The organism is Rhizobium sp. SRI_017 (assembly GCF_057586295.1).
Map to the genome: position 1 here is coordinate 55787 of NZ_JBYCZP010000019.1, position 49838 is coordinate 105624.

Consider the following 49838-nt stretch of genomic DNA (forward strand, 5'->3'; position numbering starts at 1 on the left):
ATCAATCTGGCTGACGCCTGAGAAATGGGATGATTTCGGCGATATCGCCAAGCTCTGGATCGAGCGGACCGGCCGGGCATTGGCACTCGCCATCGCCACCGTGTGTTCGGTGATCGATTTCGAAGCCGTGATCATCGATGGCGGTTTCTCGGCCGAGATCCGCCGGGCGGTGACGGCGGTGGCGCGCCGCGAACTTGCCGGCCTCAATCTGCAGGGTATTGAAACGCCAGTCGTGGAAGAGGGTCTGGTCGGCTCCGCCGCGCGCGCCATCGGGGCGGCAAGCCTGCCGCTCTTCTCGCGCTATCACATTGATCAAAGCGTATTGTTCAAGGAAATGGCATAATGCTGAAAGGTCTCGATCCCGTTCTGAGCCCCGCGCTGCTGTCGACATTGCGGTCGATGGGTCACGGCGACGAGATCGCACTGGTGGACGGCAACTATCCGGGCGAGGAGCATGCCCGGAGGCTGGTACGGGCCGATGGTCTCACTGTCGCACAGGTGCTCGATGCCGTGCTCTCGGTCCTGCCCATCGATCATGCCGTGGATCATGCGATCTTTCGCGCCGTGGTTCCGGATCGCCCCGATATTCCCGATCCTGTTCACCAGAAGATGATCGACATCTGCCGACGCTGGGAGCCGGATCGGCCGGTCGTTCCGCTCGCACCGGAGCTGTTTTACGCCCGCGTCCGCACCAGCCATACCATCGTACAGACGTCGGAACCGGCGCTCTATGGCAACATCATCCTGCGAAAAGGCGTGATCACTCGCCTGTGATCCGCGATTGCAAATTTGTAATGTTGCATCATCTTGAAGATCCATGTTGCCGACAACATATCTCTATTGCTGGTGTTCCTGACGAGGTCACCATAGCTGACCGCGGCTCCGTCCCCCGCCCGTGTCAGCAAGAAGTGCGGGCAAGGGCCTATTCCCCCTCTCCGGGCCCTTGCCTGCTTCCCTGCAAGCGAATTGTCCGCCGGTTATTTGAGCTCAAATGGCTCAAGGCCGGCTTTTTCTTGGGCTGTCCTGGGGAGTAGTGTGTTTTCGTCTTGTGAAACCACTGATTTCTGTCTTAATTCGGCACAAATGAATTTTGACCGCATGGAATCAGCCGCCTATCTTTCCACGTTGCTTGCGAAGGGCTTTTCGAAGTCGCTCGCAACCCGCGCGAATGCACTCGGCTTCCTGCCAGGCCAGTTCCCCGTCCTGGTCGAATTGTGGAATGAAGACGGCATCACCCAGCGCGAACTGCTCGATCGGCTCGATATCGAACAGGCGACACTTGCCAACACGCTGTCGCGCATGGAACGCGACGGTCTGATCCTGCGCCAGCCACATCCCAAGGATCGGCGCGCCACCTGCATTTACCTGACCGCTCGTGCCAGGGCGATCGAGGAGCCGGCCCTTGCGGCTGCGCGCGACGCCGACCAGGAGCTCTTCAAGGGCTTCCGCCGCTTCGAAAAAGAGCTGATGCTCGAATATATCCGCTGGGCCATCGACAACGCCCGCAAGCTTTGAGCGTTGAAAGGCCGAATCCAGCCTCGAAAGCTCTGTGCAGCCTTCCCCCATTATGGCCCTGTTACAAAAGTGACTGCCGCAAATCCGGTCCCGTGCGATGAGGCGCCCAAGGCAATTTTGCCACATGCGCCAGTCGTTTACCGGGGGTTAACCATGACGAAGATTTTCGCCTACGTTCTGTTCGCGATTGTCACACTTTCGACATGCGCCTCCATGATGACGGCTTCAACCGGGACAGCGGCGGCGTGCGATTCTGTCTCGATATGTGACTAGGGACTTACGTAACATGAAACCGATCTACTTCCTCCTCATTGCCATGGTGGCAACAACCTTTGGCGCGTCTGCCTTCGAGCTTTCGACACGCGAGAATCCGACCGCGTTCCCTTGCAGCTACACGATGTCTTGCCGCTGATGATCCGTGGCGGGTGACTCCACCCGCCACCGCATTCCTCTCCGCATTTTCTCCTTCGACATCCTGGGCCATCGAATTCGGCGAGCATCCCTGCTCTCGAAGCGATGGATTGCGCTTTCAAGGCTGGCAGCCAGGCATCTGGTATTCCTGTCTTTTTCCGGATAAACCTCATTTTGATGTTTTCCGGGCGCGATCCTGCGCCTGTCAGCCGGGGCACTATGTGAAGACCAGCCGTCCGAAGCTCGAGCAGATCGCCCGCATCGCAGGTGTGTCCAAGGCCACCGTCGATCGTGTTCTCAACAACAGGGACGGCGTCCAGCAGCATACGCGCCTTCATGTGATCAAGGTGATGGAGAGCCTCTCGGGCGAAAGCGTCCAGGGCGCCGCGCGCCGCCTCCGGCTCGATTTCGCGCTGCCGGGCGGCCGCAATGCCTTCATCGCCGATCTCGCCCATCATCTCGAACGTCAGGCCGCTCAGCGCGGTGATGTCGATGTCCATATCCACCGCTTCGAGGCGATCGAGCCGGAACAGATTGCGGCGACCCTCGACAGCCTCAAGGAAAAGTCCAACGGCGTTGGCCTGATCGGCCTCGACAGTCCGTTGGTGCGCGAATCCGTCCGCCGCCTGATTGCCGGAGGCGTCACCGTGCTGACGCTGGTCTCCGACATCAGTCATGTCGGCCGCGTCTCCTATGTCGGCATAGACAACCGCGCCGCCGGACGCCTTGCCGGCTATCTCATCGGCCGTTTCCTGCCCGGCGCCAAGGGCAAGGTGGCGCTGATCGCCGGCGCGCTCGCCTATCGCGGCCATGAGGAACGCGAGATGGGCTTCCGCCACATTCTCCGCGAACGTTTCCCTGATATGGAGATCGTCGCGCCGCCCGAGGTGCGTGAGGATCCCGATCGCGCCTATGAGGAAGTCCGAACGCTGCTCGACCGCTATCCCGACCTGCTCGCCATCTATTGCATCGGCGCCGGCGGTGAAGGCATCGGCCGCGCACTGATCGAAAAGGGCCGGGCACAATCGGTCGTCTTCATCGGCCATGACTTGACGGACTATACTCGCGCCTACCTGCTCGACGGCGTCATGGACGCCGTGATCGACCAGAATGCCCGCGTCGAGGCCCGAGATGCCATCGACCGCCTCGTCCGCGCCATCAACGGCGAGACTGACATCCCGCAGACCACTGTGCGCATCCAGTCGGTTTTTCCCGAAAACATCCCAAGCGAGATCTGACCGCTTTCGGTCGCGGGGGTCACCCCGCTCTGTTCGGGCTAACGGCTCTTGTAGGCAGGTAAATACCTGCGCTTGACATGCAGGTATTTACCTGCCTATTATATCTGCAATGAGTGAGACGATGGACACTGACAAGGTTTTCAAGGCGCTGGCCGATCCGACACGCAGAATGCTGCTCGACCTCCTCAGCGAGAGGAACGGGCAGTCGCTGGGTGAGCTTTGCGAAAACCTGGACATGGCCCGGCAATCGGCCACGCAGCATCTCGGAATACTGGAAGACGCCAATCTCGTGAGCACCGTCAGGCGTGGCCGGGAAAAGCTTCATTTCATCAACCCCGTGCCGCTTTACGAAGTCTACGAGCGGTGGATCAAGAAATTCGAACATCAGCGGCTCGGCCTGCTGCACGACCTGAAAAGAGAACTCGAAGGAGAATGACGATGGCCAAGGAGATGACCAGCTTTGTTTACGTGACCTACATTCTCTCGACACCCGAAAAGGTGTTCGAGGCCATTACCAAACCCGATATCGCCAAGCGCTACTGGGGCCACGAGAATGTCTCCGACTGGCGGCAGGGCTCGAAATGGGAACATGTCAAAGCCAATGACGACCGCACGGTCGAACTCGTCGGCAAGGTGATCGAGATCTCGCCGCCATCTAGGCTGGTCATCAGCTGGGCCAATCAGTCCCAGTCCGAAGACCCGGAAGCCTATAGCCGGGTGACCTTCGGGATCGAGGAATTCAACGACATGGTGAAGCTGACCGTCACCCATGACGACCTCGTCGTCGGCAGCGGCATGGCGAACGGCGTCACCAAGGGCTGGCCGATCGTGCTTTCCAGCATGAAATCTTTCCTCGAAACCGGCAAGGGCCTCGACATTTTCGCCAAGCCGAAAGCAGCCTGACCCCCTATCGACGTCGAATCCAGATCATTGAGAGGAGGCCGACATGGCCAGGTCCTATATTGGCGGCTGCGCATGTGGCGCCATCCGCTACGAAACGAGCCGGGAGCCGATCTTCGAGAACCACTGCCAATGCCGTGAATGCCAGAAGCTGAGCGGCACGGGTCACGGCTCCTATCTGACTTTCCCCGGGCGCGCCGACATGAAGATATCAGGTGAAGCAAGCACCTGGCGGGTCGCGGGCGACAGCGGCAACGAAAAGATCCACGCCTTCTGCCCGACCTGCGGAGCGCCGGTCTACCTGACCTTCGTCGCCATGCCGGATTTCATCGCGGTCAACGCAGCCAGCCTTGACGACCCCGGCCTCTTCAAGCCTCAGGTGGTCACCTATGCCATTCGCGGCCATGAATGGGACAAGATGGATCCCACGCTGCAGAAGTTCGAACGGATGCCGACGGGATGATTGGGACGAGGTCGGTGGAACTCAGCCCTCCACCGCCTCCAATATCTCCTCGCCGGTAATCACGCGCTCGACCTCCTCGATCGTCGTCTTTTTCGGATCGATATCGTCGGCGACGATCTTGCCGCGGCGCATGACGATGATGCGGCTCACCACCTGGAAGACGTGGTGGATGTTGTGGGCGATGAAGATGCAGGAATGACCGGTGTCGCGCGCCTCGCGCACGAAGTTCAGCACCCCCTTGGTTTCCGCCACGCCGAGATTGTTGGTCGGTTCGTCGAGGATGATGAGGTCCGAGTCGAAATGCATGGCGCGGGCGATCGCCACGGCCTGCCGCTCGCCGCCGGAGAGCGATCCGATCGGGGTGTTCGGCGGAATGTCCTTGGTGATGCCGACCTTCTTGAGCAGGTCGCGCGCGACCGCGTTCATCGCCTCATGATCCATGCGATTGAGGAAACTCGGGCCTTTCAGGGGCTCGCGGCCCAGGAACAGGTTTCGCGCAATCGACAACTGCGGCACCAGCGCCGAATCCTGGTAGATCGTCTCGATGCCGTTGGCGATGGCATCGGTGGTCGAGTGCATCTCGATCCGCTTGCCCTTGACGAAAATGTCGCCCGAGGTCACCGGCACGGCGCCCGAAAGCACCTTGATCAGCGTCGACTTGCCGGCGCCGTTGTCCCCCAGAAGCCCGACCACCTCGTTGTGGTTCACGGTAAGGCTAACGTCCCGGAGCGCATGCACGCGACCATAGAACTTATTTATATTGTCCATCCGGACCAGTTCGTCTGCCATGGTCAGGTTCCTGCATTGTGTCGGCGTTCGAGCCAGGAATGGAGAGCCATCATGCCGAGAATGATCGCGCCGATGAAGATGTTATAGGCCAGCCCCGGCACCCCGATCAGCACGATGCCGTTGCGCATGGCGCGCAGGATGAAGATGCCGAGCACCGTGCCGATGATCGTGCCACGACCGCCGGTGAGAACCGTGCCGCCGATCACCACCATGGCGATGACTTCAAGCTCGTAGCCGGTACCGCTGTTGGGATTGGCAGCCGAGGTCCGGATCGACGATATGATGCCGGCAAAGGCCGCCATCGCCGCCGAGAACATGAAGAGCAGCACCTTGGTGCGGTTGACGTTGACGCCGCGTGCGCGGGCGGCATTGGCGTTGCCGCCGGACGCCTGGATCCAGTTGCCGGCCCGCGTCTGGGTCAGCACGTAATGCGTCCCGATCGCAAACAGCGCGAACCAGAAGACGGACATATAAACGCGGAAGCCATTGATCGTGAACTCGCCAACCAGCACGTCGGCCAGCCAGGCGCCTTCGGCGCTCCATGTCCGCTGCGGAAAGCCTGATGTGATGTAGAGCGCCGAACCACGCACGACCAGAAGCATGCCGAGCGTGACCAGGAACGATGGGATGTTGAGTTGCGTCACGAACCATCCGTTGACCCAGCCGATGAACATGGCAATGGCAATGGCGACCAGAAAGGCCGCCCACATCGGCATCAGGTCGGCGTTGAACAGGGCCCACATGATCACGGCCGAAAAGCCGAACACGGACCCCACGGAAAGATCGAACTCCCCGGCCGTCATCAGCAGCGTCATGGCCAGGGCGATCAGGCCGAGCTCGACAGTGAATGTCAGGATGTTGGAAATGTTCAGCCCCGACATGAAGGTCGGGTTGACCACGGTGAAGATCGCCAGCTCGACGATCAGCAGGACCAGCGGTCCGAATTCGGGCGCGCTGATGAAGCGCTGCAGAAAGGTGCGATTTTGCATGTGTGTCCGCCAGTCCGGGCCATGGGGCAGTCAGCGCTATGGAAACGCCCGGCCGCCCTCGATATTCAGAGAATGGCCGGGCGGTGAGTTCAGGAGATCACTTGGCGCCCATGATGTCGTGATAGAGCTGGGCGGTGTCCTTTTCATAGAGTGTGCCGACATAGACGTTGAAGCCCGGCGGCACCTTGGCGGCAGCCATGGCGGCCATCGACAGGCCGATATAGCTGGTGGCCTGCGGATCCTGCCACATGGCGGCGTTGACGAAGCCGTCCATCACTTCCTGCGTCGTGTCCTGCGAATTGCCCCAGCCGACGGCCGGGATTTCGCCGGCCTTGACGCCGACCTGGTTGAAGACGCGGGCGACGGAACCGGTGACAAGGTCGCCGAGCCCGATGATCGCCTTGATCTTGCCGCGGTTGGCGGTGAGGTAGTCGCTCATGCGGTTGATGATTTCACCCTGGTCGAGCGTCGTATCGGTCACTTCCCAGGTGATGTTGAGCGGCTTGAAGACGGTGGCAATACCCTCTTCTTCCTGTACGCCATAGGTGGCGCCCGGCACTTCGACCGGCATCCAGACGAAATCGCCTTCCTTCACCAGCTTCTTGTCGACGAGATACTGTGCCCAGGCGGCGCCCGCCTTCTGCAGGTCCATGCCGACATAGGCATTGAAGTTCACGGTCGGGTCGGGCGTGTTGATGTTGATGACGGGAATGCCGGCATCACGCGCTTCCTGCACCACTTTCACCAGGCTGCCCGGATCCGGGCTCGAGGTCACGATGCCGTCAGCCTTGGCGGCGATCGCTGCGCGCACCGCTTCCTGGTGCGACGGCACGTCGCCCGAATGGAATGAGGTGTTGACCGTGTTGCCGGTGTCGCTTTCCCACTGCTTGGCGCCGGCCAGGAAGTAGGTCCAGACCGGGTCGGTCGGTGCGCCATGCGAAATCCAGTAGAATGTCTTGCCGGCGGCCAATGCCGGTGAGAAAGCGCCAACTGCCATCGTGGCAGCGGCCGCTAGGCCGAGAAACGTCCGTCTGAGCATGCTGGTCTCCTCCTGTGATGCCGGTTCCCGGCATATCCTCCTCGGTCAGCGATCCGGCTTTTGTGGCAAATCCGGGCTCCTCAACCCCAATTCCAGCCAATCGCCTCAAAATGAGGTTAATATTGAGGCCTCAAATTGACAATTACGAGGTAAATCCCATCAGTCGGTGATGTCAAGCGGATTCCCTTGAGCCCACCATGCCATGTTGAAGCCGAGCGGAAATTTCCCTAGTCTGCGCCGCAAAGTACGGCGAGGGCAGGAGATTTCATTGCGGTTGAGTGTCACGGCGGGCGGGCTCGTCGCAGCTGTTCTGATGGCCGCGCCGGCGCTCGCGGCCGAGTGGAAGGCAGTGGAGCGCGAGCAGCCCTATCGGATCCAGGGCACGACCGGGCCGGAGCTCTATGCCTCGATTGGCGAGCGTGGTCCCGAGGTCGGCGGGCTGACGCGGACGATCGCGCATACGACCTTCAAGCTGACCTGGACGCGCGACTACCAGCTCCGCAATGGTGGCTGTGTCCTGGCAAGCGCAAAGCCAAAGCTGACCATCACCTACACCTTGCCGAAGCCCGCCTCGCGCCTCACTGGCAATGTCCGAAGCAATTGGGACCTGTTCATCACAGGCGTGCGCGATCATGAGAAAGTGCATGGCCAAATGATCAAGGACATGGTGCAGGAAATCGAACGCATCAGCGTCGGGCTGACGGTCGAGAACGACCCGAACTGCAAGAAGATTCGCCAGGAACTCACCCGCCGCCTTGCCGCGATCTCGCACGAACAACGCCAAAAGAGCCGGGATTTCGACCGCGTCGAACTGGGGGACGGCGGCAACATCCACCAGCTTATCCTGCGGCTCGTTAATGGTGGTTGACGCGCTTCGTCGGTCCAAGCTTATGTAATATTTGATTAAATTAGCAATTACCTTCTGTTAACGCGCAGAACTTACATTCGTCAGGTGTTCCTGGAGAGATTCGAGTTCTATGCGCAAGTTTTCCATCGCCGCCCGTCTCTACATGCTGGTCGGATTGGCCATCGCCATCTTCGCAGGCGTCATGACGTTTGCGCTCAACTACTCCTTCTCGGAACTCGAAGCCGAGCGCAAGGCCGGGCTGGCGCAGATGGATGCGACGGCCATCGCCATCTTCAAGAAATACCATGCGCTCGAAACCGCGGGCACGATGAAGCGCGAAGAGGCGCAGAAGGCCGCTGCCGACGTGATTTCGTCGATGCGCTATGGCGGCAGCGGCTACTTCTGGATCAACGACATGCATCCCACCATGGTGATGCATCCGATCAAGCCGGAGCTGAACGGCAAGGACCTCAGTCAGAACAAGGACCCGAACGGCAAATTCCTGTTTGTCGAATTCGTCAATACGGTCAAGGCAAGCGGCGAGGGCTTCGTCGACTATTACTGGCCGAAGCCGGGCGCCGATGCGCCGGTTCTCAAATATTCCCATGTCGTCGGCTTCGAGCCCTGGGGCTGGATCGTCGGCACCGGCGTCTATGCCGATGACCTAGCGGCACTTTACTGGCAGAACGCTCTCTGGGCGGCCGTCGCCACCGTGGCCGGCGCGCTTGTCATCATCGGCATCGCCTTTGCGATCGTCCGCAGCGTCGTCGGCCCGCTCGGCCGGGTCAAGGCGCAGATGGCGGCAGTTGCCGAGGAGCAGTCGGGCGTCGAGATCACCGACCAGGTTTTCAATGACGAGGCCGGCGATATGGCCAAGGCCCTCGTCGTGCTGCGCGACTCCGTCGAGGAGCGCCGCCAGATGCGCGGCCGCGAGGCGAGCCAGCAGCAGGCGATCGAAAGCGAGCGCCGCCAGCGCGAGGAGGGTGCCCGCGCCACCGCCGAACAGCAGGATCATGCGATCCGCAGCCTCGGCCAGGGCCTCGAAAAGCTCGCCGCCGGCGACCTGACGGTCACGCTCGACGACATCGGCGACAATTATGCCAAGCTGCGCGACGACTTCAATGCGGCCGCCGCGTCGCTGCATGACGTCATCCAGGCGATTGCCGGCTCCAGCGCCGTCGTCAACGAAAGCGCCGACTCGATAGGCGATGCCACCAACATGCTGGCCCGCCGCACCGAGCAGCAGGCGGCTTCGCTCGAAGAGACCGCCGGCGCGCTCGCCGAGATCACTGCGACCGTCCAGACCGCCGCCGACCGCGCCACCGAGGCGAGCCGCATGGTCGAACAGACCAAGACCAGCGCCGGCCGCTCCGGCGCCATCGTCCGCGACGCCGTCACCGCCATGGGCCGCATCGAGGAGTCCTCGAGCCGGATCGGTCAGATCATCTCCGTCATCGACGAGATCGCCTTCCAGACCAACCTGCTCGCACTCAATGCAGGCGTCGAGGCCGCCCGTGCCGGTGAGGCCGGCCGCGGCTTTGCCGTCGTCGCTCAGGAAGTCCGCGAACTCGCCCAGCGCTCGGCCACGGCCGCCCGCGAGATCAAGACGCTGATCCAGAACTCGGCCTCCGAAGTCGAAGGCGGCGTTGCCCTCGTCCGCTCGACTGGCGAGGCGCTGGTCGAGATCGAGGGCCTGGTCAACCAGGTTAACGACCAGGTCGCCCAGATCACCACCGCCGCCCGCGAACAGGCGACCGGCTTGAAGGAGATCAACCACTCGGTCAACGAGATGGACCAGATGACGCAGAAGAACGCCGCCATGGTCGAGGAAACCTCGGCTGCGAGCCAGACGCTGGTCACCGAGAGCGACACGCTCCGCAAGTTGCTCGCCAAGTTCTCGTTCCGCTCGGCCGCGCAGGGGCGGCAGGGTTACAGCCGGGCGGCTTGAGCTGTATTCCCAAGAAAGTCCCCTCCTAAATCCTCGCCACAAGGGGGAGGATTTAAGTTGCCGCGATGACGACGCCAATCGTCGCCGTCGCAACTGGTCTCAACTCCGCTTGAGGCACTGACTTTCACCACGGGTTAGCCCTCCCCCTTGTGGGGAGGGATGGGGAGGGGTCTTGACCTCCACAAGACCATCTTGGCCACTCCACCCTTGGCACCCTCGCCTCACCGCTCTAAATATCCTCCCGAACAGGGAGCCTCGCATGAGCGATCACCATCACGACCACGACCACGACCACGACCATGACAATCGCTACACCGACATGCAGGCGCGGGTGAAAGCGCTCGAAACGGTGCTCACCGAGAAGGGCCTGATCGACCCGGCCGCGATCGACGCCATCGTCGAGACCTACGAAACCAAGGTTGGTCCGAAGAACGGCGCCCGTGTCGTCGCCAAGGCCTGGTCCGATCCTGAATTCGCCGACTGGCTGAAGCGCGACGCCACCGCGGCCATTGCCAGCCTCGGCTATGCCGGCCGCCAGGGTGAGCATATGCGGGCGGTGTTCAACGCGCCGGACACCCATAATCTCGTGGTCTGCACGCTCTGCTCCTGCTATCCTTGGGCCGTGCTCGGACTGCCGCCGGTCTGGTACAAGGCGCCGGCCTATCGGTCCCGCGCCATCATCGATCCGCGCGGCGTGATCGCCGAATTCGGCATCGAACTGCCCGAGGACAAGAAGATCCGCGTCTGGGACTCGACGGCCGAGCTCCGCTACATCGTCATCCCCGAGCGTCCTGACGGTACCGAGGGCCTCGACGAGGCGGCGCTGGCCGATCTCGTCAGTCGCGACGCGATGATCGGAACCTCGATCGCCAGAACCCCGGAGACCGCGCGATGAACGGCCCGCACGATCTCGGCGGCCAGATGGGCTTCGGCCCGGTTGCGCCCGAACCGAACGAGCCTTATTTCCACGCCGAATGGGAAAAGCGTGCGCTGGGCGTCGTGCTCTCCTGCGGTGCCTTCGGCGCCTGGACGATCGATGAGTCGAGGCATGCCCGCGAAAACATCCCGCCGCCGGCCTATCTCTCGGCGAGTTATTACGAGATCTGGATCCGCGCGCTTGAAGTCCTGCTCGACCGCCACGGCTTTGCCACGCAGGATGAGATCGCCGCTGGTCACAAGAAGAATGACGGCGCAGCCCCCAAGCGCGTGCTGAAAGCCGAGATGGTCCCCGGCGTGCTCGCCAAGGGCGGCCCCTGCGACAGGCCCGTGGAGGCAGCCCCGAAATTCGCCCCTGGCGACCGCATCCGCACCCGCAATTTCTCCCCAACCAGCCATAGCCGCCTGCCGCGCTATGCCAAGGGCAAGACCGGTATGGTCGAAACCGTCCAGGGCTCCTTCGTCTTCCCCGACGACAATGCGCATGGCAAGGGCGAGAACCCGCAATGGGTCTACACCGTCGTCTTTGACGGCGCAGAGATCTGGGGCGAGGATGCCGCGCCCGGCCTCACCATCTCGATCGACGCCTGGGAGAGCTATCTTGAGCACCTGTGAGGTCCCTTCGGCGCTCCGCGACACACCCGGCCTGCCGCGTTCCCACGAAGGCGACCCCGTCTTCGCCGAACCCTGGCAGGCGGAAGCCTTCGCGCTCACTGTCCATCTTTTCGACCGCGGCCTGTTCACCTGGGCTGAATGGGCCGAGGCCCTCTCGTCGGAGGTCAAGCGCCCGCACCGCGATCCTGATGGTCACGACTATTACGACTGCTGGGTCGAGGCCCTCTCCGGCCTGCTGGAAAGCAAGGGCATCGCTGACGCCGCCACCATCCTAGGCCTGCAACACAGCTGGCAGCGCGCCGCCGAAGCCACGCCGCACGGCATGCCGATCGAACTCGCGAACGATCCGCTGCGCTGACGTTGTGACAATGTGGGCGCCATGCCGGACAGGTGGGGAGCTCGACTGCCATTGCGTTGGCCGGTGGGGGAACTCGGAAAAACCCCGCCCCGAAGCCCCTCCCCACAAGGGGGAGGGGCCAATCTGCGGCTCCCCGTCTGCCCTCAAACAACGTTGCGGCTTGTTGAAAAGCTCATTGTGATGCGAGCCGGTGCCACGAGTTGGCCCCTCTCCCTTGTGGGGAGGGGTTTCGGGGCGGGGTCTTTATCGCCTACATACCCTACTCTTCCCAATCCCCGCCGAATCTCCTAGGTTCATCAAATGTTCCGGGCATGCGGCGCCCGGCATCGTGGGAACGTGGAATGCAGAGTGCAAGGCCCCTGGCCGAGAGTGCCATCGAACCTGCCTATCTCGAAAAACTCAACGACGCTCAGCGCCGCGCCGTTACCCATGGCAGCGGCCCGGGCGAGCATCTCGACGCGAGCCCGCTGCTGATCATCGCAGGTGCAGGCTCGGGCAAGACCAACACGCTCGCCCACCGTGTCGCCCACCTCATTGTGGGTGGCGCCGATCCGCGCCGCATCCTGCTCATCACCTTCTCCCGCCGCGCCGCGGGCGAAATGGCCCGCCGCGTCGAACGCGTCTGCCGCCAGGTCCTGGGTCCCAATGCCGGCGTGCTGACCGACGCGCTCGCCTGGACCGGAACCTTCCATGCGATCGGTGCCCGGCTGATGCGTGATTACGCGCCCGAGATTGGCTTGGACCCGCAATTCACCATCCACGACCGCGAGGACAGCGCGGATCTGATGAACCTCGCCCGCCACGAACTCGGCTTCTCCAAGCTGGAAAACCGCTTCCCGACCAAGGGCACCTGCCTCGCCATCTATTCCCGCGCCGTCAATTCCGAATCCCCGCTCGACGAAGTCCTGCGCTCTGCCTTCCCCTGGTGCGCTTCCTGGGGCGGCCAGTTGCGCGAGCTCTTCGCGGCTTACGTCGAGGCCAAGCAGGCCCAGAACGTGCTCGATTACGACGACCTGCTGCTCTACTGGGCCCAGACCATGGGCGACGCGGTCCTGGCCCGCGAGATCGGCGAACGCTGGGATCATGTCCTGGTCGACGAATACCAGGACACCAACCGCCTGCAGTCCTCGATCCTGCTTGCCATGAAGCCCGGGGGCAGGGGGCTGACCGTTGTCGGCGACGATGCCCAATCGATCTACTCCTTCCGCGCGGCAGATGTCCGCAACATCCTCGATTTCCCCAAGGCGTTTACGCCGGAAGCCGAGATCGTCACCCTCGACCGCAACTACCGCTCGACCCAGCCGATCCTGCAGGCGGCCAATGCCGTCATCGATCTCGCCCGCGAGCGCTTCACCAAGAACCTGTGGAGCGAGCGCGAATCCGATGCCCGCCCGCGCCTCGTCACCGTCCGCGACGAGGCCGACCAGGCAATCTTCATCGCCGACCAGATCCTCGAGAACCGCGAGGCCGGCACCATTCTCAAGCAGCAGGCCGTGCTGTTCCGCGCCTCGCATCACAGCGCCGCGCTGGAAATCGAGCTCACCCGCCGCAACATCCCCTTCGTCAAGTTCGGCGGCCTCAAATTCCTCGACAGCGCCCATGTCAAGGACATGCTGGCGCTGTTGCGCTTCGCCCAGAACCCGCGCGACCGCGTCGCCGGCTTCCGCCTGCTGCAGATGCTTCCGGGCATCGGCCCGTCCTCGGCGGCCAAGGTGCTCGACGCCATGGCCGACAGCCCGATGCCGATCACGGCGCTCGCCGAAATGGCCGCCCCGCCGCGCACGGGCGCCGACTGGCCGGCTTTCGTCGACGTCATGCAGGCCATCGCCCATGGAGCCGGCTGGCCGACGGACATCGAGCAGGCCCGCCTCTGGTACGAGCCGCATCTCGACCGCATCCACGAAGACGCCGAAACCCGCAAGGCCGATCTGATCCAGCTCGAACAGATCGCCTCGGGCTACACCTCGCGCGAGCGCTTCCTCACCGAACTCACCCTCGACCCGCCCGAAGCGACCAGCGACCAGGCCGGCGTGCCGCTGCTCGACGAGGATTACCTCATCCTCTCCACCATCCATTCGGCCAAGGGCCAGGAATGGACCTCGGTCTTCGTGATGAACTGCGTCGATGGCTGCATCCCCTCCGATCTCGGCACCGGCTCGACGCCGGAACTGGAGGAGGAGCGCAGGCTGCTCTATGTCGCCATGACCCGCGCCAAGGACGATCTCAACCTGATCACCCCGCAGCGCTTCTTCGTCCATGGCCAGCATGCGCAAGGCGACAAGCATGTCTACGCCTCACGTACCCGCTTCATCCCGGCGACGCTTCTGCAGTATTTCGAAGTCACGAGCTGGCCGAAGGGCAGGGCGGGCGCCGCCGCCGGCCCCAATGCTCCGCGGTCGATGCGCGTCGATGTCGGCGCCCGCATGCGGGGCATGTGGCGGTGAGCCAGGACCTGTTTCTGCCTGATGAAGAGCCGCGGCCGGCCGAAACCTCTGATGTGCCCACGCCGCGAATGCTGAGCTGGGCGAAGAACTCAACCATCTACCGCCTCGGACGCCAGATGCTGACGGAAAAGCAGCTCTTCGATGCCATCCGCCGCAAGGCAAAGGAAAAATTCGACGGCATCAGCGAGCCACAGATCCGTGCTTGCGCCGAGTTTGCCGTGAAGTTTGGTTACGAGGTGGGCGGCCTTGACGACAAGTCCTATGCTGAAGTGGCTACGCGGTCTTCCATACGCAGCGGCCGTTCGAAGCGCGCCATCGCCCAGCGGCTGGCCCACAAGGGTATCGCCCGCGAGACAGCGGCCGCCGCTCTCGAGGAGACGGATGACCTCTACGCCGCCGTCGTCCTGGCCCGCAAACGCGCCTTCGGCCCGTTCCGCAAGGTGGAACTCGACGAGAAACGCATGTCCAAGGAACTTGCGACCTTCGCCCGAGGCGGCTTCGGCTTCGATCTGGCGAAGAAGGTCTTCAACATGAGCCTTGAGGATGCCGAGGAGATCTTGGCTGATCGGCGGGTTTGATGCTGCCGGTGAAGTGAGACGGCGTGTGCGTTTTGCTCCCTCTTCTCCCCAGCAGGGAGAAGGTGGCCCGAAGGGTCGGATGAGGGGGTGCGCGAAGCGCCAAGGTCGTGCCAGAAGACCCCCTCATCGCCTCACTACGTTCGGCACTTCTCCCCGCTGGGGGAGAAGCGGGTGCAAGCCGCGTCGTTCAACTCACAAGCGACGCTCGCGAACACCCGCATAGCGGATCGCAACAAACGCCATCAGACTCGCCACAGCAAAGGCATTGATCGAAAACAGCGTTTGAAGCTCATCCGCATTCCACACATGCAGCGCCTCGCCCAGCCGGCCATGGGCCGCGATGAATGCCACGAACAGCAGCGCCGCCATGCCCCGCTGCCACCACGCCTCCACCGCATTAAACGACAATGCCACCAGCATGATGCAGGGCGCGAGGAAGAGCTCGGTGCCCGAGCCGTAGCCGAACAGCTTCGTCTCGAACAGCGTATCCACCATGCCGACCAGCGGCAGCGCTATCCGCGCCCAGAGCGGCGACCGTCGCGCGAGAAACGGAACCAGCAGAAAGAATGGCACCGAAACAAGCGTGGCGAGCGATGCCTGCGTGCCCGACCCCACCAGCCACCAGACATAGAGCGGATAGAACGGCTTGTTGAGCAGGATCACCCAGGCGACCGTCACGCTCGCCCGGGTCAGCTCGTCAGCCTCAGTCTGCCCATCCATCAGGCGGTTGGCGCCAGCAGATAGTGGCCCACACCCCAGACATCGCCATTGTCATGACCGAACAGCCCGGCGGTCGCGAGGAAGAACAACCGCCAGCGCCGGCGCCACAATCCCGCATCCGCACCATAGACCCGCTTGAGGATCGGATCGATCCGGCTGCTCTCGCGGTCGAAATTGGCGAGCCAGTCGAGCGCTGTCCTCTTGTAATGCGTGCCCGGCCAACGCCATTCCTGTTCGACGCCATAAATGTCCTGGAACCGGTGCGGCAGGTCGAAGGCCGGCATGATGCCGCCGGTGAAGAAGTGATGCGCGATCCAGTCCGCCGGATCAGACGGGTCGAAGCGGTATGAGCGGTCGCGATGGGTGAAGACATGCAGGAAAAGCCGCCCGTCCGGCTTCAGCCAGCCGCGCGTGCGTTCGAGCAGTGTCCGCCAGTTCGACATGTGCTCGAACATCTCGATCGACACGATCCGGTCGAACCGCTTGTGCGCGACAAAGTCGTTCATGTCGGCTGTGATGACGGAAAGATTGGTCAGTCCACGCTTGCGGGCCTGTTGTTGAATATATTCGCGCTGGGACGATGAGTTTGAGACCGACGTGATCGCGGCCGTCGGGAAATATTGCGCGAGATAGAGCGAGAGCGATCCCCAGCCGCAGCCGAGTTCGAGGATTGTCTGGCCGTCCTCGATGCGCGCATGTTTCACCGTTGCGGCCAGGGCGTAGGTTTCCGCCTCGGTCAGGCTCGTCGTCGCGGTCGGATAGAGGCAGCTCGAATATTTCCGCTGCGGCCCCAGCACCAGCGCGAAGAACTCGGCCGGCACTTCGTAATGCTGCTGGTTCGCCTCGTCGGTATGGGTCGCGACGGGAAAATCGGTCATCGCCCGGGCGAAGGTTTCCTCGACCGCATCGGGCATCTCCGCCAGCCGTCGCTTGGTGCGGGCGCAGAGAAAGTCGATACCGGCGAGGGTCACGCTGTCGGGCACTGGCGCGCGTTCGGCCGCATTGATGGCGAGTGCGATCATGTTCATGACGAAAATTCCCCTTTGCGTGGACCCGGAAAGAAAGCGTTGACGCGGGCCTGCAGCGCGCGGAATTTTTCCCCGCGCGAGGCCAGCATATGTTGTTCGAGCGGCGGAATGCCGGAGACGTGCACGAGCAGCCAGTACATCTGCAGCGGCGCGAGCAGGGCCAGCCAGCTCCAGCCGAGGGGTATCCCGACCGCCATCAGCGGCCAGGCACACCAGAACAGCCATTCGAAGAAATAGTTGGGGTGCCGCGAATAGCGCCAAAACCCGAGCTCCATCACGCCCGTCTTGGCCTCCGGCGTCTTACGGAAGGCGGAAAGCTGGCGGTCGGAAATCGCTTCTCCCGCAATTGCGATAACCGCGACAATAATGGCCAGAAAATCGATAAGACGTGGAAAGGCTTGAGGACTGGCGGCGGCCATGTAGACCGCCAGCACCAGAACGAAGGCAGCCACCGCCTGTACTTGCAAGAAGAGCCAAAGCCGCTGGCTGGCCGCAGCACCCCATTCCGCGATCAGTTTTTCATAACGCGGATCTTCGCCACCGCCATGCGTCCGCGCGGCAATGTGCGAGCCGAGCCTAAGCGACCAGATAGCAATGACGAGAAAGACTGCGGTTCGTCGCCCGCCATCGCCCTCGGCGAACACAGCAGCCGCCATGCCTGCGAGCCCGACCGCGGCAGACCAGATCGTATCGATCCAGCCGCTGGCACCTGTCATGCGCTGTATCGCCCATGCCCCGGTCATCGTGACCGAGAGGCCGATTGCAAGCAGCAGGAGCAGCATCGCATCCATGATCGTCTCACCAACTTAGTCGAATGTAACTGCTACGTTCTGAGGGGCGTTTCAGTTTCGTCCGGGAGGTAAAAGATGAAAATTTTCTGAATCTTCTGATCCGAACGAAACTTTCCGCCACCCTTCACCGTATCCTGATGCATCCCGTTATCCGGGCGAGCACATGAGGCCGAGAGGGACGCGATGGGTTATCACGATAGGAACGGCGGCGGTCGACCGCTGAAGATAGCGGTGATCGGAACGGGGATCTCTGGCCTCTCGGCCGCGTGGCTGCTCTCCCAGCGCCATGACGTCACGGTCTTCGAGGCAGCCGACCGCATCGGCGGCCACTCCAACACAGTCGAATTCGACAGTCCCACCGGACGGGTCGCGGTCGATACCGGCTTCATTGTCTATAACGAGGTCACCTATCCCAACCTCACCGCGCTCTTCCGTCATCTCGAGGTCCCGACAGCAGCCTCCAGCATGTCCTTCGCCGTTTCGATCGGTAACGGCGCCTTCGAATATTCCGGCGGCACCGGCCTCGGTTTGCTCGCTCAGGCCAGCAATCTCGCGAGCCCGCGATTCTGGTCGATGGTGGCGGACATATTGCGCTTCTACCGAAACGCCGTGCGTGACCTGCCCACCATGGGCGACATGTCGCTCGACGAATATCTCGCCCGCAACGCCTATGGCCGAGCCTTCCGCAACGAGCACCTCTATCCGATGGCCGCCGCCATCTGGTCGACACCATCGGCGGAAGTCGGCGATTACCCTGCGGCAAATTTCGTCCGCTTCTGCCGCAATCACGGTCTGCTCGAACTCTGGGGCCGCCCATTGTGGCGCACGGTCCAGGGCGGCAGCCGCGAATATGTGAGCCGCATGGCGTCGCGTTTCGCAGGCCGCATCCTGACCTCGACGCCGGTCGGAGCGATCCGACGGCTGGCGGGCCGCGTCGAGGTCAGAGATGCCAGCGGCAATGCCGACCTGTTCGACGATGTCGTCATCGCCACCCATGCCGACCAGGCGCTTCGCATGCTCACCGATGCGACCGACGACGAGCGTCGCACGCTCGGTGCCTTCCGCTATTCGACGAACGAAGCGGTGCTGCATGGCGATGCGAGCCTGATGCCGAAGCGCCGCGCCGCCTGGTCGAGCTGGAACTATCTCGCCGACACGTCCGACGGCCTCAGTCAGCCGTCGGTTACTTACTGGATGAATCGGCTGCAGCCGCTCGGTGCTGCTCCGCCCACCTTCGTCACACTCAATCCCTGCCGTGCGCCCCGCGACGAGACCATCATCCGCAGCGAGACATATGAACACCCGATCTTCGATCTTGCTACCGAACGCGCCCAGCACGAACTCTGGTCACTGCAAGGCGTCCGCAACACCTGGTTCTGTGGAGCGCATTTCGGCAGTGGCTTTCACGAGGATGGCCTGCAGGCCGGTCTGGCCGTCGCCGAGGATCTCGGAGGCGTCCGCCGCCCCTGGCAGGTCGGCGCCGAAAGCGCTCGCATCGTCCGCCGCCCGATCGCCTGGCCGGCGGCCGTCGAGGTCATGGCATGACGTCACACGGACAGCCTCTCGCATCCGCGCTCTATCCCGGCCATGTCACCCATGCCCGTCTAAAGCCCCGTGTGCACAAGCTCAGCTACCGGATCTATTCGCTGCTGCTTGATCTCGACGAACTCGACGAGACCGACCGCCGCCTCAAATGGTTTTCCGTCGATCGCTTCAACCTCTTCTCTTTCCACCGCAAGGACCGTGGCGATGGCAGCGGCCGCGACCTCAAGGGTCAGGTCGAACGCACCATGCGATCGGCCGGCATAGAGCCCGATGGCGGGCCGATCCGGCTGCTCACCATGCCGCGCCTGCTCGGCTGGGCCTTCAATCCGCTCTCGACCTTTTTCTGCTATCGCCGCGATGGCTCCCTCGCCGCGATCCTCTGGGAGGTCGACAATACCTTTCACGAACGTCATGCCTATATGATCCCGGTCGATCAGATCGGCCCCGGCGGCGAGATCGTCCAGCATTGCGACAAGGCCTTCTATGTCTCGCCCTTCATGGACATGGATCTGCGCTACGAGTTCCGTGTCTATCCGCCCGACGATACGCTTTCGATCCGCATCGACACATCGGACGCCGAGGGCAAGGTGCTCGGCGCCCGCCATGTGGCACGTAAGCAAGAGCTGACGGACAAGGCGTTGCTTGCCGCTTTCTTTGCGATTCCGTTCCTAACGCTCAGAGTTATTGGTGGAATTCATTGGGAAGCCTTGAAGATTTGGCTGAAGCGCGTCAGGCTGGTTTCCCATCCCGCGCCTCCGGAAAACCCCGTTTCGGTGGTGCGGCTCCCCGCCCGCCCGAAGGAAGTCTCCGCTCATGAGCCAGCTTGAAGACAGCGCAATCTCCGTCGAAAGCCATGTCCGCCCCGGCGCCAATGGTTTTGGCGCCCGCATCGTGCGCCGCTTCATTGCCGGGCTCGAATATGGCCGCCTGCGCGTGGTGCTGCCTTCCGGTGCCGTTGTCGAGAAGGCCGGCATGGAAGACGGCCCGGATGCTGTCATTGTGGTCAAGCGCTGGCGCATGCTGCGGCGGGTCATTGCCTCGGGCGACATCGGCTTTGCCGAGGCCTATATGGACGGCGACTGGTCCACGCCCGATTTGACCGCCGTCATTCGCCTCGCGGCCCGCAACGATGAAGCACTGGCGCCGGCGATATCAGGCAGCTTATTGATGCGCCTCGCCAACCGCGTCTTCCATATCCTCCATCCGAACACCCGCAAGGGCGCGCGCAAGAACATCGAGGCCCACTACGACCTGGGCAATGATTTCTACAAGGCGTGGCTCGACCCCTCGATGCTCTATTCCTCCGCCATCTGGACCGAAGAGACCAGAACCCTCGATGAGGCCCAGCAGCATCGACTGAATCGCATTCACGAAAAGCTGGAACTCAACGGTGGCGAAACCGTTCTGGAAATAGGCTGCGGCTGGGGCGCGCTTGCCGAGCATCTCGCGGTTGAAGCGGACGCTGAGGTGACCGGTATCACGCTGTCCCCGTCGCAGCTCGCCTGGGCAAAGGATGTAATCGCTCGTTCCGGCAAGGCCGGCCAGGTAGATCTTCGTATCCAGGATTATCGCGATGTCGAGGGCACCTACGACCGCATCGTATCGATCGAAATGTTCGAGGCCGTCGGCGAGGCCTATTGGCCGAGCTATTTCGACACCCTTCGCCGGTGCCTCAAGCATGGCGGAACGGTGCTGTTGCAGATCATCTCGATCGAGGAAAAGCGCTACGGGGCCTACCGGAAGAACGCGGATTTCATCCAGAAATATGTGTTCCCGGGGGGCTTCCTGCCCTCGGATTCCGCGCTCTCCACGGAGATCCGGCGCGCCGGCCTCGCGCTGAAGGAGGTCGAGCATTTCGGCAAGTCCTATGCCCGGACGCTCGCCGACTGGTGCGGTCGCTTCCGCGGGGCTTGGCCATCGGTCGCGGCACTCGGTTTCGACGAGCGGTTCAAGCGGCTCTGGGAATATTATCTCTGTTATTGCGAGGCGGGTTTCGAAGAGGGCTCGATCAATGTCGGGTTCTACACGTTGAAGCATGCGGACGGGTAATCTCGTCCCGCGAAGCAAGGAGTGACGACATGAAGACTTCACTGTTGATTGCATCGGCGATCGCGCTTGGCGCCGCCGGCATGGCGCAGGCGGCGGACATTAACGGCGATTGGGCGCGCAGCGACGGCAAGGCCAAGGTCAAGATCGCCAAATGCGGTGCCGATATCTGTGCCACCAATACCTGGATCAAGCCGGGTACGCCGAGCGAAAAGGCCGGAGACGTGCTGGTGATGAAGATCGAGAAAGTGTCGGACAACACATATAGCGGCTCCGCCTTCGATCCCCAACGGGACATGAGCTACAAGATCACACTCGACGTGGGCGACAGCAAGATGACATCCAAGGGCTGCGTGCTCGGCGGCCTGCTCTGCAAGGGCGTCGGCTGGACGCGCATCAAGTAAGGGAGCGTGAACTTGGGCATGAAGGTCAACGTCGTCGCTTTTGCCTCCACCTTCATCATCTTCGTGGCGATCGATGCCATTTGGTTGCGCGGGATGGCCGATGTGCTCTACCGCCCAACCCTCGGCGACATGCTGGCGCCTGAGTTTCGCGTAGCGCCGGCATTGCTGTTCTACCTGATCTTCGTGGCGGCGCTGACATTCTTCGCCGTTCTGCCGTCCCTCGAGCCCGGCAAGGGACTTGCCACGGCTCTCCTCCATGGCGCGATTTTCGGCTTCGCCGCTTACGCTACCTATGACCTCACCAATCAGGCGACGCTCAAGAACTGGTCGACAATGCTGACTGTCGTCGACCTCGCCTGGGGCACTTTACTGTCGGCGGTCGCTGCGGGCGCCGGCTACCGCATCACCAGAAGCTTCATCGATTGAAGGCGGCATGGGTCGAGGAGACTCTGTTCAAGCCCGCCGGCGCTCGACCGAAAGCAGCCCATCGTCGCGTGTGGATATGACGATATCGACATAGCTGCCGGTCTTGGCGTGCTGCGTCTCATAGGGCTGGCTGTGTGTCGCCGTGATCACCATCACATCCGCACCGGCCGCTTCGGCCGCCGCGATACCCGCCGGCGCATCCTCGAAGATCAGGCAGTCCGACGCCTTCACGCCGAGCCGTTCGGCCGCAAGCAGGAAGCAGTCCGGCGCCGGCTTGCCGCGCGTGACGTCCTCGGCGGAGATGAAGGTCTTCGGCGGCGTGATTCCGGCGGCCTCGAGACGGCGGCCCGCCAGTTGTTTCGTCGCCGAGGTCACGATCGCCCAGCGGTCGTCGGGCAGGGCATTGAGGAAATCGACGATGCCGTCGATCGCATGCACGCCCTCGACATCGTCGAGTTCGCCCTGTTGCACCCATTCGACCTCGACATCGATATCGATGCCTTCGAGGTTCTGCCGGCGGATCGTGTCCTCGGCGCGCATGCCATGGATCGTCGCAAGGAATGTCTCGACCTCGATCCCGTGGCGGCGCGCCCAGGCGCCCCACACGCGTTCGGCGGCGGCGATCGAACTCAGGAGCGTCCCGTCCATGTCGAACAGGAAGGCGGCGTAGGTCTTGCGGAAAACGGCGGGCTCGGACGTCAAAGGCTTGTTCCTCGTGAAGCGATGTGACATGGCAGCGGGCACGCCGCCTCGTCAAGGCCGACAGGCCGCCGCGGCGACCCGTCACGCATTCATTTGAGGGAGAATTCCATGAACATCCAGCGCTTCGACCCCGGTGCCCGCATGAGCCAGGCCGTGGTCTATAACGGCTTCGTATTCCTCGCCGGCCAGGTCGGCGAAGGCGCCAGCGTTGCCGAGCAGACCAAGGACATCCTCGCCAGCGTCGATTCGCTGCTCGCCCGCGCCGGCTCGGACAAGACCAAGCTGCTCTCCGCCACGATCTGGCTGACCGACATGTCGACCTTCGGCGAGATGAACGCCGCCTGGGAAGCCTGGCTGCCGGCCGGCCAGGGTCCGGCCCGCGCCACCGTCGAGTCCAAGCTCGCCGGCCCGGAATATAAGGTCGAGATCGGCATCATCGCCGCCGTCGGCTGATCGGTACAGTTGCCCCTCATCCGCCTGCCGGCACCTTCTCCCCGTTATGACGGGGAGAAGGGACTTGTGGCACTGTTGGCGCCTCTAGCGTCCCCTCTCCCCGCATGCGGGGAGAGGGTCAGGGTGAGGGGCAAAGGGAAACTACTTCTTGTCCTCGTTGAAGGCCCACAACACGCCGAACGGATCTCTCACCTGGCCCCAGCGGGCGCCCCAGAACATCAGTTCCACCGGCGTCACCACCTCGACTCCTGCCTTCACCGCCCGCTCCCACCAGACGTCGATGTCGTCGACGATCAGCTGCAGCATGAAGCCCTGCGGCTTCTCGTATGGATGGCCATAGTCAGGATAGGCATCCGACAACATCAGCGATGAACCGTTGATATAGAGATGCATATGCATGGTCCGGCCCTTCTCGTCGGGCGGCACCGCGAAAGCGATCTCGGCGCCAAATGCGGCTTTGTAGAATTCAGCGGCCTTTTGCGTTCCGTCGACAGTCAGGTAGGGTAGGAGATTGTTGAGCGTCTTGGGCATCTGCATCGGTGTACTGGCCTCGGCTTCGGTCATGTCGGTCTCCTCTTCGTTGATGGCCCGTATCCCCGGGTTCGCAGACACGACGAAGGGCGATTGGCCAATCCGACATTCTCGACGAGCTTTTTTGGCAAGACCGCAGAAATCCGAATCGGAACCGCTGTTGCCTCTCCGCGTTGCCCCTGCGAAACAAGGAGGCTCCCGATGGAAAAGCCCAGCAACGACAACCGCACGACCGGCCGCCCGTTCGATATCGACGACGAAGATCTCTACCGCAACGAGACCGACCGCGAACTCCACGATGGCAAGCAGCCCGATGCGCTCGATCCAGACGACCTGCCAAGCGCCGACGCCGTCAAGGCCGCCCTCAAATATGGCCGCGACAGCTATGTCGTGAAGTCCGATGTCGACCCCGACGAGGACAACACGGCGCCGGGTATCCGCGAGCAGCCCTGAGGCCTAGAGCGCTTCATTGTTAAATGGAAGCAGTTCTGTTGGCTCAAACGGAGTCGGATGGTCGACCGGCTGGCGCGCGTCGTAGCCTCGCTCTACGGCCAAGCCGGCCGGTCGATCAGGCGGCCCGTTTCAGCCAACCCGAAGGGCCAGGCACCTTTCCGCCAGGATCAGAGGCGATCGGCTCGGACGTACCATGAGCACCGCTCAGCGAGATTTCGGATTTCTTTCAGGATTTCCGGCACCGCGGCGCGCATTCTCCTGTGACACCAGACAGGAGGCAGCTATGGCAGGGCATCTCTCGGAGCGGTTTCATGATCATGAACGGGCCGATATCTATCTCGACCTCGTCCAGTCCAGTCTCGACAGGCCGATAGGATCGGAACAGGCCTACTTCCTGGACGGCGTTTCATCCCTCAAATCGCCGCCCGCGAAGCCGAAATGGGTGGCACCGCGTATCTCGCTCCGCTGGTTCGCGCTGCCCCGTCTGCCCTTGCCGTTCTTGACTTGGGCCTGACATTGGCCAAACCTAGAGCCTCTGCGCGGCGGGGGCTCCGGATTTGGCGGACACGGCCATCGAGATCGGCGAGTTCAGGTTGGATGCCACATGCGGCATGCTGAGCCGCGACGGCGTCGTGGTGCCGGTTCGCGCCAAGACCTTCGCCTTCCTTTGCCATCTTGCGCACAACCGTGGTCGCGTGGTGTCCAAGGAAGAGTTGCTGGAAGCCGTATGGCCGGGCCTCTTCGTGTCGGAGGATTCGCTCACCCAATGCGTCAGCGAATTGCGCAAGGTTCTCGGTGCCGACGGCCTCCTGAAGACTGTCCCCAAACGCGGCTATGTGCTGGCATCTGCCGTGCCTCCGGCCACGGCGGAGCAGACCTATCCATCCCTTGCCATCCTGCCATTCCGCAATCGTGCCGCCGACGGCGCCGATGATGCGATCATCGACGGTATGGTCGAGGAGATCACCTTCGGCCTTGCCCGCTTCAAATCGATCGTCGTCATCGCCCGGAACTCCGCTTTCGCCTTTCCGGTGGACCAGCGACCGTCGCTCGCGGAGATCGGCAAGGCGCTCGGCGCCGAATTCATTGTCGAGGGTTCCGTCCTGCGCCGCGCCGGACGCCTGCTGGTTTCGGTCTCGCTCAGCCACGCACCCTCGGGGCAGCAGGTCTGGGGCAACCAGTTCGATTTCGCCGAGACCGATCTCTTCAACGTCAATGCGGAGATCGCGGCAACGATCATTTCGCGGCTGGTGTCGAATATTGACAGCGCCATTCTCCAGCAGCCGGCGCAATCCGCCAATCTCGCGGCCTTCGAGAATTTCACCCGCGGCGTCGCCTTCCTGCGTGGCTATGGAGCCGGCGTCAATGAGCGGGCGCGCGATCATCTCCTCCGAGCGATCGAGCTCGATCCGGACTGTGCGCTCGCCCACGCCTATCTTGCTCTGGCCGAGATCATCATCGCCGACTACGGCGCCGCACCGCGCCATGTCCTCGAAACCGCGCGCGACCGCGTGATGCTCGCCATCACGCTCGAACCCGAGGAGTCGCGCTGTTATCGCATCATGGGCCTCGTCCGCCTCTATCTCAGGGAGCATGAGGCGGCGGAGCAGTTTCTCCGACGCGCCCACGATCTCAATCCCTATGATGCCGATGCGCTCGCCCAGCTCGGCTTTGTCCGATCCATGCGCGGCTGGCCCGAGGAAGGCGCCACCCTGATCCGCAAGGCGATCGCGCTCAACCCGTTCCGGCCCTTCTGGTACGACGGCGACCTCGCCTACACGCTCTATGCGCTGGGCTCCTATGAAGAGGCTGCCGAGGTCATGGCGCGGTCGCCGGATGCCGGTCCGTTTCACACCATGTGGCTCGCGGCCGCCCAAGCCATGTCCGGCAGGCTCGATGCCGCCGCCACGTCCTTCGAAAAGCTCATGTCCAAGCTTCAGCCCACGGATATCGACCAATGCTGCCGCGACTGGACGGAGTTCGAACATGAGGCCGATCTCGCGCATTTTCAGAAGGGCGTCCGTATCGCCGAACAGGCGTTTCGTGATAGGGCACTCAACCGCGGCGCGGCACAAAATTCCGTCGCCGGCACGACCTGATTGAGACAATGGGGACGATTTTCATGAGACTGATTTTGATAGCTTCCGCACTGGTCTTGGCAATGACGGGAGCGGCGCAAGCCGATGGCCGCGCCGAAATACGCGCCAGATGCCAGGACGATGTGAAAGCCAATTGCGGGCTGGTCATGTCGCGCAGTGCCGCGCTGTCCTGCCTGATCGACAATGCCGGCAAACTCTCCGGGGTTTGCAGCGCCGCGCTGCACAAGGCGTCGTGCTCGGACGAAGCGCCCGCCAATCTCAAGGCCGCCTTCGCCTGCAAGAACTGACTACGGCTGCACCTTGCGCGCACCCAGAATCCACCGCCAGATCGTGCCGCCGAGATATGTGTTGAACACGATGAAATAGGCGATGATCAGCAGGAAGCAGACCAGCGCCGGGGCGCCGGTGAGGCTGAAGCCGTTGCCGGTCAGGCCGCCGGTCAACCACCCCACCAGGAAGCCGAAGCCGGAGAAGGCGGTGATGAAGTCCAGAATCCCCGCCAGTATGAGCTTCCATGTGGCTGGTTTCTTCGACGGCGTTGTCGGCATGTCGTTCATGGCGTCCTCCCTCACAGGCATGCGGATCTTGCGTGAGCGAGGCACGGTGCGCAAGGGGAGGAGTACGCTCCTGTGGTGAAACCCCTCACCAACTTCGGCCAAGGGTTCACTGAAGTTCACCCGGCCTTCGTATCCTCTCCCACAAGGGGAGAGGCACGGTGCCTCGCTCTCGGCTTTGCTTGAGGCACCGCCACGCCGCGAGTCTACCTCTCCCCTTGTGGGAGAGGATAGCAAGTCCGAACGAGACGAAGTCGAGTTCTGGACACGCTTGGTGAGGGGTTATCATCACCCCCACCAAAGCCACAGCGTCACTTCAAAAACCGCTGCACCGCCTCGACCTCGTTCTTGCGGATCTCATGCCCGCCATTGTGCCAGTCGATCGTCACATCGGCACCCTGCCCAAGGAGATAATCGTTGAGCGCCTGGGTTACTCGCTCCGGCCCGATCGGATCGGTTCGGCCGGCTGTGATCAGCACCTTGGTACCCTTGAGATCAGGATTGTCCTTCGGCTTGAAGGGGATCAGCGGATGCATCAACACCGCCTTGTCGAACAGCTTGCCCTTCTCGATCAGGATATTGGCAAGAATATTCGCCCCGTTCGAGAAGCCGAGGCCGATCACCTCGCCCGCCTTGTTCTCTTCCTTCAGCGCCACGACGAACTCAGCCATCTTGTCGGTCGCCCGTGCGAGGTCGGCCATGTCGTAGACGCCCTCGCCGGTGCGCTTGAAGAAGCGTGCCGCGCCATATTCCGAGACATCGCCGCGTGGCGAGATGATCGTCGCGTCAGGCACCAGGTCGGCGCCGAATTCGAAGAACTGGTTCTCGTCTCCACCAGTGCCATGAAACACGAAGAAGATCGGCTTGCCCTCTGCACCGGGTTTCACCCGGTGCAGATAGCCATGCTCACGCGAAACTTCGATCGTCGCCATTTACGCCTCCAGCTTCTGCAGCGTCTGGGCCAGGATCGGCCGCAGGTGCTTGTGCTGCTGAGGCAGCATCAGGCCTTCCCCGAGATGCTTGGTGTCCTCGTCGCGGTCGAAGCCCGGCTCGTTGGTCGCTACCTCGAACAAGACACCGCCCGGGGTCCGGAAATAGATCGCCCAGAAGTAGTCTCGGTCGATGACGGGCGTCACCTGATAGCCGGTATCCAGCAGCGCCTTGCGCACTTCGAGCTGGGTCGCACGGTTGTCGACCGCAAAGGCGACATGGTGCACCGAACCCGCGCCCTGCAGGCCTCTGTTGATGTTCGGCATCGTCTCGAGGTCGATGAACTTGGCATCATTGCCATCGGGCATGATCAGCCTGGTCACGCCATCCTTCTTGTCGAGCTGCTGGTACCCCATGAACTTCATGAGTTCGGCGGTCGCACCTTCGTCACGCAAGCGCATGGCGACCGAATGGAAGCCGCGTATTGCATGATCGGCGCTGACGCCATTCTCGGTCCACGGCGCGCGGCTGTCTTCCTTGACCTCGACCAGCGCAAAACCGTCGCCGTCGGGGCCGGCAAAGTTCAGGCGCTTCTCGCCGAAGGTTTCCTCGCGCTTGAGGCCAGTAACGCCCTTCTTGGTCAGGCGCTCTTCCCAGAAGCCGAGCGAACCCTCGGGAACCGAAAGCACGGTCGTGCCGACTTCGCCGGTACCCGGGCGGCCGCGGCCGATATCGGGGAAGGGGAAGTAGGTCATGACGGTGCCGGGCGTGCCGACTTCGTCGCCGTAATAGAGGTGATAGACATCAGGGGCGTCGAAATTCACGGTCTTCTTCACGCGGCGAAGGCCGAGCGTGTCGGTGAAGAACAGGTTGTTCTGCCGTGCATCCGCAGCCATCGAGGTGACGTGGTGCAGTCCCTTGATCTGGTTCAACATGGTCATCTTCTTTCTCCGGCCATGCCGGGTCTTGATTGGATGAACCGTATATGCGCCTTCTCCCGGCGCTCGGAAATATCAGGCCGCGAGCACGGATTGTTTCCGATTACTGAACGATTATCGATATGCGATACTGATAATTGTTTACGACGGCCGACGATAGATCAGCGGCAAGCCATACATCGGTTCGATGCGCCGGATCGCATCGTCGAGCCCCTCATGCGACACATCCATGGTGAAGCCACTCGAATGGATCATCGTCTCACCGTCGGTCATGATGGCCACGTGACCCTTCCAGAACACGAGATCGCCGCGCCGGAGATCGCCACGGCCGATCTCCGTGCCAACAGAGGCACGTTGCATATCGGTATCGCGCAGCACCTTGCGGCCGGTCATCATCATCGAAAGCTGCACGAGGCCTGAGCAGTCGAGCCCGAAGCCGGAACGTCCACCCCAGAGATAGGGGCTCTCGAGAAAACGCGACGCCACCGCCACATAATCATCCGATACGGGAACATCGACTGCCCCGACATGCTTGGCGATGACCGCACCGCCCTCGACCAGCAGGTATTTCGTGCCCCGCGTCTCGGCTTCGCCGGTCACTGTCAGGCGGCTGCCCATGGAAAGTGCATTCACCGAGGGCGTCTTCATGTCAGGGTCGCGATATATGAAGGTCCGCGGCGCCGTCACCCAATGCGTCGGTTCCGATCCGGCGTCGCCAAGCGCCGTCTCCTCGACATAGCCGACATAATCGTCGACGCCGGATTTCACCCAGGCCCAGCCGTCACGCCGGTCGAGCACGCTCACCGGTTCGCCGAACAGCAGTTCCGTGTCGATTCCCGATGCGAGGCTCGGCTGCGGCCGCATCGCCACGGTCGGCGCACTCACCCGCGCCGGCTTACCCTCGACGAACCGCAATGCCTCAACCTGCCCCTCGAGCGATTTCTCGGCAAGGTCGGAACGGAAGGCATTCAGGCGACGGTCGAGCATGGTATCCTCCGGCAAGCTTCGCTTTGCCCTAGCAGGCTCCGCCTTGCCTCACGGCAGGCGTCTGGCCTGATCTATCACCAGATCTCCAAATTTTTCGAGAAAAAGTGCACCCGCCAATGTCCTTTTTATGATCACATTGCGCCGGTCGCTGGTATCCCGCACCCGGTCAACGATCCCCATCTCGCCCATCGTGTCGAGCGCCCGCGTGATCACCGGCTTTGTGACATGCAGCACCGCCGCCAGCCCCCGCACCGTATGCGGCGGCGGCACCAGATAGATATGCAAGAGGATCGCCATCTGCCGCATGGTGAGATCGGTGGCACCCGATTTCACCTGTCCGAGCGACACCTGGTGCCAAAGGCCGAGCGCCTGCGAGGCAGAAAGTTCCACAGGCAAGACCGGCTCCGATCGTTTCGAGACCGTTCCATTTTCGGGGAAGGCGAGCGGATGTGCAAATGGAGATGAGGGGTGTGGTTAATTGGGCTTCGGAGCGGGGCGCTTACCCCTCACCAAGCGCGTCTATGCATTTGACTTCGTCTCACGCAGACTTGCTATCCTCTCCCACAAGGGGAGAGGTAGGGTGCCACGCTCTCGGCCTTGGCTTGTGGCAAGATGGTGCCGCGACTTTACCTCTCCCCTTGTGGGAGAGGATACGCAGGCCGCGAGAAGCATAGCTGATCGCATGGCCGAAGTTGGTGAGGGGTGGAAACTTCCCGGGAATCCTAACCCCGCGCGCTCTTCGCCTCCAGCATCTGGAAAATCGCCCGTATCCCCTGCGCCTCCCCACCCACCGGCGCATACGGCCGTTCGGATGGCGTCCAGCCATAGATGTCGAAATGCGCCCAGCTCTCTGTCTTCTTCACGAACCGCTTGAGGAACAGCGCCGCCGTGATCGCGCCCGCCATGCCACCCGAGGGCGCGTTGGTTAGGTCGGCGATCTTGGCGTTGATGTCCTTCTCATAGCCCTTGTAGAGCGGCAGCCGCCACAGCGGGTCGTCGACTTCGAGGCTGGCATCGGTGAGGCTCGCGGCGAGGTCTTCGTCGTCGGTGAAGAAGGGCGGCAGGTCGGGGCCGAGCGCCACGCGTGCAGCCCCCGTCAGCGTCGCCATGTCGATCAGCAGGTCGGGCTCGTCCTCGTCGGCCAGCGCCAGCGCGTCGGCCAGGATCAGCCGGCCCTCGGCATCGGTATTGTCGATCTGCACGGTGAGCCCCGCGCGGCTCTTGTAGATGTCGCCCGGCCGGAAGGCATTGCCGGAGATCGAATTCTCGACGACGGGCACCAGCACCGTCAGGTCGACCTTAAGCTTGGCATCCATGATCATCAGCGCCAGGCCCATGACATTGGCCGCGCCGCCCATGTCCTTCTTCATCAGCAGCATGGAGGAGGACGGCTTGATGTCGAGGCCGCCGGTGTCGAAGGTCACGCCCTTGCCGACCAGCGTCACCTTGCGGTGGTTCTTCTTGCCCCAGCGCAGCTTGAGCAGCCGCGGTGCCTGTTCCGAAGCGCGGCCAACGGCATGGATCAGCGGGAAATTCTGCTGCAGCAGGTCGTCGCCGCGCACCACGGATACCTCGGCCTTGTAATGCGACGCGAGGTCTCGGAAGGCCGCTTCCAGCGCATCCGGCCCCATGTCGTTGGTCGGCGTATTGATCAGGTCGCGCGCCAGGAATACGCCGGCGAGCAGCCGCTTGATGCGCGCGGCATCGGCATCGGCAGGCATCATCAGCGTCGGCCGGTCGGCGGTGCCGGATTTGTATTTCTCGAAACGGTAGCTGCCGAGGCCATAGCCGAGCAGCAGCCGGTTGGCCGTTAGCGGCGCGGTCTCGATATGCCAGTCGCCAGATGGCAGCAGGCGCGCCAGTTTGCCCGAGAGATAGGGCTGGTCCGACGGCGTTTTGCCGAGGCCGAAAAGCGCGCCGCCGAGGTTGCCGGTTTCCGAGGGTACCAGCAGCAGGGCGCCGCTGTCGGCCCTCCACCCCGCCTTCCTGGCCCATTCGAGCGCCACCGGATCGACCATTTCGGTCTCCAGATGCGCCGGCGTCACGGCAAAGACCGGCAGCGTCTTGCCGCCCTTGGTGTTGAAGGGAGAGGCGCGTTCGATGAGCTGGTAGGGTGCCATGGTCGTCCTTGCAAACCGGCCGGAAGGCGGACGCGGAAATGCGCCCGTTAACATTCTATTAGGGTTAACAGATTATTGCTTGAGTGAAGATTGCGGCAGATTTTGCCTGCCGCATGACGTTTTCCGGGGGTTCGGCAATGATCGGTCAGTTGAGGCACGCGATGGGTCTGAAGCGGCTCGCCTTGCCAGTTGCGATTGTCGGCCTCGCGCTCCTCGCCTCATGCTCGTCCACCAAGCGCGGCGACGTCACCGGCTCGATCCCCGGCGTCAATCGCCCGATCGAACAGATGACGCAGACGGAACTCGCCGCCGTCTCCCGCACTGTCGGCACCCGCTACGACAAGAACCCGAAGGATCGCACGGCCGGCCTGCAATATGCGACCGTGCTCCGTATGACCGGCAAGAGCACGCAGGCACTCGCCGTGATGCGCCAGATGGCGATCCTCTTTCCCAACGACCGCGAAGTGCTGGCCACCTATGGCAAGGCGCAGGCCGCCGCCGGCGAGCTCGAACAGGCGCTCGGCACGATCAACCGCGCCCAGACGCCCGATCGCCCCGACTGGAAGCTGAAATCCGCCGAAGGCGCGATCCTCGACCAGCTCGGCCGCGCCGAACAGGCACGCGCCGCCTATCGCGAGGCGCTCGACATCAAGCCGAACGATCCCTCGGTGCTTTCCAATCTCGGCATGTCCTACCTGCTGACACAGGACCTCAAGACCGCCGAGACCTATCTCCGCTCCGCGATCAGCCAGCCCGGCGCCGACAGCCGCGTCCGCCAGAACCTGGCGCTCGTGGTCGGTCTGCAAGGCCGCTTCCAGGATGCCGAGACCATCGCCCGGCAGGAACTGACGGCCGAACAGGCCGAGGCCAACATGGCCTATCTCAAGGGCATGCTGGCACAGGACAGCAATTGGAAGAAGCTCTCGGCCAACGAAGACAACAATACGAACTGAATAGTCTAGGCCGCGATGCGGAGGCTATCGGCGGCTTTCCACAGGCTGTTGCGGACGCAGCTTGCTCCCTCTTCTCCCCTGCGGGGGTCCGAAGGACGGGCGAGACCGGCGGCTCGCCCCGGCGGTGGCCCGCTGGGGAGAAGAGAGAGCAAGATAGTCACCTCTTGAACAACCGCACGGGCTTCGGCGTCCGCCCGATCACGCCCTTGGCCTCAAGATCAAGATGTACGGCCTTGAGCCACCATCCCGCCTTATCCCCACCGGGGAAAAGCTCTTCGGAGAGATGCGGCAGCAGTGCCGTCTTGGCATCCGCCACGGTCAGGCCGGGTGGCTCGGCCGGCAGGATTCCCATCAACGCCTCTTGCATCGCCTCGTATTTCGCGCGGTCCACCCGATAGGTATGGCCGGGCGAGGCGATATTTTCGATCGTGATCTTCTCGCTTCTGTCAGGCATTGATCTCTCCTCCGGTCACGGGAATTTTCGGAACCCGGAAGCCCATGGCGATCCAGGAGCTTAGCAGCAGGGCGTAGAATTTCGCCGTCGGCCAGGTGCCTGATGGCACCCCATCGTCGAATACCGGCTTGTCCTTCCGGTCACCGAGCATCGTCCGGACGTCGAGCGGCGGCAGTTGGTTGTGCGGCCACAGCCCTCCATAGATGCTTAGCCAATGCCCGCCCTTGAATTCAAGGAACAGAGGCGTGTTGCAGCAACCGGCAATCACACGTCGCGTCGGCGAGTCCGGTTTCAGGCGGAATTCCTTGAACTGGTCGAGGCCAGCGGTGAAGCGCACCCGGTCCTTGCGATAGAGCACGAAGCGGGTACCGCCATTCGGTGCCACCATGCGCGGATTGACGGGCACCGCTTCGAGCCGTGTGCCGGCAGCGCGGCAGCTGTTGCAATGGCACTCGGCGCTCAGGAGCGGCGCCCGCTCCACCTCGATATGCACCTTGCCGCAATGGCAGGTGAGTTGCGTGATCCTGTTCATGATGCTTGCTCCTCCTGGGGCATTTTGAACAACAGCCTGACATAGCGATCGAGATGGTCGAGACTTTCCCGCGCAAGCGCCGGATCGTTGCCGGCCTTGGCGAGCACGAAGGCGCCCTGCAGCACGCCCTGTGTGTGCCGTGCCAGGCTCGCGACGCTCCAGTCGCCCGCAATGCCGTATTTCACCATCGCTGCGCTTATGTCGGCCTCGAGCGTCGCGGTATGGCCGAACATGGCCTCGCCGCAGGCTTGCCGGATCGCGGGCGAGATCATGTAGATCTCCTGCGCCATCGTGCCCACGAGGCAGCTGAATTCGGAGATCTCGCCGACGATCATCGCCCTGCGGAAAGCGACATAGGCGAGCAGCCGGTCGCGCGGATCCTCTGGCTCGTGATAGGGTGCGGCCGCGAAGAAGGCGCTGGTGAGCTCGATCCAGCGGTCCGCGGCCGCCACCCCGAGCGCCTCCTTGGTCTTGAAATGATGGAAATAGGACCCCTTGGTCACGCCGGCGGCGGTACAAAGGTCTTCCACGGAAGTGGCGGCAAAGCCACGCTCACGGATCAGGCGCAAGGCCGCATCCAGCAACCGTGTCCGCGCGTCTCCGAGTTCAGGATTCTGTTTCGTCGGTCTTGGCATGAACAATACATACCGTACGTACGGTATGTATTCAATAGGATTCTCTCAGAGCGTCGCGATCACCCATTTTCGACTCAGGCGCCATGAACACGATCCCGGCTCCAGGCGTCCAGGGAATTGTCACGCCTTCGCCACGACCCTGAACTCATGTGGCACTGAGTCTACGCCACAACGGGCTTGCGCACCGGCGCGAACTGGGAAATGCCCGACAGCCAGCATATGTGCGGCGGCGCCTGAGGCGCATCGAGATCTGCCATCGGGCCTGTTGCGTTGCCGCAACAGGCGCCTCCAAGTCGCGCAATTCGCAATCGTGGGGTTGCACTTCATCAAGCTGCATGGTAATCACCATCGTCCGCAATTCAGACAGAGGAGGCAGCAGATGAATCTCATTCCAGCACCCGTTCGCCTCGCTTGCGGATCGGCCATGATGACCTCCACCGGCCATCTGTACTGCATTGGCCGAAATTGGTCCCGAGCCTGATAATCTCGGTTCTTCCGCCACTAGGCACCCCCATATATTGACCTGACGCGACGTGTTTGCGGAGCGATTTCCGCGTCTCCTCACGCGCGCGTCCTTCCATCCAGAGGACCTGGTTGCGTAATGGCACCAGGACAAAAGTCATGCAAGAAAAACAATCTATGATTGTTGATCGACTGACTGCGTCGATCGAGGAACTGCACCGGACCTTCGGTGCGTGGAACACCGCCTGGGCTCTGCTTCGAGCCATCCGCAAGGAGCGCCGGGCAACGAACAGGATCTCTCACCTGTCCAACCGCATGCTGCTTGATATGGGTCTCCCGGAACGAAAAGACGGGCCCCTCCTGGGCCTCGGCTTTCCATGGGATATCCGGCATTGAAGCGGTCTCGGCCTCGGCGGTTCGCGCCGGGGCCGTTTCCGTCCGGCCGCCGCGGATGGGTGGACGAGCCTTTCTTTCCGCGTCGCAGCGAATAGAGTGGCCCGGCCCAAGCGTATTCTCCCGACCGATTGCGCCGGCACCTCTGTCGATGCCGGTTGCCCCAAGGAGTTCCTCATGAACAAGCCATCGCTGCTCGCGGGCCTGACCGCCCTGGTCCTGTCGGGCCTGTGCTTTGCATCTGCCATTGCCGCCCCCATCCCCGCCGACGCCGCCAGGCAGCCGAAGACCCTGTGGCGTCTGGTCATGGAGGATTATTACGGCCCCTACGACCAGACGAAGAAATGCTGGGTCGCCCGCCTTGACGACGAGCAGGTCTGCATGCGTCCGCATCGCCTTGACCACGTCTCCATCCGCGGCGTGAACCATCTCTTCCTGGTGATCGGCGGCGCGGTGCTCGGTGATGACGGCGAGCCCCGGCAATCGCATGCCGATGCCGGCGCGCTCGGCCTGATCATTTTCAAGACGGAGGGATCGGCGCTCGCGCTCGTGGCCAAGAACGATCTTCATTCGGCCTTTGGCACGTTTGGCACCGTGCCGGCCGAAGACCGGTTCGAACTCCGCCAGATCGGTCCTGACGATACCTATGGCTGGCTGGCGACGAGTGGCTGGATGGGGCAGGGTCACAACATCACGTCGGCCACGATTTTCGCGGCCCGTGGTCAGGATATCGTGAGCCTGGGCGACATCCCCAACCACTACGACAATCAGGGCAATTGCGAAAACGGCAAAGTGCTCGGCAGCGCTAAGCCCTGCACGGATTACTCGGCGGAACTCAGCTTCGACACATCGGACAAAAGCGCCCGCTTCTATCCCGTCATCATGAAGATCGCCGGCGCCCGCGAGGGCGTGACGCTGGATCAGACTTTCACGACGACATTCGACGACCAGTCCTTCACCTACAAGTCGATCGAGGGCCTGCCCGAGGAATTTGCCAATGGCATCTGAACCTGCCTGCAATGCTCGCCCGTCATCGAAATCCAAGCCGAACGGCATTATCACTCGCGGCGCTTCGCCGGCATTCTTCTCCCGTGCATCCAACCCAAGGCATAGGAGAAACCCATGTTCAGATTGCCAGGCTCCCTCTTCGGAGCCATCCTCGTTTTCATCGCATTCCTCGCAGGCGGTCCCACCACGCAAGCGACGGCCGGCAGCCGTGATGGCGTCGTCGTCGTGACCAGCCGTTACTCGGTCGATGACACCGTTCTACGCATCAAGGCCGATGTCCAGAAGAAGGGAATCATGCTGTTCGCCGATATCGACCAGGCCGCGCTCGGCAACAAGGCCGGAAACAAGGTGCTGCCCTCGCGCCTCGTCCTCTTCGGCAATCCGGCGCTCGGCACGACCTTCATCACGGCGCGCCAGACATCCGGTCTCGATTGGCCGGTACGCGTGCTGGTCTTCCAGAAGAAGGACGGCTCGGTCCATGTCGCCTATAGCGATTTCGACTGGATCGCCCGGCGCCACGGCATCAAGAACCGCAAGAAGGAGTTCGCCATGGCGACCGTGGTGATCCGCTCGGTGACCGATTCCGTTCGCTGAGCACACCGGATATCCCACGCTGCGGCGCGATCATCGGAAGGGCATCAGCGCGCCGCACCTCGCTCCGCAGGACTTGCGCGCAAGCGTGATTTCTGATTGAACATTCATTCAGAATAAGGATTTTGGAATGCCTGCCGCGCCTGGAATTGCACCCTCCCGCTATGATGTCATCGTCGTCGGCGCCGGCTTTTCCGGCCTCTCCGCCGCCACGGAGCTGATGGGCGCGGGCAGGGATGTCGTGCTGCTCGAAGCCCGCGATCGCGTCGGCGGCCGCGTCGAATCGGTCCACCTCGCCGATGGTGCCCGCATCGATTCCGGCGGCCAGTTCCTGTGCCGCGACATGACGGAACTGGTCGGCCTAGCCCGTGCCCATGGCCGTCACATCACCATGGCCTATGCCGATGGCGATGAAGTGTTCCAGCCGCCGATTCCGTTGTCCCGTGGCTATGAAATCTGGGCTGGCGTGGATGCGCTGCGCGAGCGCATCATCCATCTCGACCCCAGCGATCCCGCATTGGCCGGCCTCACCGTCAGCCAGTGGGTCGCGGGCCACAAGGATATCGATCCGGATGTCGCAGCCGCCTTTCTGCGTCTGATCGAGGGCCTCTGGTGCCGCTCGCCCGATGACATATCCTTTGCCTGGCTCGCCTCCACCGATGCCCGCATCACCAATGAATTTTCCGAGATGGAATCCTTCCTCGGCACCACCATGCACGCGCTCGCCGACGACTTGGCGCATGCGCTGGGCGACCGCCTCCTGACGTCGAGCCCCGTCAGCCGCATCGAGCATGGCACCGGCGGTGCCATCGTCCATGCCGGCGGCCGGCGCTTCGAGGCGGCCCGCGTCATCCTCTGCGTGCCCCCCGTCATGGCAAGCCGCATCGCCTACGACCCGCCGGCCCCCGCGTCGGTCGCCAGGGCTTTCGCGGCCTGGGGCACCGGCGATGTCATCAAGCTCTTCATCCGCTACGAAACGCCGTTCTGGCGTGCGCACGGCCTTGCCGGCACGGTCATGTGGAGCGCGCCGCATGGCCTCTATGCCTGCGATGCCAGCCGCGACGGTGTTTCCGGTCTCGTCATGTTCATCGGCGGCCGCTTCGCCCGGCACTGGCATGATCGTCCGGAGGCGGATCTGCGCGACTATATCAGGGACCGGCTGGTCGAGGCGCTCGGTGAGGAAGCCGGCAAGATCACCGAAATGTCGATCCGCGACTGGACCGACGACACATGGTCCGGCGGCGCCTATGGCGACAATGTCGTCGATCCCGGTGCAGGCGATGCCGAGGCGCCGCTGCGCCAGGGTTTCGGGCCGATCCGTTTTGCCAGTTCTGAACTCTCGCCCCGCTATCCGGGCTATATCGAGGGTGCCATCACCATGGGCCGCATCGCGGCGCGCGAAGCGCTCTAACTCGCCGCCGCCGCCGCCGTCATCCGCCAGACAAAACCCGTGGGCGGGAATTCCGTCACGACCTCGGCCGAGAGCGCGGCGGTCACCATGTCGACCATGACGATATGCCCGAAGCCCTTGCGATCGGGCGGCGATGGCGCCACCGGCGCGGTCTCCTGCCATCGCATCTCCCAGCGGCCAGGCTCGAGCCATTGCCAGGTCAGGTCGACGCGCCCGGTCTCGTGCGACAGCGCGCCATATTTCAGGCTGTTGGTCGACAGCTCGTGCAGCGCCATGGACAGTGTCTGCGCCTCGCGCGAGCCGACGCGGATCGCCGGGCCTCCGACGGTCAGCCGGTCGCCGACCAGCGCCGCAACATGGCAGAGCTGCGCCCGCGCCAGTTCGTCGAGCCCGACGCCCGACCAGTCGGTGCGCAGCAGCAGGTCGTTGCAGGTCGAGAGGCTGGTGAGCCGGGCGCTGAAGGAGCGGATGAAATCCTCCGGCGAGGCCTCGCGCACGGTGCGCCGGGCAATCGCCTGCGCCACCGACAGGATGTTCTTGGTGCGATGGTTGAGCTCGCCCATCAAGAGCTGCGTATGCTCCTCGGCCTGCCGCTGGTCGGTGATGTCGATATTGACGCCGCTCATGCCGAGAAAGCGCCCGTCGTCGGAAAAACGCGGATTGGCGAGTGTCCGCATCGTCCGCCATTCGCCATCGGCGCGCCGGTAGCGGGCCTCGACCTCGAAGGGCGTCTGCGCCGCCATCGCCTTGCCGAACGGTTCGGAGAGCTTGGCGACATCGTCAGGATGCAGCGTCGAGGACCAGCTGAATTCGTCGAGATTGGCGGGGTCCACGCCCCAGAAGCGCTGGAGCGCCGCATTGAGGAACATGCACTTGCCCTGCTCGTCACCCATCCACAGCATAGCCGGCGACGTCTCCGCCATGGCGGTGACGAATTCACGAGTTTCGGTAATGGCAGGCTTACCATCATCCCTGCGCCCGGAACCCTCGGACGTCGTCCTGCTCATTGGGTGGCCTTCCACGAATGCCCGTTGCCGGCTGCCTGATGCAATGTTCCGCCAAAATAGCCAAGCGCCCGCCGCTGCACAAGCGCGATTGCCGAGCGCCCGGCGGCCTAGTGCCGCAAGCCTGGCGCCTCGTGCCCCGACCGCGCGACATATTCGACATAGCCGCCGTCATAGCGGTGGATGCCCTCGGGCGTCAGTTCCAGCACCCGGTTCGACAAAGCTGCGAGAAAATGTCGGTCGTGGCTGACGAAGATCATCGTGCCCTCGTAGTCGCCGAGCGCCTTGATCAGCATTTCCTTGGTGTCGAGGTCGAGATGGTTGGTCGGCTCGTCGAGCACGAGCAAGTTCGGCGGATCAAACAGCATCCTGGCCATCACCAGCCGCGCCTTCTCGCCGCCCGACAGCACCCGGCACTTCTTCTCCTGGTCGTCGCCGGAAAAGCCGAAGCAGCCGGCGAGCGTCCTGAGCGGCCCCTGGCCCGCCTGCGGAAAGGCGTCTTCCAGCCACTGGAACACCGTCCGGTCGCCGTCGAGCAGGTCCATCGCATGCTGGGCGAAATAGCCCATCTTGACGCTGGCGCCGATCTGCACCGTGCCCTGGTCCGGCTCGGCCGCACCTGCCAGCAGCTTCAAGAGCGTCGATTTGCCCGCGCCGTTGACGCCCATGATGCACCAGCGCTCGCGCCGCTTGATCATGAAATCGAAGCCGTCATAGATGACCTTCTGGCCATATTGCTTGTGAACGCCCTTGAGGTTCGCGACATCCTCGCCCGAACGCGGCGGCGAGCGGAAGTCGAAGGCCACCGTCTGGCGCCGCCGCGGCGGCTCGACGCGCTCGATCTTGTCGAGCTTCTTCACCCGGCTCTGCACCTGCGCGGCATGGCTGGCGCGCGCCTTGAAGCGCTCGATGAATTTTATCTCCTTGGCCAGCATCGCCTGCTGCCGCTCGAACTGCGCCTGCTGCTGCTTCTCGCCCTCGGCGCGCTGGCGCTCGTAGAATTCGTAGTCGCCGGAATAGGAGGTCAGCGAACCGGCATCGATCTCGATGATCTTGTCGACGATGCGGTTCATGAAGGCCCGGTCATGCGAGGTCATCAACAGCGCCCCGTCATAGCCCTGCAAAAACTCTTCCAGCCAGATCAGGCTCTCGATATCGAGATGGTTCGAGGGCTCGTCGAGCAGCATCGCATCGGGCCGCATCAAGAGGATGCGCGCCAGCGCCACCCGCATCTTCCAGCCGCCCGACAGTTTCCCCACATCCCCGTCCATCATCTCCTCGGAGAAGCTCAGGCCGGCCAGAACCTCGCGCGCCCGGCTCTCCAGCCCATAGCCGTCGAGCTCCTCGAACCGGCTCTGCACCTCGCCATAGCGCTCGATGATCTCGTCCATCCGGTCCATCTGCTCGGGATCGACCATCGCCGCCTCGAGCTGATGCAGCTCCGCCGCCACGACGCTCACCGGCCCGGCGCCCGCGATCACCTCGGCCACCGCCGACCGCCCCGCCATCTCGCCGACATCCTGGTTGAAATAGCCGATGGTGATGTTCTTCTCGACCGAGACCTGCCCCTCATCCGGCACTTCCTCGCCGGTGATCATCCGAAACAGCGTCGTCTTGCCGGCGCCATTCGGCCCCACCAGCCCGATCTTCTCCCCCCGGTTGAGCGCCGCCGAGGCCTCGAGGAAGAGAATGCGATGGCTGTTGGTCTTGGAAATGTTTTCGATGCGAATCATGGAGCGTGCGGTCCGGCCAGAATGGGTGTTTGGCCGGGCTTATGGCATGTTGCGATGCGAAATGGGAGTCTTCGTAGCGACCGGCGCAGCCGGGCAAATCAATGAAGTTGATTTGAGCGAAGAAGGCCGGAGCGCGGGCCGCGCGAGGGCAAGAAATTACCCCTCACCAAGCGCGTCCAGCGATCGGCTTCGCCTCTCGCGGACTTGCTATCCTCTCCCACAAGGGGAGAGGTCGACCCGGCCGTACCGCCTTGCCACAAGTGAGGGCCGAGAGTGTGGCACCCTACCTCTCCCCTTGTGGGAGAGGATACGAAGGCCGGGTGAGCAAAGCGAACCCATGGCCGAAGTTGGTGAGGGGTCCCATCGCTCCAAAAACAGGTTGCATATCGAAAAAATTCCCGCAACTCTCACCCCATGCCGCACGCCGTCCCGCCCAAACACCATCGGACCTTCGCTCGCGCCATGCGCAACGATGCCACGCGCGCCGAGACCATGCTCTGGCAGCAGATCCGCAGTCGCCAGATGGATGGCGTGAAATTCCGACGCCAGGTTCCGCTCAAAGGCTACATCCTCGATTTCGTTGCTTTCGAGGAGATGCTGATCATCGAGGTCGATGGCAGCCAGCATGCCGAAAGCCGACGCGATGCGGCACGCGACGCCCTGTTCAGGGCGGACGGCTTCCGCGTCATGCGCTTCTGGAACGAAGAGGTGGAAACCGGACTGGATTTTGTCTGCCGAAGCATCCTTGCGGCGCTCAAGGACCGCGGGGAATAGGGCGCCGGTCCTACCCCTCACCAAGCGCGCCTAGGCATTCGACTGCGTCTCATGCAGGCTTGCTATCCTCTCCCACAAGGGGAGAGGTAGGGTGCCGCAATTGCTGCCCTCCTTCGCGGCGAGGCGATGCCGCGTTCCTACCTCTCCCCTTGTGGGAGAGGATAGGAAGTCCCCAAGAGCCGAAGGCGATTGGCTGGACGGACTTGGTGAGGGGTAATCCCATCTCTCACCACACACTGCCCGTAATCGCAAAGGCCAGCACCAGAAACAGCACGAACAGCAACAGCGCCAGCCCGAACAAAACCTTCGCAATCGTCGCCGTGGCCGAGGAGACCCCGGAAAAGCCGAGAATGCCTGAGACGACGGAGATGGCGAGGAAGATGAGAGCCCATTTCAGCATAAGAGGTTTCCGCGTGGTTGATGCGGAGGGAGAAATGCGGGAGGGCGGGGTGGGGTTCCGGAATGGAGTCATTGAAAGTGCGCGCGTTGCGGAAAGTCGCAATTTCTACTAAGAGTCGAGTTTCAGACGGCCAACGCTCGCCCGATAGGTGTGTGAATTCTATAACGCATTGTTGCTGCAATGTCGGTGCGGACGTAGGCTCTGCGTATTCGGCAAGGTATGAGGTATGCGGGATGTATGATGATTTTCTCAATCAGCCCTCAAATCAGCTCCTGCGCAGGGCCTATGGTGAACGGATTGCTCCGCTTACTATAGTTGTGGGTTCGGGCGTAAGCAAATCATCCGGTCTTCCGGACTGGAAAGCATTGCGAGAAAAGGTACAGCTGCAAATAGATAACCTCTATACGGCAAAAACATCATCCGACGTAAGGTTCTCCGATCCGAGGTTCAAGCGCGCTTCAACAACTGAAGACTACTGGGCTTTTTTTCAGTTGGCCAAAGACTTGCTAGGGAGTGCGACCTATAACGGCATTATTCGAGATGCCTTGGACACTCGAAATTACTCGCTGCCGCAAGCCTATGATCACTTGCTTAACTTGTCCCCCAAAGGCGTCATAACCCTCAATCTGGACCCATTCACAGGTCAGGCGTTTGCACAGAGGCAGAGTCATAGTGCTACGATTCCAATCTATGGGATCGAGATCGCCCGCAAGTGGCAACTTATCAGCGACGAAAAGCCGTATCTTGTCTACATGCATGGTCACATTTCCGATCCATCAACGTGGATACTTACTCAACAAGAGCTGGAAAACCTAACAAAAACAGCGGGACATTCACTTTTTCTATCGTCCGTATACATGAACAACACAGTGATATTCGCTGGCTTGAGCGCCGATGATATTGCAATCTCGGCACCTTTGCTCCGCCTCAAAGAAGCGGGCTTCATGCCGCCACGTCTGTTCTGGGTGACGACGCGCACAGACTCTGCATCAGACCAATGGGCGAAGGACAACGATGTTCAAAAGATTACTTACAGGGCATCCAATGATAGTGAGCACGAGAACTTTCTGTCTGTATGGACGAGCGATCTAATTTCGTTTGACTCGTTTGACGTTCAAAGGCTTCCGCCTCAGATTACAGCGGTTAGGACATTTGGGACGAATGAAGGGGCATCGATTTCTCCCAAAGACATCGCGCAATACGAATGCGAGGATGTAAGAAAAATACTTTCAGATATACTTGTGAGAGATTTGGAAGGGCTTACAGGAGATGATCTTTACGACAGATTCGAGCAATTTTGCAAGAAATATAGATACCCAATACAGACAAAATCATTCTATAAAGACGAGTCGCCTCCTGACAACATGTTTTTCGGCTATGAGATAAAGTTTCCAGAACTGGGTTCCGGGAACTTTGGCGAAGTGTTCCAGGCAGTCGCGGAAGATGGGCGAGTTGTTTGTGTAAAGATAATGCACAGTAACATTGTGGGAAATCGAGAAATGCTTGGCGGATTTCGTCGCGGGGTTCGCTCAATGCAAATTCTTACAAAATATGGTGTAGACGGCATAGTGCCAATTGTAGAGGCATTCGAAATGCCTCCGACGATTATTATGAATATAGTCTCTGGAAATTCTCTGCAGGAGCTATTTGGATTGCTTCACATATTCAATTGGAGCAATAAGGTTAAGCTTGTTGTAGATATAGGGAATATAGTGGATTCATGCCATAAATTGCCGGAAATGGTGCTCCATCGAGACATTAAGCCATCTAACATTATGCTAGAGGGGCTGGATTATGCAGAGGGAAGTTACGAAAAGTTGTATGTGCTTGATTTCGACATGTCTTGGCACAAAAACTCTAGCGAAAAAGATATAATATTCGAGTCGAGGGACGATTTCGGCTATCTCGCGCCTGAACAAACCGACCCTGCTGGCGCAATTTCGACACGGTCCACGAAAGTTGATGGCTACGGCCTTGCTATGACGGCCTTCGCACTCTTTGGTGGCCAGCACCCTATGGCGGGGTGGAGTATGAGCGTTGATTGGGAAAGCAGGGTGAACTCTGCGGTCAGGACTAGTGGCAGTTCGCTCTGGAAGTGCTTGGAGCTTCGTGTTGCAAGAGCGATCATCGACGCTAGTCGCGTCGATCAGGAAAAGCGCCTGGACTTCAACATTCTACTCCTTCGTGCAGCGTTTCCAACGGGCGGCGATATGTATGGGATGACGTTACCGATCAAGGTTGGCTCGAAATATATGGTGGAATAAAACTCGAAATTTCCGTTGATGATAATCACAACAACATAGATATAAATTTGATTTACGTCGACCAAGGGTCAAACAATTTCCGAGCTCAGAAGCAATATATCGGAGAAACAAAGGAAATAATGGACAATTTTTATTCAAAATTCGAAACTTCAAATAAGAGGGTAAATTTAAATCATGGTATGTTAAACTACGCCGTTTCCGTTAGATCGCAAAACTCTCTGTCATTTGTGCGTAGTGTTGCCCACGGGCTTTCGGAACCGATCGAGCGGCTTCTGAAGATTCAATAGCAAAAGACCGCCGCCGACGGCTCTGGGCGGATGAACCCCGAACGCGGACCGAGATTTCGCATGTAGACACATGGTAAGGAGTGTCTGAATATCGAGTTCCACGAACGGAGATAGACCGGAGGAGCTGAATTTCCGGCCGTCCCCTTACCCCCGCCCATCCCCAAACTCCACCAAATCCCAAAGCGTCCCGTACAAATCCCTAAACACCGCCACCGTCCCATACCCCGCTTCCGTCGGCTCCCGCACGAACTCCACCCCCTTCGCCTTCAACCCCTCGTAATCCCGCCAGAAATCATCCGTCTGCAAAAACAGAAACACCCGCCCGCCCGCCTGGTCGCCGATATATTTCTCCTGATGCGGCGTCGAGGCGCGGGCGAGCAGCAGCGAGGTGGTGCCGGAACCCCTCGGCCTGACGATCACCCAGCGCTTGTCCTGCTCGGGCTGGTAGCTGTCCTCGACGAGCTCGAAGCCGAGCGTGCCGACATAAAAGCCGATCGCCTCGTCATAATCCCTGACGACAAGCGCTACATGGGCAAGGCTCTGGTTCATCGTCCCCTCCTGTTTGGTCAAGCCTAGCCGAGCCTGCCGGCCGCTGGAAGAGGCCAGGAAAATGTACGGCTTTTTCTCAATGGCTTCCGTCGGTTAAGCCCGATTTTCCACGGTCTTCGAAACCGTGCGAGAATCGTTTCCGTCCCGCATCGGCTACCACGCATGGCGATGCGTCGAGGCGGGACCGGTGTTGCTGGTGTGGAGAGACGACGCAAAGCTCCATGCCAGGGCCTGTCGCAGAAAATGGTCCTCCTCAGGCCTGAAAAAGGGCCTGGCGTGCCTGTGAGGCATAGGAGGCATTCGAATGCCAGCCGGGGGTGATGGACCGGCACTTCCGGACTGCCAGCGATGGAGGACGGAGGAACATCGTGGGCGTGGAGGCCAAGGTTACCCCGGCTTCCGCCACCCCGAGGCATTCGGTGACGCAGAGGGACCGGAGTTGCGCGGGAAAAACCACCGAACGGGGCACGGAAACGGGCCTTATCGGCTGCCGCGAGGCAGTCATTACTAACGTGGCACGGTTTCGTGCCCCGGCCGATATCCTTTGCGAAAGTGGGGGGATCGGGAGACGTGCATGGTCAAACCACGGGGCGGAACGGCTCGCGTGAATGCGGAGGTGTGTGTGGATGGAATCGACCGAGATTTACCCCTCACCAAGCGCGCCCATGCATTCGACTTCGTCTCATGCGGGCTTGCTATCCTCTCCCACAGGGGGAGAGGTAAAGATGCCGCGCCGGCCTGCCGCGATCTCGACCTTGAGGGAGACTGAGGTCGTGCCGCGAGCTTACCTCTCCCCTTGTGGGAGAGGATACACAGGCCGGGTGAACGTGAGTGAACCCCTGGCCGAAGTTGGTGAGGGGTGAACTCAGCATGCCCACGCTGCCCTCACATCCCAATCGCATACCGCACGAATTCATCCCGCCCGACATAGCTGTCATAGAGCTTCCGTGCCGAAGCATTGCCCTCGGCGGTGATCCAGTAGACCGACGCCCAGTCCCGCGCCTTGCCGAGCGCCACGAGGTCGTCCATCAGGGCGCGGGCCACGCCCAGGCCGCGCGCCGTGGGCGAGACGAACAGGTCCTCGAGATAGCAGGTCGGCCGCTTGTCCCAGGTGGTGAGATGGGTGTGGTGCTGGGCAAACCCCACCAGATTGCCGCCGACGACGGCCAGGCGGCAGGTCAGCACATTCATCGGATCGAGCACCCGCGCCCAGGTCGACATGGTGATATCGACGGCGATCTCGACCTTGTAGAAGTCGCAATAGCCCTTCCACAGCGGCAGCCAGCCCTCGAGGTCGCCCGCCTCGGCATCCCGGATTTCAATCATCGTCCCCTCCTCAAAACCAGGGCAACCTCATTTGACGTTGCCCCTCATCCGCCTGCCGGCACCTTCTCCCCGTCATTACGGGGAGAAGGGAGCTGTGGCACGGTCGTCGCCCCAATCATCCCCTCTCCCCGTTTGCCGGGGTCCGGAGGACGGGTCGAGACGCGTGGCTCGACGCCGTCGGGCAGGGTGAGGGGCAAAGCCACATGCGCTTGCTCTTTGCTCAAAACCTGCAAATCAGAACGAATCCGCCAATTTCCCCATCATTTCGCCGAGCAGCCGATCGGTGCCCTCGGCCGAGCCGGTCTCGACATAGACCCGCATTTCCGGCGCATTGCCCGACTGGCGGAAATGCACCGTGTCGCCATTGGCGAATGCCATCCGCACGCCGTCGAGTACGGAAATCCCGACCGGCCTGGCCAGCAGGGGATCGAAGGCGGTGCGGAATGTCTCCGACATTTCCATCTCACCCAGGAAAATCTTGCCCTTGTCCGGTGCCACATCCTTCACTCGATCGGCCTTCATGAAGCGCGGGGGCAGGGTGGCCGCCAGCGCCGAGAGCGACTTGCCCTCGCGCCGCGCCAGCGTCAGCACGGCGACCGCTGGCAGGATCGCATCGCGGGTCGGCAGCCGCGTCAGCACGCCGCGCGACAGCGCCACATCGTCGCCGAGCAGGAAGCCGCCATTGGCCTCGAAGCCCGCCACCGGATGGGCCTTCGCCGCCGCCATGCCCGCCACCACGAAGGGCGAGCCGATGCGGGTGCGGTCGACGGTCTCGAACCAGCCCGATTCCTCCACCGCGCTGGTCGAGGACAGCGGCGTCACCACGGTCCTGGCGCCGATCAGCTTGGCGGTCAGCACGCCGAGCACGTCGCCATTGATCTGGCGTCCCGTCTCGTCGATGACCAGCGGCCGGTCGCCGTCGCCGTCGGTCGAAATCACCGCATCGAGATTTTCCTCGCCGATCAGCCTGCGGGCCCGGGCGATATCGTCAGGGTCGAGCGCCTCGGTATCGACGGCGATGAATGTGTCGACCCGGCGGAACGGATGGCAATCGGCGCCGAGCCCGCGGAAGATCCGCTGCGTCAGGTCGCGGCCGACAGCCGAATGCAGGTCGATACCGATCCGGAGACCCTTGAGCGCATCCGGCCCGAAGGAGGCAACATAGCGCTGCACATAGCTCTCGGCGACATCGTCGAGCGGCTCGCCCGGCTCGATCGGCGCGACATTGCGGCCCTCGCTCTCGATCGCCTCGGCCCGCGCCTTCACCGGCGCCTCGTCCTCCTTGAGGAATTCGCCATCCGGCCGGTAGAACTTGATGCCATTGTAGCTCTCGGGAATATGGCTGCCGGTGATCATCACCGCCGGTGCCGAGCGCGCCATGGCATAGGCGGCCAGCGCCGGCGTCGGCACATTGCCGGCCCAGACCGGCGTCCAGCCGGCCGCCTTGACCGCGGCCAGGCACTGGCCGGCAATGCGCGGGCTCGAATCGCGCAGATCCGCCCCGACATAGGCGGTCCGGCCCGAGGCCGTATCGGCGCAGCGTTCAAGGAAGGCGGTCACATAGGCGGTGCAGAGTTCTTGCGTGAAATCCGTGGCAGGCCCGCGCAGGCCAGACGTTCCAAATGCGGCCAAGGGGCCCTCCTTATCGATCGATCAGCGGAATGCTTAGCCGAATTTCATGGCCGCGCAATGGTTCCGCCCGGGCTTGGTAAACGCCTGATGCCGGCGAAATTTCCCCCTGATAGCATTGAATTTCGGTCGCGGTCTGCTATCTATTCCGTGAGCCCGCTTCGGGCCATGGTTGGGGCTATAGCTCAGCTGGGAGAGCGCTACGTTCGCAATGTAGAGGCCAGCGGTTCGATCCCGCTTAGCTCCACCAAACTTTCCAAGGTTTACACCTTGTTGCGATCGCTCTGCCCCCACATTTGCGCCTATTCAGCTTTTGGTTGCGCTTGTCGGATGTGGTTGTAGTGCGCTTTTTTTGATAGCGTAGTCTGACGAGCTTCGCCGCCCCAGAGGTCGCGCGACAGCTTACAAGGAGCCACATCAAAACTGTTGTTTGTGGATAGCAGCAAAGCGGTGAGCTGTCGCGAAGGATCCAAAAATTTGCGTATCAACAGCTGGCGAGAGCCCGAAAGAGGTCGGTCGTCTATTCTCTACCTGGTGTTGAAGGAGTTTTTGAAAGTCGATCTACACCCCATCAAGGTTAAGAACGAGCAGATGGGCCTCGCTTTTGAGAACCTTATCCGCCGCTTCAATGAGTTGGCGAACGAGACGGCGGGCGATCACTTCACCCTGCGTGAAGTCATTCACCTCATGGTCGATCTCCTCTTTATAGAAGACAATGATCTACTCCGCCGGCCGGGCACGGTGCGAACGATGCTCGATCCGGCCTGCGGCACAGGTGGGATGCTGGCCGAGGCGCAATCCTACATGTGCCGGCACAATGCGGCGGCGAAACTTTACGTCTATGGCCAGGAGTACAACAAGCGCGCCTTTGCCACGGCAGCGTCTGACATGCTCATGAAGCAGGTTGATTACAATGGCGGCGGTGAGAACGTGTAGTTTGGCGACACGTTCACCGAAGACCGGTTTGAAGGGAAGCAGTTCGATTACTTCATCGCCAACCCGCCCTTCGGCGTCGACTGGAAGAAGCAGCAGAAGGAGATCCAGCGCGAAAGCGAGAAGCTGGGCTTCAAGGGGCGTTTCGGCGCCGGCCTGCCGCGCGTCAATGATGGCTCGCTTCTGTTTCTTCAGCACATGATCTCGAAATTCGAGGATGTTGATCCGAAGGCGCAGATATACGGATCTCGCGCCGCCATCGTGTTCTAGGGCTCACCGCTTTTCACCGGCGGCGCGGGCGGCGGCGAGAGCGAAATCCGGCGCTGGATCATCGAACGCGACATGCTCGAAGCGATCGTCGCCCTGCCGGCGCAGATGTTCTACAACACTGGCATCGGAACCTTTATCTGGATCGTCACCAACCGAAAGGCGAAGGAGCGCAAGGGCACAATCCAGCTTGTCGATGCGCGCGAGACATGGATTCCCATACACCGCAGCCAAGGCGACAAGCGCCGCAAGATCGGTGAAGGCATGGCCGAGCCGGGTGATGACCGCGCCGACTAACCCGACCAGATCGCCGATATAGTCCGGCGCTATGGCCGGTTCCAGGCGAACGAGAAATCCAAGCTCTTCGACAACGCGGACTTTGGCTACAGCCGCGTCACTATCGAGCGCCCCCTGAAGCTGCGCTATCAGATGAGCG

Annotated in this window: 54 protein-coding genes, 1 tRNA gene and 1 pseudogene (1 of these 56 cut by a window edge); 33 read left to right on the forward strand and 23 right to left on the reverse strand. The window is 61.9% G+C overall.

Annotated elements, in window-relative coordinates:
• The 7 genes from AC2YI2_RS29370 to AC2YI2_RS29400 all read left to right on the forward strand — a co-directional run.
• Positions 1-343, forward strand: the end of a protein-coding gene (locus tag AC2YI2_RS29370) for an ROK family transcriptional regulator (protein WP_487390084.1). Its footprint begins 884 nt before the window's first position; the window shows 343 of its 1227 coding nt (coding positions 885-1227); its start codon lies off the left edge, out of view; the stop codon is at positions 341-343.
• Positions 343-774, forward strand: coding sequence for an RbsD/FucU family protein (locus AC2YI2_RS29375; RefSeq protein WP_487390085.1), 432 nt, complete (start codon positions 343-345; stop codon positions 772-774). Before AC2YI2_RS29370 ends, AC2YI2_RS29375 begins: the two co-directional genes overlap by 1 nt.
• 324 nt (positions 775-1098) lie before the next feature.
• Entirely contained in the window at positions 1099-1515 is a 417-nt protein-coding gene (locus tag AC2YI2_RS29380) for a MarR family winged helix-turn-helix transcriptional regulator (RefSeq protein WP_487390086.1), read from the forward strand.
• 632 nt (positions 1516-2147) lie between these two features.
• Positions 2148-3164: a LacI family DNA-binding transcriptional regulator gene (locus AC2YI2_RS29385; protein WP_487390087.1), complete on the forward strand. Its 1017-nt coding sequence runs from the start codon at positions 2148-2150 to the stop codon at positions 3162-3164.
• 121 nt (positions 3165-3285) lie between these two features.
• The gene (locus tag AC2YI2_RS29390) at positions 3286-3600 is read left to right on the forward strand and encodes an ArsR/SmtB family transcription factor (protein ID WP_487390088.1); all 315 of its coding nucleotides are present in this window, start codon (positions 3286-3288) and stop codon (positions 3598-3600) included.
• Positions 3601-3602: 2 nt separating this feature from the next.
• The gene (locus tag AC2YI2_RS29395) at positions 3603-4067 is read left to right on the forward strand and encodes an SRPBCC family protein (RefSeq protein ID WP_487390089.1); all 465 of its coding nucleotides are present in this window, start codon (positions 3603-3605) and stop codon (positions 4065-4067) included.
• A 43-nt stretch (positions 4068-4110) separates the two neighbouring features.
• Complete coding sequence (locus AC2YI2_RS29400; protein WP_487390090.1) at positions 4111-4527, forward strand: GFA family protein; 417 nt, start codon at positions 4111-4113, stop codon at positions 4525-4527.
• Between the two features lie 21 nt (positions 4528-4548).
• On the opposite strand, the gene AC2YI2_RS29405 is transcribed toward AC2YI2_RS29400, so the two are convergent.
• The 3 genes from AC2YI2_RS29405 to AC2YI2_RS29415 all read right to left on the reverse strand — a co-directional run bounded on the left by AC2YI2_RS29405 (position 4549) and on the right by AC2YI2_RS29415 (position 7344).
• The gene (locus AC2YI2_RS29405; RefSeq protein WP_487390091.1) at positions 4549-5316 is read right to left on the reverse strand and encodes an ATP-binding cassette domain-containing protein; all 768 of its coding nucleotides are present in this window, start codon (positions 5314-5316) and stop codon (positions 4549-4551) included.
• A gap of 2 nt (positions 5317-5318) precedes the next feature.
• Positions 5319-6305: an ABC transporter permease gene (locus AC2YI2_RS29410; RefSeq protein ID WP_487390092.1), complete on the reverse strand. Its 987-nt coding sequence runs from the start codon at positions 6303-6305 to the stop codon at positions 5319-5321.
• Between the two features lie 97 nt (positions 6306-6402).
• On the reverse strand, positions 6403-7344 hold the full coding sequence (locus AC2YI2_RS29415) for a substrate-binding domain-containing protein (RefSeq protein WP_487390093.1): 942 nt from the start codon (positions 7342-7344) through the stop codon (positions 6403-6405).
• A gap of 313 nt (positions 7345-7657) precedes the next feature.
• Here AC2YI2_RS29415 and AC2YI2_RS29420 point away from each other — a divergent pair, with 313 nt between their 5' ends.
• The 7 genes from AC2YI2_RS29420 (at position 7658) to recX (ending at position 15070) form a co-directional block, all read left to right on the forward strand.
• Complete coding sequence (locus AC2YI2_RS29420; RefSeq protein WP_487390134.1) at positions 7658-8212, forward strand: DUF922 domain-containing Zn-dependent protease; 555 nt, start codon at positions 7658-7660, stop codon at positions 8210-8212.
• 109 nt (positions 8213-8321) lie between these two features.
• Entirely contained in the window at positions 8322-10139 is a 1818-nt protein-coding gene (locus AC2YI2_RS29425) for a methyl-accepting chemotaxis protein (protein WP_487390094.1), read from the forward strand.
• 259 nt (positions 10140-10398) lie between these two features.
• On the forward strand, positions 10399-11034 hold the full coding sequence (nthA, locus tag AC2YI2_RS29430) for a nitrile hydratase subunit alpha (RefSeq protein ID WP_487390095.1): 636 nt from the start codon (positions 10399-10401) through the stop codon (positions 11032-11034).
• Complete coding sequence (gene nthB / locus AC2YI2_RS29435) at positions 11031-11690, forward strand: nitrile hydratase subunit beta (RefSeq protein WP_487390096.1); 660 nt, start codon at positions 11031-11033, stop codon at positions 11688-11690. The genes nthA and nthB overlap by 4 nt, the downstream gene beginning before the upstream one ends.
• Positions 11677-12048, forward strand: coding sequence for a nitrile hydratase accessory protein (locus AC2YI2_RS29440; protein WP_487390097.1), 372 nt, complete (start codon positions 11677-11679; stop codon positions 12046-12048). The genes nthB and AC2YI2_RS29440 overlap by 14 nt, the downstream gene beginning before the upstream one ends.
• A gap of 341 nt (positions 12049-12389) precedes the next feature.
• Positions 12390-14492 (forward strand): ATP-dependent helicase, encoded by a 2103-nt coding sequence (locus AC2YI2_RS29445; protein WP_487390098.1) that lies wholly within the window; start codon positions 12390-12392, stop codon positions 14490-14492.
• On the forward strand, positions 14489-15070 hold the full coding sequence (recX, locus tag AC2YI2_RS29450; protein WP_487390135.1) for a recombination regulator RecX: 582 nt from the start codon (positions 14489-14491) through the stop codon (positions 15068-15070). Before AC2YI2_RS29445 ends, recX begins: the two co-directional genes overlap by 4 nt.
• 192 nt (positions 15071-15262) lie before the next feature.
• Here recX and AC2YI2_RS29455 read toward each other — a convergent pair whose 3' ends face one another.
• Genes AC2YI2_RS29455 through AC2YI2_RS29465 form a run of 3 tightly spaced genes read right to left on the reverse strand, consistent with a single transcriptional unit; the run spans position 15263 to position 17609 of the window.
• Positions 15263-15790: a hypothetical protein gene (locus AC2YI2_RS29455; RefSeq protein WP_487390099.1), complete on the reverse strand. Its 528-nt coding sequence runs from the start codon at positions 15788-15790 to the stop codon at positions 15263-15265.
• Positions 15790-16818: an SAM-dependent methyltransferase gene (locus tag AC2YI2_RS29460; protein WP_487390100.1), complete on the reverse strand. Its 1029-nt coding sequence runs from the start codon at positions 16816-16818 to the stop codon at positions 15790-15792. Before AC2YI2_RS29460 ends, AC2YI2_RS29455 begins: the two co-directional genes overlap by 1 nt.
• Positions 16815-17609 (reverse strand): DUF1295 domain-containing protein, encoded by a 795-nt coding sequence (locus AC2YI2_RS29465; RefSeq protein WP_487390101.1) that lies wholly within the window; start codon positions 17607-17609, stop codon positions 16815-16817. The genes AC2YI2_RS29460 and AC2YI2_RS29465 overlap by 4 nt, the downstream gene beginning before the upstream one ends.
• 183 nt (positions 17610-17792) lie before the next feature.
• Here AC2YI2_RS29465 and AC2YI2_RS29470 point away from each other — a divergent pair, with 183 nt between their 5' ends.
• From AC2YI2_RS29470 to AC2YI2_RS29490, 5 genes are read left to right on the forward strand one after another with little or no spacing between them, the layout of a single operon-like run.
• Complete coding sequence (locus tag AC2YI2_RS29470) at positions 17793-19154, forward strand: NAD(P)/FAD-dependent oxidoreductase (RefSeq protein WP_487390102.1); 1362 nt, start codon at positions 17793-17795, stop codon at positions 19152-19154.
• Complete coding sequence (locus AC2YI2_RS29475; protein ID WP_487390103.1) at positions 19151-19981, forward strand: DUF1365 domain-containing protein; 831 nt, start codon at positions 19151-19153, stop codon at positions 19979-19981. The genes AC2YI2_RS29470 and AC2YI2_RS29475 overlap by 4 nt, the downstream gene beginning before the upstream one ends.
• The gene (locus AC2YI2_RS29480) at positions 19968-21203 is read left to right on the forward strand and encodes a class I SAM-dependent methyltransferase (RefSeq protein ID WP_487390104.1); all 1236 of its coding nucleotides are present in this window, start codon (positions 19968-19970) and stop codon (positions 21201-21203) included. Before AC2YI2_RS29475 ends, AC2YI2_RS29480 begins: the two co-directional genes overlap by 14 nt.
• Positions 21204-21232: 29 nt before the next feature.
• Positions 21233-21604, forward strand: coding sequence for a DUF2147 domain-containing protein (locus AC2YI2_RS29485; protein ID WP_487390105.1), 372 nt, complete (start codon positions 21233-21235; stop codon positions 21602-21604).
• 18 nt (positions 21605-21622) lie between these two features.
• The gene (locus tag AC2YI2_RS29490) at positions 21623-22030 is read left to right on the forward strand and encodes a DUF2177 family protein (RefSeq protein WP_487390136.1); all 408 of its coding nucleotides are present in this window, start codon (positions 21623-21625) and stop codon (positions 22028-22030) included.
• Positions 22031-22057: 27 nt separating this feature from the next.
• Here the strand turns inward: AC2YI2_RS29490 and AC2YI2_RS29495 are convergent, their stop codons facing one another.
• Complete coding sequence (locus tag AC2YI2_RS29495; RefSeq protein WP_487390106.1) at positions 22058-22732, reverse strand: HAD-IA family hydrolase; 675 nt, start codon at positions 22730-22732, stop codon at positions 22058-22060.
• Between the two features lie 108 nt (positions 22733-22840).
• Here AC2YI2_RS29495 and AC2YI2_RS29500 point away from each other — a divergent pair, with 108 nt between their 5' ends.
• Entirely contained in the window at positions 22841-23185 is a 345-nt protein-coding gene (locus AC2YI2_RS29500; protein ID WP_487390107.1) for a RidA family protein, read from the forward strand.
• A gap of 141 nt (positions 23186-23326) precedes the next feature.
• Here the strand turns inward: AC2YI2_RS29500 and AC2YI2_RS29505 are convergent, their stop codons facing one another.
• The gene (locus AC2YI2_RS29505; protein WP_487390108.1) at positions 23327-23749 is read right to left on the reverse strand and encodes a VOC family protein; all 423 of its coding nucleotides are present in this window, start codon (positions 23747-23749) and stop codon (positions 23327-23329) included.
• A gap of 168 nt (positions 23750-23917) precedes the next feature.
• On the opposite strand from AC2YI2_RS29505, the gene AC2YI2_RS29510 reads away from it, so the two are divergent.
• The 4 genes from AC2YI2_RS29510 (at position 23918) to AC2YI2_RS29525 (ending at position 26555) form a co-directional block, all read left to right on the forward strand.
• Positions 23918-24169 carry a hypothetical protein gene (locus tag AC2YI2_RS29510; RefSeq protein ID WP_487390109.1) on the forward strand — a complete coding sequence of 84 codons (252 nt, stop codon included), beginning with the start codon at positions 23918-23920 and terminating at the stop codon, positions 24167-24169.
• Between the two features lie 283 nt (positions 24170-24452).
• The gene (locus AC2YI2_RS29515; RefSeq protein ID WP_487390110.1) at positions 24453-24683 is read left to right on the forward strand and encodes a hypothetical protein; all 231 of its coding nucleotides are present in this window, start codon (positions 24453-24455) and stop codon (positions 24681-24683) included.
• Between the two features lie 43 nt (positions 24684-24726).
• Positions 24727-26268, forward strand: a complete 1542-nt coding sequence (locus AC2YI2_RS29520) for a winged helix-turn-helix domain-containing tetratricopeptide repeat protein (RefSeq protein ID WP_487390111.1) — start codon at positions 24727-24729, stop codon at positions 26266-26268.
• 23 nt (positions 26269-26291) lie between these two features.
• Positions 26292-26555: a hypothetical protein gene (locus AC2YI2_RS29525; protein WP_487390112.1), complete on the forward strand. Its 264-nt coding sequence runs from the start codon at positions 26292-26294 to the stop codon at positions 26553-26555.
• Here AC2YI2_RS29525 and AC2YI2_RS29530 read toward each other — a convergent pair whose 3' ends face one another.
• From AC2YI2_RS29530 to AC2YI2_RS29555, 6 genes are all read right to left on the reverse strand, one after another.
• Positions 26556-26825, reverse strand: a complete 270-nt coding sequence (locus tag AC2YI2_RS29530) for a hypothetical protein (protein WP_487390113.1) — start codon at positions 26823-26825, stop codon at positions 26556-26558. It lies immediately after the preceding gene.
• A gap of 308 nt (positions 26826-27133) precedes the next feature.
• Positions 27134-27754 carry an alpha/beta hydrolase gene (locus tag AC2YI2_RS29535; protein WP_487390114.1) on the reverse strand — a complete coding sequence of 207 codons (621 nt, stop codon included), beginning with the start codon at positions 27752-27754 and terminating at the stop codon, positions 27134-27136.
• Complete coding sequence (locus AC2YI2_RS29540) at positions 27755-28687, reverse strand: VOC family protein (RefSeq protein ID WP_487390137.1); 933 nt, start codon at positions 28685-28687, stop codon at positions 27755-27757. It abuts the gene before it with no gap.
• Positions 28688-28831: 144 nt separating this feature from the next.
• Positions 28832-29677 carry a C40 family peptidase gene (locus tag AC2YI2_RS29545; protein WP_487390115.1) on the reverse strand — a complete coding sequence of 282 codons (846 nt, stop codon included), beginning with the start codon at positions 29675-29677 and terminating at the stop codon, positions 28832-28834.
• A 48-nt stretch (positions 29678-29725) separates the two neighbouring features.
• Positions 29726-30073 (reverse strand): MarR family transcriptional regulator, encoded by a 348-nt coding sequence (locus AC2YI2_RS29550; RefSeq protein ID WP_487390116.1) that lies wholly within the window; start codon positions 30071-30073, stop codon positions 29726-29728.
• Positions 30074-30399: 326 nt separating this feature from the next.
• On the reverse strand, positions 30400-31797 hold the full coding sequence (locus AC2YI2_RS29555) for a leucyl aminopeptidase family protein (protein WP_487390117.1): 1398 nt from the start codon (positions 31795-31797) through the stop codon (positions 30400-30402).
• Between the two features lie 137 nt (positions 31798-31934).
• Here AC2YI2_RS29555 and AC2YI2_RS29560 point away from each other — a divergent pair, with 137 nt between their 5' ends.
• Entirely contained in the window at positions 31935-32750 is an 816-nt protein-coding gene (locus tag AC2YI2_RS29560) for a tetratricopeptide repeat protein (RefSeq protein WP_487390118.1), read from the forward strand.
• A 157-nt stretch (positions 32751-32907) separates the two neighbouring features.
• Here AC2YI2_RS29560 and AC2YI2_RS29565 read toward each other — a convergent pair whose 3' ends face one another.
• From AC2YI2_RS29565 to AC2YI2_RS29575, 3 genes are read right to left on the reverse strand one after another with little or no spacing between them, the layout of a single operon-like run.
• A complete protein-coding gene (locus tag AC2YI2_RS29565; protein WP_487390119.1) occupies positions 32908-33204 on the reverse strand; it encodes a DUF6958 family protein in 297 nt (98 codons plus the stop codon).
• The gene (locus AC2YI2_RS29570) at positions 33197-33736 is read right to left on the reverse strand and encodes a GFA family protein (protein ID WP_487390120.1); all 540 of its coding nucleotides are present in this window, start codon (positions 33734-33736) and stop codon (positions 33197-33199) included. The genes AC2YI2_RS29565 and AC2YI2_RS29570 overlap by 8 nt, the downstream gene beginning before the upstream one ends.
• A complete protein-coding gene (locus AC2YI2_RS29575; RefSeq protein WP_487390121.1) occupies positions 33733-34371 on the reverse strand; it encodes a TetR/AcrR family transcriptional regulator in 639 nt (212 codons plus the stop codon). Before AC2YI2_RS29575 ends, AC2YI2_RS29570 begins: the two co-directional genes overlap by 4 nt.
• Before the next feature lie 621 nt (positions 34372-34992).
• Between AC2YI2_RS29575 and AC2YI2_RS29580 the strand changes: the two genes are divergently transcribed.
• The 4 genes from AC2YI2_RS29580 (at position 34993) to AC2YI2_RS29595 (ending at position 38236) form a co-directional block, all read left to right on the forward strand.
• On the forward strand, positions 34993-35229 hold the full coding sequence (locus AC2YI2_RS29580) for a DUF1127 domain-containing protein (RefSeq protein ID WP_487390122.1): 237 nt from the start codon (positions 34993-34995) through the stop codon (positions 35227-35229).
• A 174-nt stretch (positions 35230-35403) separates the two neighbouring features.
• Positions 35404-36234: a hypothetical protein gene (locus AC2YI2_RS29585; RefSeq protein ID WP_487390123.1), complete on the forward strand. Its 831-nt coding sequence runs from the start codon at positions 35404-35406 to the stop codon at positions 36232-36234.
• A 114-nt stretch (positions 36235-36348) separates the two neighbouring features.
• Entirely contained in the window at positions 36349-36828 is a 480-nt protein-coding gene (locus tag AC2YI2_RS29590; protein ID WP_487390124.1) for a DUF302 domain-containing protein, read from the forward strand.
• A 127-nt stretch (positions 36829-36955) separates the two neighbouring features.
• Complete coding sequence (locus AC2YI2_RS29595; protein ID WP_487390125.1) at positions 36956-38236, forward strand: flavin monoamine oxidase family protein; 1281 nt, start codon at positions 36956-36958, stop codon at positions 38234-38236.
• Here AC2YI2_RS29595 and AC2YI2_RS29600 read toward each other — a convergent pair.
• The gene (locus tag AC2YI2_RS29600) at positions 38233-39243 is read right to left on the reverse strand and encodes a sensor histidine kinase (RefSeq protein ID WP_487390126.1); all 1011 of its coding nucleotides are present in this window, start codon (positions 39241-39243) and stop codon (positions 38233-38235) included. The genes AC2YI2_RS29595 and AC2YI2_RS29600 overlap by 4 nt on opposite strands.
• A gap of 107 nt (positions 39244-39350) precedes the next feature.
• Positions 39351-40973, reverse strand: a complete 1623-nt coding sequence (locus tag AC2YI2_RS29605) for an ABC-F family ATP-binding cassette domain-containing protein (protein ID WP_487390127.1) — start codon at positions 40971-40973, stop codon at positions 39351-39353.
• 414 nt (positions 40974-41387) lie between these two features.
• Between AC2YI2_RS29605 and AC2YI2_RS29610 the strand changes: the two genes are divergently transcribed.
• Positions 41388-41747 (forward strand): endonuclease domain-containing protein, encoded by a 360-nt coding sequence (locus AC2YI2_RS29610; RefSeq protein ID WP_487390128.1) that lies wholly within the window; start codon positions 41388-41390, stop codon positions 41745-41747.
• Between the two features lie 226 nt (positions 41748-41973).
• On the opposite strand, the gene AC2YI2_RS29615 is transcribed toward AC2YI2_RS29610, so the two are convergent.
• Entirely contained in the window at positions 41974-42147 is a 174-nt protein-coding gene (locus AC2YI2_RS29615) for a DUF1328 domain-containing protein (RefSeq protein WP_487390129.1), read from the reverse strand.
• Positions 42148-42380: 233 nt separating this feature from the next.
• Here AC2YI2_RS29615 and AC2YI2_RS29620 point away from each other — a divergent pair, with 233 nt between their 5' ends.
• Entirely contained in the window at positions 42381-44411 is a 2031-nt protein-coding gene (locus AC2YI2_RS29620; RefSeq protein WP_487390130.1) for a protein kinase domain-containing protein, read from the forward strand.
• 431 nt (positions 44412-44842) lie between these two features.
• Here the strand turns inward: AC2YI2_RS29620 and AC2YI2_RS29625 are convergent, their stop codons facing one another.
• From AC2YI2_RS29625 to AC2YI2_RS29635, 3 genes are all read right to left on the reverse strand, one after another.
• Complete coding sequence (locus AC2YI2_RS29625; protein WP_487390131.1) at positions 44843-45247, reverse strand: VOC family protein; 405 nt, start codon at positions 45245-45247, stop codon at positions 44843-44845.
• Positions 45248-46132: 885 nt separating this feature from the next.
• The gene (locus AC2YI2_RS29630; RefSeq protein ID WP_487390132.1) at positions 46133-46573 is read right to left on the reverse strand and encodes an N-acetyltransferase family protein; all 441 of its coding nucleotides are present in this window, start codon (positions 46571-46573) and stop codon (positions 46133-46135) included.
• Between the two features lie 234 nt (positions 46574-46807).
• A complete protein-coding gene (locus tag AC2YI2_RS29635; protein WP_487390133.1) occupies positions 46808-48205 on the reverse strand; it encodes a phosphomannomutase in 1398 nt (465 codons plus the stop codon).
• Between the two features lie 171 nt (positions 48206-48376).
• Here AC2YI2_RS29635 and AC2YI2_RS29640 point away from each other — a divergent pair.
• Positions 48377-48452: transfer RNA gene (locus AC2YI2_RS29640), tRNA-Ala, on the forward strand.
• Between the two features lie 341 nt (positions 48453-48793).
• Positions 48794-49699 (forward strand): annotated as a pseudogene (locus AC2YI2_RS29645) (HsdM family class I SAM-dependent methyltransferase).
• The last annotated feature ends 139 nt before the right edge of the window (positions 49700-49838 follow it).

Coding starts and splice junctions, on each gene's coding strand:
- AC2YI2_RS29375 (WP_487390085.1), top strand. CDS start 343: ATGCTGAAAGGTCTCGATCCCGTTCTGAGCCCCGCGCTGCTGTCGACA.
- AC2YI2_RS29380 (WP_487390086.1), top strand. CDS start 1,099: ATGGAATCAGCCGCCTATCTTTCCACGTTGCTTGCGAAGGGCTTTTCG.
- AC2YI2_RS29390 (WP_487390088.1), top strand. CDS start 3,286: ATGGACACTGACAAGGTTTTCAAGGCGCTGGCCGATCCGACACGCAGA.
- AC2YI2_RS29395 (WP_487390089.1), top strand. CDS start 3,603: ATGGCCAAGGAGATGACCAGCTTTGTTTACGTGACCTACATTCTCTCG.
- AC2YI2_RS29400 (WP_487390090.1), top strand. CDS start 4,111: ATGGCCAGGTCCTATATTGGCGGCTGCGCATGTGGCGCCATCCGCTAC.
- AC2YI2_RS29405 (WP_487390091.1), bottom strand. CDS start 5,316: ATGGCAGACGAACTGGTCCGGATGGACAATATAAATAAGTTCTATGGT.
- AC2YI2_RS29410 (WP_487390092.1), bottom strand. CDS start 6,305: ATGCAAAATCGCACCTTTCTGCAGCGCTTCATCAGCGCGCCCGAATTC.
- AC2YI2_RS29415 (WP_487390093.1), bottom strand. CDS start 7,344: ATGCTCAGACGGACGTTTCTCGGCCTAGCGGCCGCTGCCACGATGGCA.
- AC2YI2_RS29420 (WP_487390134.1), top strand. CDS start 7,658: ATGGCCGCGCCGGCGCTCGCGGCCGAGTGGAAGGCAGTGGAGCGCGAG.
- AC2YI2_RS29425 (WP_487390094.1), top strand. CDS start 8,322: ATGCGCAAGTTTTCCATCGCCGCCCGTCTCTACATGCTGGTCGGATTG.
- nthA (WP_487390095.1), top strand. CDS start 10,399: ATGAGCGATCACCATCACGACCACGACCACGACCACGACCATGACAAT.
- nthB (WP_487390096.1), top strand. CDS start 11,031: ATGAACGGCCCGCACGATCTCGGCGGCCAGATGGGCTTCGGCCCGGTT.
- AC2YI2_RS29445 (WP_487390098.1), top strand. CDS start 12,390: ATGCAGAGTGCAAGGCCCCTGGCCGAGAGTGCCATCGAACCTGCCTAT.
- AC2YI2_RS29455 (WP_487390099.1), bottom strand. CDS start 15,790: ATGGATGGGCAGACTGAGGCTGACGAGCTGACCCGGGCGAGCGTGACG.
- AC2YI2_RS29460 (WP_487390100.1), bottom strand. CDS start 16,818: ATGAACATGATCGCACTCGCCATCAATGCGGCCGAACGCGCGCCAGTG.
- AC2YI2_RS29465 (WP_487390101.1), bottom strand. CDS start 17,609: ATGGATGCGATGCTGCTCCTGCTGCTTGCAATCGGCCTCTCGGTCACG.
- AC2YI2_RS29470 (WP_487390102.1), top strand. CDS start 17,793: ATGGGTTATCACGATAGGAACGGCGGCGGTCGACCGCTGAAGATAGCG.
- AC2YI2_RS29475 (WP_487390103.1), top strand. CDS start 19,151: ATGACGTCACACGGACAGCCTCTCGCATCCGCGCTCTATCCCGGCCAT.
- AC2YI2_RS29480 (WP_487390104.1), top strand. CDS start 19,968: ATGAGCCAGCTTGAAGACAGCGCAATCTCCGTCGAAAGCCATGTCCGC.
- AC2YI2_RS29485 (WP_487390105.1), top strand. CDS start 21,233: ATGAAGACTTCACTGTTGATTGCATCGGCGATCGCGCTTGGCGCCGCC.
- AC2YI2_RS29490 (WP_487390136.1), top strand. CDS start 21,623: ATGAAGGTCAACGTCGTCGCTTTTGCCTCCACCTTCATCATCTTCGTG.
- AC2YI2_RS29500 (WP_487390107.1), top strand. CDS start 22,841: ATGAACATCCAGCGCTTCGACCCCGGTGCCCGCATGAGCCAGGCCGTG.
- AC2YI2_RS29505 (WP_487390108.1), bottom strand. CDS start 23,749: ATGACCGAAGCCGAGGCCAGTACACCGATGCAGATGCCCAAGACGCTC.
- AC2YI2_RS29510 (WP_487390109.1), top strand. CDS start 23,918: ATGGAAAAGCCCAGCAACGACAACCGCACGACCGGCCGCCCGTTCGAT.
- AC2YI2_RS29515 (WP_487390110.1), top strand. CDS start 24,453: ATGGCAGGGCATCTCTCGGAGCGGTTTCATGATCATGAACGGGCCGAT.
- AC2YI2_RS29525 (WP_487390112.1), top strand. CDS start 26,292: ATGAGACTGATTTTGATAGCTTCCGCACTGGTCTTGGCAATGACGGGA.
- AC2YI2_RS29530 (WP_487390113.1), bottom strand. CDS start 26,825: ATGAACGACATGCCGACAACGCCGTCGAAGAAACCAGCCACATGGAAG.
- AC2YI2_RS29535 (WP_487390114.1), bottom strand. CDS start 27,754: ATGGCGACGATCGAAGTTTCGCGTGAGCATGGCTATCTGCACCGGGTG.
- AC2YI2_RS29540 (WP_487390137.1), bottom strand. CDS start 28,687: ATGTTGAACCAGATCAAGGGACTGCACCACGTCACCTCGATGGCTGCG.
- AC2YI2_RS29545 (WP_487390115.1), bottom strand. CDS start 29,677: ATGCTCGACCGTCGCCTGAATGCCTTCCGTTCCGACCTTGCCGAGAAA.
- AC2YI2_RS29555 (WP_487390117.1), bottom strand. CDS start 31,797: ATGGCACCCTACCAGCTCATCGAACGCGCCTCTCCCTTCAACACCAAG.
- AC2YI2_RS29560 (WP_487390118.1), top strand. CDS start 31,935: ATGATCGGTCAGTTGAGGCACGCGATGGGTCTGAAGCGGCTCGCCTTG.
- AC2YI2_RS29565 (WP_487390119.1), bottom strand. CDS start 33,204: ATGCCTGACAGAAGCGAGAAGATCACGATCGAAAATATCGCCTCGCCC.
- AC2YI2_RS29570 (WP_487390120.1), bottom strand. CDS start 33,736: ATGAACAGGATCACGCAACTCACCTGCCATTGCGGCAAGGTGCATATC.
- AC2YI2_RS29575 (WP_487390121.1), bottom strand. CDS start 34,371: ATGCCAAGACCGACGAAACAGAATCCTGAACTCGGAGACGCGCGGACA.
- AC2YI2_RS29580 (WP_487390122.1), top strand. CDS start 34,993: ATGCAAGAAAAACAATCTATGATTGTTGATCGACTGACTGCGTCGATC.
- AC2YI2_RS29585 (WP_487390123.1), top strand. CDS start 35,404: ATGAACAAGCCATCGCTGCTCGCGGGCCTGACCGCCCTGGTCCTGTCG.
- AC2YI2_RS29590 (WP_487390124.1), top strand. CDS start 36,349: ATGTTCAGATTGCCAGGCTCCCTCTTCGGAGCCATCCTCGTTTTCATC.
- AC2YI2_RS29595 (WP_487390125.1), top strand. CDS start 36,956: ATGCCTGCCGCGCCTGGAATTGCACCCTCCCGCTATGATGTCATCGTC.
- AC2YI2_RS29600 (WP_487390126.1), bottom strand. CDS start 39,243: ATGAGCAGGACGACGTCCGAGGGTTCCGGGCGCAGGGATGATGGTAAG.
- AC2YI2_RS29605 (WP_487390127.1), bottom strand. CDS start 40,973: ATGATTCGCATCGAAAACATTTCCAAGACCAACAGCCATCGCATTCTC.
- AC2YI2_RS29610 (WP_487390128.1), top strand. CDS start 41,388: ATGCCGCACGCCGTCCCGCCCAAACACCATCGGACCTTCGCTCGCGCC.
- AC2YI2_RS29615 (WP_487390129.1), bottom strand. CDS start 42,147: ATGCTGAAATGGGCTCTCATCTTCCTCGCCATCTCCGTCGTCTCAGGC.
- AC2YI2_RS29620 (WP_487390130.1), top strand. CDS start 42,381: ATGTATGATGATTTTCTCAATCAGCCCTCAAATCAGCTCCTGCGCAGG.
- AC2YI2_RS29625 (WP_487390131.1), bottom strand. CDS start 45,247: ATGAACCAGAGCCTTGCCCATGTAGCGCTTGTCGTCAGGGATTATGAC.
- AC2YI2_RS29630 (WP_487390132.1), bottom strand. CDS start 46,573: ATGATTGAAATCCGGGATGCCGAGGCGGGCGACCTCGAGGGCTGGCTG.